Annotated in this window: 49 protein-coding genes and 3 pseudogenes (1 of these 52 running past the window's edge); 42 read left to right on the top strand and 10 right to left on the bottom strand. The window is 30.6% G+C overall.

Features of this window, described 5'->3' with window-relative positions; genetic code table 11:
* A protein-coding gene (locus T473_RS16670) for a metallophosphoesterase (protein ID WP_024621919.1) crosses the window boundary here: on the top strand, positions 1–296 show its final stretch. Its footprint begins 1,147 nt before the window's first position; 296 of the gene's 1,443 nt are visible here — the last part of the coding sequence; its start codon lies off the left edge, out of view; it ends in the stop codon at positions 294–296.
* A 159-nt stretch (positions 297–455) separates the two neighbouring features.
* Here T473_RS16670 and T473_RS19190 read toward each other — a convergent pair.
* Both T473_RS19190 and T473_RS0110790 read right to left on the bottom strand, forming a co-directional pair.
* Positions 456–583: pseudogene (locus T473_RS19190) on the bottom strand (helix-turn-helix transcriptional regulator); the annotation flags it as partial.
* 128 nt (positions 584–711) lie between these two features.
* A complete protein-coding gene (locus T473_RS0110790; RefSeq protein ID WP_024621918.1) occupies positions 712–1,560 on the bottom strand; it encodes a flagellin N-terminal helical domain-containing protein in 849 nt (282 codons plus the stop codon).
* A gap of 913 nt (positions 1,561–2,473) precedes the next feature.
* Between T473_RS0110790 and T473_RS18870 the strand changes: the two genes are divergently transcribed.
* Entirely contained in the window at positions 2,474–4,249 is a 1,776-nt protein-coding gene (locus T473_RS18870; RefSeq protein ID WP_024621917.1) for a CDP-glycerol glycerophosphotransferase family protein, read from the top strand.
* 67 nt (positions 4,250–4,316) lie between these two features.
* Positions 4,317–4,706, top strand: coding sequence for a glycerol-3-phosphate cytidylyltransferase (gene tagD / locus T473_RS0110775; RefSeq protein WP_024621916.1), 390 nt, complete (start codon positions 4,317–4,319; stop codon positions 4,704–4,706).
* Positions 4,707–5,057: 351 nt separating this feature from the next.
* On the opposite strand, the gene T473_RS0110770 is transcribed toward tagD, so the two are convergent.
* Together T473_RS0110770 and T473_RS18505 are read right to left on the bottom strand one after the other, a co-directional pair.
* Complete coding sequence (locus T473_RS0110770; RefSeq protein ID WP_024621915.1) at positions 5,058–5,342, bottom strand: putative quinol monooxygenase; 285 nt, start codon at positions 5,340–5,342, stop codon at positions 5,058–5,060.
* 65 nt (positions 5,343–5,407) lie between these two features.
* Positions 5,408–5,554 (bottom strand): hypothetical protein, encoded by a 147-nt coding sequence (locus T473_RS18505; RefSeq protein ID WP_161627552.1) that lies wholly within the window; start codon positions 5,552–5,554, stop codon positions 5,408–5,410.
* Positions 5,555–6,329: 775 nt separating this feature from the next.
* On the opposite strand from T473_RS18505, the gene T473_RS0110765 reads away from it, so the two are divergent.
* The 5 genes from T473_RS0110765 (at position 6,330) to T473_RS18090 (ending at position 10,406) form a co-directional block, all read left to right on the top strand.
* Complete coding sequence (locus T473_RS0110765; protein WP_024621914.1) at positions 6,330–7,667, top strand: MATE family efflux transporter; 1,338 nt, start codon at positions 6,330–6,332, stop codon at positions 7,665–7,667.
* Between the two features lie 912 nt (positions 7,668–8,579).
* A complete protein-coding gene (locus T473_RS17285; protein ID WP_024621913.1) occupies positions 8,580–9,254 on the top strand; it encodes a hypothetical protein in 675 nt (224 codons plus the stop codon).
* Positions 9,233–9,634 carry a GHKL domain-containing protein gene (locus T473_RS16665; protein ID WP_330369483.1) on the top strand — a complete coding sequence of 134 codons (402 nt, stop codon included), beginning with the start codon at positions 9,233–9,235 and terminating at the stop codon, positions 9,632–9,634. Before T473_RS17285 ends, T473_RS16665 begins: the two co-directional genes overlap by 22 nt.
* Before the next feature lie 35 nt (positions 9,635–9,669).
* The gene (locus T473_RS0110745) at positions 9,670–10,257 is read left to right on the top strand and encodes an accessory gene regulator ArgB-like protein (protein ID WP_024621911.1); all 588 of its coding nucleotides are present in this window, start codon (positions 9,670–9,672) and stop codon (positions 10,255–10,257) included.
* The gene (locus T473_RS18090; protein WP_161627551.1) at positions 10,254–10,406 is read left to right on the top strand and encodes a cyclic lactone autoinducer peptide; all 153 of its coding nucleotides are present in this window, start codon (positions 10,254–10,256) and stop codon (positions 10,404–10,406) included. Before T473_RS0110745 ends, T473_RS18090 begins: the two co-directional genes overlap by 4 nt.
* Before the next feature lie 166 nt (positions 10,407–10,572).
* On the opposite strand, the gene T473_RS0110735 is transcribed toward T473_RS18090, so the two are convergent.
* The gene (locus tag T473_RS0110735) at positions 10,573–11,259 is read right to left on the bottom strand and encodes a Crp/Fnr family transcriptional regulator (RefSeq protein ID WP_024621910.1); all 687 of its coding nucleotides are present in this window, start codon (positions 11,257–11,259) and stop codon (positions 10,573–10,575) included.
* A 102-nt stretch (positions 11,260–11,361) separates the two neighbouring features.
* Between T473_RS0110735 and T473_RS19185 the strand changes: the two genes are divergently transcribed.
* The 10 genes from T473_RS19185 (at position 11,362) to pepI (ending at position 20,250) form a co-directional block, all read left to right on the top strand.
* On the top strand, positions 11,362–11,979 hold the full coding sequence (locus tag T473_RS19185; protein WP_242825917.1) for a BadF/BadG/BcrA/BcrD ATPase family protein: 618 nt from the start codon (positions 11,362–11,364) through the stop codon (positions 11,977–11,979).
* Positions 11,980–12,026: 47 nt separating this feature from the next.
* Positions 12,027–15,281, top strand: a complete 3,255-nt coding sequence (locus T473_RS16660) for an acyl-CoA dehydratase activase-related protein (protein WP_242825916.1) — start codon at positions 12,027–12,029, stop codon at positions 15,279–15,281.
* 117 nt (positions 15,282–15,398) lie between these two features.
* Positions 15,399–16,118 (top strand): ABC transporter substrate-binding protein, encoded by a 720-nt coding sequence (locus T473_RS16655; RefSeq protein WP_051365907.1) that lies wholly within the window; start codon positions 15,399–15,401, stop codon positions 16,116–16,118.
* Positions 16,061–16,399, top strand: a complete 339-nt coding sequence (locus T473_RS18085) for a substrate-binding domain-containing protein (RefSeq protein WP_152522295.1) — start codon at positions 16,061–16,063, stop codon at positions 16,397–16,399. The genes T473_RS16655 and T473_RS18085 overlap by 58 nt, the downstream gene beginning before the upstream one ends.
* Positions 16,371–17,150: an ABC transporter permease gene (locus T473_RS0110720; RefSeq protein ID WP_024621909.1), complete on the top strand. Its 780-nt coding sequence runs from the start codon at positions 16,371–16,373 to the stop codon at positions 17,148–17,150. Before T473_RS18085 ends, T473_RS0110720 begins: the two co-directional genes overlap by 29 nt.
* The gene (locus T473_RS0110715) at positions 17,122–17,814 is read left to right on the top strand and encodes an ABC transporter ATP-binding protein (RefSeq protein WP_024621908.1); all 693 of its coding nucleotides are present in this window, start codon (positions 17,122–17,124) and stop codon (positions 17,812–17,814) included. The genes T473_RS0110720 and T473_RS0110715 overlap by 29 nt, the downstream gene beginning before the upstream one ends.
* Before the next feature lie 93 nt (positions 17,815–17,907).
* The gene (locus T473_RS0110710) at positions 17,908–18,246 is read left to right on the top strand and encodes a cupin domain-containing protein (protein ID WP_024621907.1); all 339 of its coding nucleotides are present in this window, start codon (positions 17,908–17,910) and stop codon (positions 18,244–18,246) included.
* A gap of 3 nt (positions 18,247–18,249) precedes the next feature.
* Positions 18,250–18,585 carry a cupin domain-containing protein gene (locus T473_RS0110705; protein ID WP_024621906.1) on the top strand — a complete coding sequence of 112 codons (336 nt, stop codon included), beginning with the start codon at positions 18,250–18,252 and terminating at the stop codon, positions 18,583–18,585.
* 274 nt (positions 18,586–18,859) lie between these two features.
* On the top strand, positions 18,860–19,039 hold the full coding sequence (locus tag T473_RS18315; protein WP_152522293.1) for a hypothetical protein: 180 nt from the start codon (positions 18,860–18,862) through the stop codon (positions 19,037–19,039).
* Between the two features lie 329 nt (positions 19,040–19,368).
* Positions 19,369–20,250 carry a proline iminopeptidase gene (gene pepI / locus T473_RS0110695; protein WP_024621905.1) on the top strand — a complete coding sequence of 294 codons (882 nt, stop codon included), beginning with the start codon at positions 19,369–19,371 and terminating at the stop codon, positions 20,248–20,250.
* 230 nt (positions 20,251–20,480) lie between these two features.
* Here the strand turns inward: pepI and T473_RS0110690 are convergent, their stop codons facing one another.
* Positions 20,481–20,660 carry a hypothetical protein gene (locus tag T473_RS0110690; RefSeq protein WP_024621904.1) on the bottom strand — a complete coding sequence of 60 codons (180 nt, stop codon included), beginning with the start codon at positions 20,658–20,660 and terminating at the stop codon, positions 20,481–20,483.
* Positions 20,661–21,108: 448 nt separating this feature from the next.
* Between T473_RS0110690 and T473_RS0110685 the strand changes: the two genes are divergently transcribed.
* Positions 21,109–21,366: a CD3324 family protein gene (locus tag T473_RS0110685; RefSeq protein WP_024621903.1), complete on the top strand. Its 258-nt coding sequence runs from the start codon at positions 21,109–21,111 to the stop codon at positions 21,364–21,366.
* 167 nt (positions 21,367–21,533) lie between these two features.
* Positions 21,534–22,372: pseudogene (locus T473_RS16650) on the top strand (sialate O-acetylesterase).
* 111 nt (positions 22,373–22,483) lie between these two features.
* Here T473_RS16650 and T473_RS0110675 read toward each other — a convergent pair.
* Positions 22,484–22,972 (bottom strand): DUF2975 domain-containing protein, encoded by a 489-nt coding sequence (locus T473_RS0110675; protein ID WP_024621902.1) that lies wholly within the window; start codon positions 22,970–22,972, stop codon positions 22,484–22,486.
* A gap of 711 nt (positions 22,973–23,683) precedes the next feature.
* On the opposite strand from T473_RS0110675, the gene T473_RS0110670 reads away from it, so the two are divergent.
* From T473_RS0110670 to ade, 18 genes and pseudogenes are all read left to right on the top strand, one after another.
* Positions 23,684–25,087 (top strand): alanine/glycine:cation symporter family protein, encoded by a 1,404-nt coding sequence (locus T473_RS0110670; protein WP_024621901.1) that lies wholly within the window; start codon positions 23,684–23,686, stop codon positions 25,085–25,087.
* Between the two features lie 202 nt (positions 25,088–25,289).
* Positions 25,290–26,864, top strand: coding sequence for a sigma 54-interacting transcriptional regulator (locus T473_RS0110665; RefSeq protein ID WP_029791701.1), 1,575 nt, complete (start codon positions 25,290–25,292; stop codon positions 26,862–26,864).
* Positions 26,865–27,164: 300 nt separating this feature from the next.
* Positions 27,165–28,358, top strand: a complete 1,194-nt coding sequence (gene megL, locus T473_RS0110660) for a methionine gamma-lyase (protein ID WP_024621899.1) — start codon at positions 27,165–27,167, stop codon at positions 28,356–28,358.
* A 112-nt stretch (positions 28,359–28,470) separates the two neighbouring features.
* The gene (locus T473_RS0110655; RefSeq protein ID WP_024621898.1) at positions 28,471–29,829 is read left to right on the top strand and encodes a Na+/H+ antiporter NhaC family protein; all 1,359 of its coding nucleotides are present in this window, start codon (positions 28,471–28,473) and stop codon (positions 29,827–29,829) included.
* 301 nt (positions 29,830–30,130) lie between these two features.
* Entirely contained in the window at positions 30,131–30,934 is an 804-nt protein-coding gene (locus T473_RS0110650) for a hypothetical protein (protein ID WP_024621897.1), read from the top strand.
* A 148-nt stretch (positions 30,935–31,082) separates the two neighbouring features.
* Positions 31,083–32,213, top strand: a complete 1,131-nt coding sequence (locus T473_RS0110645) for an ATP-binding protein (protein ID WP_024621896.1) — start codon at positions 31,083–31,085, stop codon at positions 32,211–32,213.
* A 3-nt stretch (positions 32,214–32,216) separates the two neighbouring features.
* The gene (locus T473_RS0110640; protein ID WP_024621895.1) at positions 32,217–33,701 is read left to right on the top strand and encodes a vWA domain-containing protein; all 1,485 of its coding nucleotides are present in this window, start codon (positions 32,217–32,219) and stop codon (positions 33,699–33,701) included.
* Between the two features lie 263 nt (positions 33,702–33,964).
* On the top strand, positions 33,965–34,465 hold the full coding sequence (locus T473_RS0110635; protein ID WP_024621894.1) for a CarD family transcriptional regulator: 501 nt from the start codon (positions 33,965–33,967) through the stop codon (positions 34,463–34,465).
* Positions 34,466–35,341: 876 nt separating this feature from the next.
* Positions 35,342–36,709, top strand: coding sequence for a Trk system potassium transporter TrkA (trkA, locus tag T473_RS0110625; RefSeq protein WP_024621893.1), 1,368 nt, complete (start codon positions 35,342–35,344; stop codon positions 36,707–36,709).
* An 8-nt stretch (positions 36,710–36,717) separates the two neighbouring features.
* Entirely contained in the window at positions 36,718–38,163 is a 1,446-nt protein-coding gene (locus T473_RS0110620; RefSeq protein ID WP_024621892.1) for a TrkH family potassium uptake protein, read from the top strand.
* A gap of 312 nt (positions 38,164–38,475) precedes the next feature.
* Complete coding sequence (locus T473_RS0110615) at positions 38,476–39,921, top strand: TrkH family potassium uptake protein (protein WP_024621891.1); 1,446 nt, start codon at positions 38,476–38,478, stop codon at positions 39,919–39,921.
* 69 nt (positions 39,922–39,990) lie between these two features.
* Positions 39,991–40,742: pseudogene (locus T473_RS19825) on the top strand (phosphoenolpyruvate hydrolase family protein); the annotation flags it as partial.
* Positions 40,725–41,177 carry a helix-turn-helix domain-containing protein gene (locus T473_RS19820; RefSeq protein WP_416387001.1) on the top strand — a complete coding sequence of 151 codons (453 nt, stop codon included), beginning with the start codon at positions 40,725–40,727 and terminating at the stop codon, positions 41,175–41,177. The pseudogene T473_RS19825 and the gene T473_RS19820, both read left to right, overlap by 18 nt.
* A gap of 143 nt (positions 41,178–41,320) precedes the next feature.
* The gene (locus T473_RS0110605; protein WP_024621890.1) at positions 41,321–42,541 is read left to right on the top strand and encodes a Tm-1-like ATP-binding domain-containing protein; all 1,221 of its coding nucleotides are present in this window, start codon (positions 41,321–41,323) and stop codon (positions 42,539–42,541) included.
* Between the two features lie 108 nt (positions 42,542–42,649).
* The gene (locus T473_RS0110600) at positions 42,650–43,474 is read left to right on the top strand and encodes a phosphoenolpyruvate hydrolase family protein (protein WP_029791699.1); all 825 of its coding nucleotides are present in this window, start codon (positions 42,650–42,652) and stop codon (positions 43,472–43,474) included.
* Between the two features lie 683 nt (positions 43,475–44,157).
* Positions 44,158–45,444: an NCS2 family permease gene (locus tag T473_RS0110595; protein WP_024621888.1), complete on the top strand. Its 1,287-nt coding sequence runs from the start codon at positions 44,158–44,160 to the stop codon at positions 45,442–45,444.
* A gap of 65 nt (positions 45,445–45,509) precedes the next feature.
* Positions 45,510–45,668, top strand: a complete 159-nt coding sequence (locus tag T473_RS19180; protein WP_242825915.1) for a hypothetical protein — start codon at positions 45,510–45,512, stop codon at positions 45,666–45,668.
* A complete protein-coding gene (gene ade / locus T473_RS16640; protein ID WP_330369482.1) occupies positions 45,623–47,272 on the top strand; it encodes an adenine deaminase in 1,650 nt (549 codons plus the stop codon). Before T473_RS19180 ends, ade begins: the two co-directional genes overlap by 46 nt.
* A 354-nt stretch (positions 47,273–47,626) precedes the next feature.
* Here the strand turns inward: ade and T473_RS0110585 are convergent, their stop codons facing one another.
* The 3 genes from T473_RS0110585 to T473_RS0110575 all read right to left on the bottom strand — a co-directional run bounded on the left by T473_RS0110585 (position 47,627) and on the right by T473_RS0110575 (position 51,007).
* Positions 47,627–49,060, bottom strand: coding sequence for a DHA2 family efflux MFS transporter permease subunit (locus tag T473_RS0110585; RefSeq protein WP_029791698.1), 1,434 nt, complete (start codon positions 49,058–49,060; stop codon positions 47,627–47,629).
* Positions 49,061–49,357: 297 nt separating this feature from the next.
* Positions 49,358–49,828 carry a cupin domain-containing protein gene (locus tag T473_RS0110580; protein ID WP_024621886.1) on the bottom strand — a complete coding sequence of 157 codons (471 nt, stop codon included), beginning with the start codon at positions 49,826–49,828 and terminating at the stop codon, positions 49,358–49,360.
* Between the two features lie 255 nt (positions 49,829–50,083).
* The gene (locus tag T473_RS0110575; RefSeq protein WP_024621885.1) at positions 50,084–51,007 is read right to left on the bottom strand and encodes a DUF5692 family protein; all 924 of its coding nucleotides are present in this window, start codon (positions 51,005–51,007) and stop codon (positions 50,084–50,086) included.
* Positions 51,008–51,241: 234 nt separating this feature from the next.
* Here T473_RS0110575 and hypB point away from each other — a divergent pair, with 234 nt between their 5' ends.
* From hypB to T473_RS0110555, 4 genes are all read left to right on the top strand, one after another.
* Entirely contained in the window at positions 51,242–51,916 is a 675-nt protein-coding gene (gene hypB / locus T473_RS0110570; protein ID WP_024621884.1) for a hydrogenase nickel incorporation protein HypB, read from the top strand.
* Positions 51,917–51,944: 28 nt separating this feature from the next.
* Positions 51,945–54,632, top strand: coding sequence for an FAD-dependent oxidoreductase (locus T473_RS0110565; protein WP_024621883.1), 2,688 nt, complete (start codon positions 51,945–51,947; stop codon positions 54,630–54,632).
* Between the two features lie 113 nt (positions 54,633–54,745).
* The gene (locus T473_RS0110560; protein ID WP_024621882.1) at positions 54,746–55,087 is read left to right on the top strand and encodes a hydrogenase maturation nickel metallochaperone HypA/HybF; all 342 of its coding nucleotides are present in this window, start codon (positions 54,746–54,748) and stop codon (positions 55,085–55,087) included.
* Between the two features lie 1,108 nt (positions 55,088–56,195).
* Positions 56,196–57,554: a peptide MFS transporter gene (locus T473_RS0110555; protein WP_024621881.1), complete on the top strand. Its 1,359-nt coding sequence runs from the start codon at positions 56,196–56,198 to the stop codon at positions 57,552–57,554.
* Positions 57,555–57,671 lie beyond the last annotated feature (117 nt).

Genomic DNA, 57,671 nt, shown 5'->3' with positions numbered 1-57,671 from the left:
TCATATATAAAGAAGTTGGTTACAAGTGGAGAAGTATAACTGAAACCGAAGGTACAGATATGACACAAATGTTATTTATGAAAGATAATAAGCCAGTATGTTATTTATATGGTAAGATGGATGAAATTGGGCTAGGTGTATATTTTGATAAAACAAAATATAAAGATAATAAAGTTAAAATTGTTCCAAATGAAAATGATAAATTTAGCGTTAAAAAGGAAAAATTTATTGAGCATATTGATTTTGGAGATTATAATGTCGAACTTAATATTACACATTTAGAACATATAAAGTAATTGTCGAATTATATAAGTAAGTGCACTTTAATTGCCTGTTTCACAATAAAACCCTTTAGTTATATAGTAGTACAAAAGACGTAGATTTATATTTATTTATAGGTCTTTCTTATTTTAAAAAATTGAGTTATGAGGTGGATATTTAGTACTATAAATTTGCTATTCTTCAAAGAATAATTCTTCGAAATTTTTATCAAAGGCAATACACAAAATAAGTGCCAACTTTGGTGTTGAATTGAATTTCTTGTATCTATTGAACTAATAGTATTTCTTGACACCCCAACGACAATCTCAGCTTAATACTCCTAAATATACCAAATAGATAGGGAGCCTTAAAGATTTTAATTATAATCATAAAGAATGAAGTTTTAAAAAATAAAGAGTAGAGATTAATCCCTACTCCTTACATACTAAATTATTGTAATAATTGTAATATACTTTGTGGCTGTTGATTGGCCTGTGCTAACATAGATTGAGATGCTTGAGCTAATATGTTTAATTTAGATAATTGAACCATTTCACTAGCTACATCTGTATCTCTTATTCTTGATTCTGCAGCAGTAACGTTCTCTACAGTATTAGATAAGTTTACTTGTGTTGACTCAAGTCTATTTTGTTGTGCACCAATAGTTGATCTAGCAGAGTTCACATCAGCAAGAGCTTTATCAATATTTGACATCATTGTTCTTGCTGCTTTAGTTGCTTCAGTAGTTCCAGCTTTCATAGAAGCTATAGCAGATGAAGTAATTCCTGCTGTATTCATTATTTCTGCTGTATTAACTAAATTAACACTTATTTGATTGTTAGATGATCCACTTGTACCAACCTGTAAGCTTAATTCTGTAGTTGACCCATCTAATAACTGTTTTCCATTAAATTCTGTAGTTTTAGACATTCTAGCTACTTCGTCGCTTAATTGAACCAACTCATTAGCTATTTTTTCTCTTTCTGATGCTGTATTAGTCTCATTTGCTGATTGCACAGCTAGTTGAGACATTCTCTTTAGAATATTTCCTGTTTCTTCTAAAGCACCTTCAGCTGTTTGAACTACAGATATACCATCTTGTACATTTAACCCTGCTTGATTTAATCCTTTAATTTGATTTCTCATCTTTTCAGATATTGCTAATCCTGCTGAATCGTCTGCAGCTCTTTTGATTCTTAAACCAGAAGATAATTTCTCCATTGATCTACTTTGTAAAGCAGTATTCTTATTCATTTGATTATTTGCTATTAAAGCATTTACGTTGTTATTGATTCTCATATTAACTCTCCTTAGTTTCTCTTCGGCATCCATGCCATAAATTTTTTTTAATCCATATTAAAATATTGAAAGTATTTATTTGTTCATTATTATATTCGTCCTAATTTTAAAAAACTTTATACTTTTTCATTAATAAATATAAAAAATATCAGAAAGTAGATCAATTAACAAATGTTTTTGGTTTGGGTTATGTTGGATTCGTCAGTGAGAAATTTACATCTTTATTACTTAAACATATATTATTTATAAAATATGGTAATATATACATATTAAAAAAATAATGGGGGGGGTAGGTAATGAAAATTTTATTTTATAAAATAGCAAGTTTGAAATATTATAGATGTGCGAGCTAAAAAAGGATGCAACGGTATATGGAAAATATCTAGTATAAAAAAGAATGAACCCATTTGAACAGATGGAACATGTAGATTTTGTCAATCTAATTAGAAAAGGTAAATATTATTTTTATTAAGTAGACATAGTATAAGTTGAAGCAATAAAGGAGAGAGAATATGACAAATAAACTTTATGAAGAAATTGAAATATTAATTGAAAAAAATGAGTTAGAAGAAGCAAAAAAATAATATTTAAAAATGAAAAATTTATTAAATATGAAGAATTAAAGAGGTATAAAGCGTTAATATCATTTTTTGAAGGGAAATATCAAGAAGCTTTAAAGGAGGCAAATGAAGGTATTGAAAATTCACATGAAAACTTACAATTAATAAATATTAAGGCAATAATTCTTGAAGCTTTAGGCAAAAATAAAGCAGCTGAATTTTACTACCAAAAGTCGAAGGTATTAAAAAGTGAAGAAAGTAAAAAAGTATTAATTGCAAGTCCTGTAAGGCAAGACTACAAAATATTAAAAGAATTTTTAAAATCTTTAAAAGAATTAAATTATAATAATATTGTGGAAGAATATATATTTATAGACGACAATGTTGATGAACAATCAAGCTACATATTAGACTCATTTATTCCACAAAAAACAAAAGTAATTAAAGTGCAAAGTAATAATACTTATGTTAAAGATGAGAATACTCATTATTGGAATGCAGATTTAATGGATAAAGTTGCGGAATTTAAGAATAGATTGATAACTTATGCTATAGACAGAGAATTTGATTATATATTTTTTATAGATTCTGATTTGATTCTGCATAAAGAGACACTGCAAGAGTTAATTAACAGTAATGTTGATATAGTGTCAAATATATTTTGGACAAAATGGAATTTGAATACAAGGTTAGAACCACAAGTTTGGCTTGAAGATAATTATTCGTTTATAAAAAAAGATAATTGTAGTAATAACTTAGTAGTATCAGCTAAAATGGAGCTGGACTATATAAACCAAATGAAGAGGAAAGGTTTGTATAAAGTTGGGGGATTAGGTGCTTGTACTCTTATATCTCAAAATGCATTATTAAAGGGAGTAAATTTTACAAAGATAGACAATATATCGTTAGTAGGAGAAGACAGACATTTTTGTGTAAGGGCAAATTCTTTAGGTTTAGATTTATATGTAAATACTACATATCCGGCACTGCATTTGTTTAGATTAGGAGAATTAGCAGAAATAGAAAAATTTAACGAAAATGATAAAGTATATAATTTTAAAAAAGTGATATTACTGATTCACAAAGATTACTCAGGGTCTAATACTTATGCTTTATATAAAAAAATTCCTCAACATATAAAAGAAAAATTTGATGTTAAAATAATAAGGCAAACTATAGATTATAATTATGTGAGAATGGTTATGGAAGCTGATATAATAATAACAACAGAAGCCAATGTCGCTATTCCTAAAGAGGTTTATAATGGAAATCAGATTATTATAGATTTATGGCACGGATTTCCTATCAAGAGTATGGGTTATTTAGATAAAAATGAGAAAGATATTGAAAGTATGGAAAAGAGATTTGCAGATATAAACTATATTACATCTTACTCGGAGAATTTTAATATTAATATGAATAGGTGTATAAATGTAGAAGAGTACAAATACGTAATAACAGGTGCACCTAGAAATGATTTATTAGACAAAAAAAATGGAATAAATAACATAAACAAGATACTGGATATTAATACAAGTAATAAAAAAATAATATTCTATATGCCTACATTTAGGATACGAGAAAAAGACTCTATAAATGATGGTATAAATGTATTTATGAAAGATGAACTTTTCAATAAAGAACACTTAATAGAATTTGAGGAATGGCTATTAAAAAATAATATGGTATTTATATTGAAATTACATCCGCATGAAGAAAAATATATTTCTAGTATGGTAAAAGAAAGTAAAAGTATAAAGTTGATATTAAGTGAAAATTTAGAAAATAACAATATAGATTTATATGAAATTTTAGGGTGTTCAGATTATTTAATTACAGATTACTCATCTGTTTATATTGACTTATTATTATTAAATATTCCTTTAATATTTACTAACAATGATATAGAAGAGTACACGAAGAATAGGGGGTTACTATTTGAATACAATGAAGTTACACCAGGCCCTAAAATTAAGAGTATATATGATTTAAAAAATGAGATCATGAAATTTGAGCAGGATAATCAATACTACTTAGAAGAAAGGATAAGTTTAAAAGATAAATTCCATAAATACGTAGATTTTAATTCTTCTGATAGAACATGGGAATTTATAGAGAATTTATTTTAATAATATAGTTATTAGATAATGATGTATCAATGAAATGCATGGATAATATATGGGAAGGCTGATGTAGATGAAAATAGTTATAACATATGGAACTTTCGATTTACTCCATATAGGACATATAAATTTGTTAAAAAGAGCGAAAAGCTTGGGTGATTACCTGGTTGTAGGTTTATCTAGTGATGAGTTTAATATCATAAAAGGCAAAAAATCAATATATAGTTATCAAGAAAGAAAAATTATATTAGAATCTTTAAAGTATGTTGATGAAGTAATAGAAGAAAAAAGTTGGGGCCAAAAAATATATGATATCTTATATTATAAGGTGGATTTGTTTGTAATGGGAAGCGATTGGCAAGATAAATTTAACCATCTTAATGAATATTGTGAAGTGAAATATTTACCTAGAACAGAAGACATATCAACAAGCTGTATAAAAAAATATATTAAAGACGTATAATTAAAGTTGAATTTTTAAGTTTATGAAGTAGTGGCAAGGCTTTAGCAATAATAATGAAATAGATTTAACAGACTCTACTATAGTAAATGTAGGAAATATAAGTCATACATGCGTGAAAATGCATATAGTATTGGCGGTGGTGCAACTAAGGGGTTAAAGAAGTTTACAGACAATGTGACTAAGTTTAGTTTGTAGGTAATAACTTATGACTTTAAAGGACATGTAGTTTATTGGTAGATCGGTAAAAAAGATTAAATATATGTAGATAGTAAACAAGGGTAGCTTAATTTGCTACCCTATTATTTATTTGGCTACTTTCGTTTAATATTTTAAAACAAAGATACAAGTAAGTTAAAATAGCTTTTTATAGATTAAAACTGGCAACTCCTTTTCATACAATGCAAGTTTTTCTACCAAAGTTATGAAATGTGGTGTTTGCGTATGTCGTTGCAATGCCTCTATATCTTCCCAATCCTCAATGAGGGTAAGGTTATTAGAATTGTCTAGTTCTTGAAATAACTCATAAGAGAGGCATCCCTTTTCTTTTAAAGTTTCCTTCACTAGTAACTGATACAGCATTAGAGCATCAGATAAATGCTTTTCTTTTATGACACTTCGTTGAATTACTTTTATCATTTATATTTCTCCTAACGTTTTTTCGGATAACTCAAAATTTAGTATAAAAGATACCCTTATTTTTATTAATCAAGTGAATATAGTACGCTTGATAAAATCAAACCTCCAGCTAAATAAATCCAATTATGGAATATTGAATATCCTATACAACCAAAACAAATAGCTAGAATTGACCATATTACTTTTGAACTTTTGTTGTCTTTATTTTTCAATTAATTCACGCTCCTTTTATTTTATGAAACTCAAATTAATTTCTAAAAATTTTACATGTGATACAAGTATTATAACATTATTATGTATATTGTTTTGCGAAATGAATGCTTAAAATAAACATCACTTGACCATATTATTTTTAGGAGGTTGATAGCATGGATATATTTAATAAAAAGGTATAAATAGAATGTAATAACTTCGTAGAAGCTTAAACAGAACTTAATTTTATATGGAGTATATAGCAAAAAGTAAATAAGTAATAAAATCCTTAATAAATTCTATTATTTGTAATTAATAACGGTTATTTGTAGATAAATCTAGTAAATTTACAAAATAAGCAGGGATTTTTATATTTAACGAGAATATATAGTTAATGGGGTGAGGGTGGTTCCTAACTCATTATGCAAGTAATGGAAAAGTAGGTTCGGCTCCTACAACTTGCTGGCTGTTTTCCTCCTTTGATTATATATAGTGAAAGAAAGGCTTAGATTTTTTCTAGGTCTTTTCTTTTTATGAATTTATTGGCATTATGATTTAATACATGGTAAAACAGAAAATAGTAGAAGATGATTTTCTAAAAAAATTTATATAATTATAAATGAAAAATCAAATATATTTTGTATATTGAAAAACTAGCAGATAAATGCTATTATTTATATAAGTAAATAAATACTTTGTTTTGCTACCGAGCAAAACAACTCAAAGTGCTCATACACATTCCATTAGGTCTTAGAAGGAATGTTGTCTGGGTATTTTTTTATGGGAGGTTTTAAAATGAATAAATACTACGTACTAAAAAACTTTTTTAAATATGTGAGCCTTAATGTTATGGGAATGATAGGATTGTCATGTTATATCCTTGCAGATACTTTTTTTGTCTCAAAAGCTCTTGGCTCAAATGGACTAGCTGCATTGAACTTTTCCATTCCAATTTATTGTATCATCAATGGTGCAGGCTTGATGATTGGTATTGGTGGTGCAACAAGATATAGTATTTTAAAGTCACAAAATGAAGATGAAAAAGCTAATTCAATTTTTTCTAACACTGTGATTATAGGAATGGTTGTAGGAATTATTATGCTTATTGTAGGATTATTTTTATCAACACCAATAGCAAAGCTACTCGGAGCAGATGGTACTACATTAACGTTGGCGAGTACTTACTTATCAACAATACTTAGCTTTTCACCATTTTTTATCCTAAACAATATAATGATTGCATTTATACGAAATGATGGAAATCCAAGATTGTCTATGGCAGGCATGCTTACAGGAAGTTTTTCAAATATTGTTCTTGACTACATCTTCATTTATCCTCTTTCAATGGGAATGTTTGGGGCGGCTTTTGCTACAGGACTTGCACCAATTATAAGTCTTTGTATCTTATCTTCACATTTTATAAAACAAAAAAATAATTTTAAATTTATAAAATGTAGGGTAAATATAAAAAACATAAAAAATATTTTAGGACTTGGTTTGTCGGCATTTATTACTGAAATTTCATCAGGATTTGTTCTTATTTTATTTAATCTTGTAATATTGGATCTAACAGGAATTATAGGCGTGGCGGCATATGGGATAGTTGCAAATGTAGCACTTGTAGTAATTTCAATATTTACAGGAATTGCACAAGGAATACAGCCACTGCTTAGCGAGGGCTATGGAAAAAATGATGGTATATTGATGAAGCAAGTATTAAAATATGCTATTACTTTATCTTTAGGTTTAGCAACTGTTATATATATATTGACTTTCCTTTTATCGGATAATATCATTGCTGCTTTTAACAGCGAAAACAATGAGGAGCTAATTCATATTGCTACAAATGGATTAAAATTATACTTTACCGGATTTTTCTTTGCTGGATTTAATATTATTATAGCAGCCTTTTTAAGTGCAACTGCAAAAATGAAGAGCGCCTTTGTTGTTTCTATAATGCGTGGGTGCATAGCTATTATACCTATATTATTCATCCTTACAGCCTTCTTGGGAATGAATGGTGTATGGCTATCATTTACATTTGCTGAGATTATAACAACTATAATTGCAATAATGTCTTTATCTAAATTAAAAACAAAAGAACAAAAAAATGTCGAAATAATGAATTATTAAATAGGAAAATAAACTATGACAAGTGGTTAGCATATTATATATCTAAAATACTTAATTGATCAATAGAAGATATATTCCTCTTTGAGGAAAGTGAAAGAAGGGCTTATAGAAGTAAAGGGATAATCTACAAAGAAAGTATTGATAAAAATATCAATACTTTCTTTAGTTGTAAGAAATTTTTTATGAATAAATATTATATTGAAGAAAAAGAACAGTTATATAGGTTAAAAAGGTTAATCATATATTACAGCCAACTCATCACTGCCTTTAAATATCAAGAAAAATACTATTTTTTTAGTTATAAATTTGAAAATAAAACGATAAGGGAGTAGTTAATCCTGATAGATAATCAAAAAGGTACCCAAGTAATTATATACTTATGATGCAGTTATAAGGACTCAGTTCATAGATATATTTAGTAGATAAAAAATAGATAGAATTGTATGATGCTAGCTTAATTGTTAGCATTTTATTATAATTTATTTAATTGTCTAAAATGGCTATTATTTTGTCCTGTTATAAGTCTTAATATATCGAATAATATAAAATTGTATATTATTTTGTAATTAAAAAAGTAATTTAAAATATTATGCACGATATTCACTATCCTTTTATAAAATATTCGAATGAAAAGTCGAAAAAGATCGATTGCCTGCTCTTGAGATAAGTTGTAAATTAATATAACTATATGATAGAATTTAGACAGACGACCTTTTACAAATAATTTTATCTATAACTAGGGGAGGGGGTAACTATGTTAGAATCAAGTACTTATTGGTCTATATTAATGGTTTTAACTACATTCATGGAATGGGCTGTGTTAAATTTTATCTTTAATAATATTAGTACTGTCAGAAGAAGTAAAAAATCGTATATTTATGTTTAATAGCGATTGTTTCAATAATGGTTTTTATGACACTTAATAATTATATGGTGAACTTTAAAATCACTATCTGTATTATTTTATCTTTCTTACTATTTAAATTTAATTATGACACAAGTATATTCCAAGGTATATTAATAAGTACAATGTTTTGGACTATACTGACAGTCAATGATTTAGTTGTTTGCAGTATCTTAGTTATATTGCATTCATTAGATAATATAAATTTGCTATTAGCTAATAATGTATATAGATTGGAATTAGTAATCATAACTAAGTCAATCTTATTATTAGCAATACCTATAATAAAAAGTATAAAATGTACCTTTAAAATCAATAAAAAAGAGTATTTATTATTAGCTATTCCGATTTTAGCCAATGTAATGAGTCTAGTAGCAATGGTATTCTTTATATTTGATAAATCAATAATTGTCACAACTAATATAGGAATGGTGATATTGGTTGTATCTTTGTTTCTGTTATTTTCAAATGTTTCATTTATTTTCATAGTATTAAAGATTGTAAAAGCAAATGAATTAAGATATGAAAATAAATTGATCAAGGATAAAATGTATAATCAATATAAGCACTATCTAAGCTTAGAAAAAGCACAGTTTGGTTTAGAAACATTATTTGAGACACAAAACAATGTTTTAGACCTAATTCTAACGGAAAAAAATCTATTTGCGATGAAAATGATATAGAGTTATGTGTAAATATAGATTTCTCTCAATGCTATTTCCTTGAGGTAATAGACATATGTAATTTATTTTCTAATATGTTAGATCGTGCAATTGATACTGAACAAAAAAGTAAAAAAAATCTAAAAAAAATTACTATATCTGGAAAAATTGTTAATAATTTTTATGTAATAAAATGTACAAATTCAGCAGAATACCTAAAAATAGTTAAAAATATTGTTAAAGATGAACAGGAGACTTTTTCTCATGAGATAGGTGTTAATAGTATAAATAAAACAATAGAAAAATACAATGGTGTTGTTCAAATATCAGATGATAATTTAATATTGACCATTCTAATTCCATTGTCTCAAAAAGTATCACAGCCAAACAAAAGTACATAAATAATTAGAAGTAACGAAAGATCTGGAGGGAGTATATGGTTAAGTCTAGCGCTAATAAAATAACAACATATTTAATAAGTAAAGAAACAATTGACTCTGAGGACTATGAACTTTATCAGTATGCCTTTGAGACAATAGTTGCTTTTATAATTCAGATGTCAGTGATTTTAGCTATAGGATATATGTTCGGTAGATTTATAGAAACAGTAATATTTTTAGCATTTTATTGTCCTATTCGACAATTCTCTGGTGGATTTCATGCTGAAAATTATCGTAGATGTTTATTGGTTTTTATGATACTATATATAACTAATATATATATTGTTGATAAGCTAATATCTTTACATACTAATATTCCTATGATTGTAATAACATTAATAAGCTATATAGGAATAAGCTTCCTAGCTCCACAGGAACATCGACATAATCCATTAAGTGAAAAAGAAAGAAAGAGTTATAAAAGAATAGTTATGTATATATGTAGTTTTCTTTTATTGTTAATAATTTTGGGCATTAATCTTACAATCACATATGAGTATTCAATGTATGCATCATCTGTTATTGTATGTATTTTTATAATGTTAGTATTAGGTATTATAAAGAGAGGAGTGACAAACTTATGAAAAAAAATTTAAGTTCTGTAGTTTTAGAAAAGGTAGGTGCTATAGCGATAAATACGCTGAAATTATCAGCTAATTCAACATCATCAACAATTTCCCACCAACCTAAAATGCCTAAAAACATGAGTCAATTCAAGAAGAAAAGTGAATAGAAAAGAAAGATAAGTAAAAGTTTAAGAGACCCTATATAGTGGACACATAAAAAAGTGTGTCTATCTATGAAAGGGTCTTTTTTGTACCTTATTATTAAGGAATTATTGAAAGATAAATTAAAATATATTTTAAAAACTAAATAAATATACAAACTTAAGCCAAGCACTAATCCATAAGAATCGAATTTAACCTATCGAAATTCAAAATCTTAATCACAGAAGAACCAGAAATATCAATAATCGAATCATCGCATAGCGAATCGAGCTCTCGATACAGCGACGACCTAGACACATTTAAATTGTTCGACCAAACCTTTTTTGAATAAGGCAATTTTATAATATCGTTATCGCTAGATGCATTAAAATCTCGTATAAGAGAATGGGCGATCTTCTGTTTTACAGAAGTAAATGAAAGAGATTCCACCTTCGTGTTTAAGTAATAAGCTTTGTTGGATATCAAGTACAGAAATTTATCCAGAACTTCATTATCCAGAGTCAAAATCTTAAAAAAATCTTCTCTAGAAAATAAGATAACTTCGCATTTGGTTTTTGCGACAACTCTACAAGGATATTCATTTGCATCTGAAAAAACTGCGACCTCTCCAAACATTTCACCACATGATTTATGAAATAAAACTACGAGCTTACCACAAGGCAAAATTTTTTCTACACTTAGTTCGCCATATAAAACAATCCCAATAGAGTTTGTATAAGAGAATACATCAAAAACAGTTTCGTTTTTATTAAGTTTTACTATTTTATAATTTGTTGAATTTACCAGAATTTCCAGTTCATTATTCAATTTATTTCTAAATAATACAGATTTTTTTAAATGATCGATTAAATTTTTCATAAAACCTCCATAGATGTCCTATATGGAACAGACTTAATAAACAGATTATACTATAATAGGTATCAATAGTAAATGATAATTATTATCGAAAAGGTGGGGTCAATGAAAAAATTAGGCATAGATATAGGATATTCTACATTTAAATATGTGTATTTGAATGATTCTGATGAGGTAATTGATAAAGGATACAAATTTCATAAAGGTAAGGTAGAAAATTTTTATAAAGAATTACTAGATAAAATCGGTTTGGATGACGATGACCTTATACTGGGGATTACAGGAAGTCTTGCATCGACAATTGATATAGGTAAAAACTATTATATAAATAACAGCATCGCACTGGTTGAAGGATCTGTTTATAAAAATAAATCGGTTAAATCTATTATAGAGCTAGGTGCACAGGAGACGAAATTTATAACTAATGTCGATAGCAGTAATAATTCTAATATTAAGTTCTTTATGAATAGTAGTTGTGCAGCTGGAACGGGTTCTTTCTTAGAGGAACAAGCATCCAGATTGTTTGTAGATATACAAAATATATCATCATATATAGATAAGGCTACTAAAATACCTAGAATAGCTGGAAGATGCAGTGTATTTTCAAAAACAGATATGATCCATCACCAACAGGACGGAACTAAGATAGAGGATATATTGTTAGGCCTATGTTATGCGCTTGTTAGAAATTATAAAGCAAATGTAGTTCAAAAAATATTATAACTCCTCCAGTAATTTTAACAGGCGGAGTTATAAACAATAGTGGAGTATTGAGAGCTTTAAAAGAAGTATTAAGTCTTAAAGATGAAGATCTAATAATTGATGATTTTGAGTATATATCGTGTTTTGGTGCATGCAAAATAGCCACAAAAAAGAATTTTATTGTTAAGTCAAATGATTTATTAAATGAAAATGAGAAAACGATTATAACTATACCTAAATCTATTTACAATAAATTAAACGAATTTGGATATGGTGATAGTGTAAGTAAGCATGAATGCACATGTGTTAATTCTAAAGAAGGTTATTTGGGAATTGATATAGGATCGACTAGTACTAATCTCGTTGTAGTAAATAATGAGAATAAGGTAATTGACTATATGTACGAAAAAACTATGGGGAAACCTAAAGAAGTAGTAGAAAATTCTATAGAAGTTCTAAAAGAGAGATTGGGAAAAGATTTTAAAATCAAAGGAATAGGTACAACAGGTTCAGCTAGAGTGTATATAGCAAAACTGGTAGACGCCGATGTAGTAGTTAATGAAATTACAGCTCAATCAAAAGGTGCTGTAGTAACAAATGACAAGGTTGATACAATATTTGAGATAGGTGGTCAAGACTCGAAGTATATAAGCATAGATAATGGTGTTGTAAAAGATTTCGAAATGAATAAAATCTGTGCAGCGGGAACAGGAGCTTTTATAGAAGAGCAGATTAAAAAACTTGGAATAGAGTTATCTGATTTTGGAAATATCGCATTAGAGGGAGACAATCCAAGTAATTTAGGCGATAGGTGCACAGTATTTATCGAAGGAAATATCGGCAAGGCAATATCTGAGGGTGAAGGTATTGAAAATATAACAGCAGGACTTGCTTATTCTATCGTAAAGAACTATTTAAATAGAGTTGTTGGAAATAAAAAAATAGGTGAGACAATATTCTTACAGGGCGGAATAGCTTATAATCAAGCTGTTGTAAATGCCTTTAGAAGTATACTCGATAAAGAAATAATCGTACCGGATTTCTTCAGTGTAACGGGTGCTCTGGGAGTAGCAGTTCTAACAAAAGAAGAGAGCAAAAGAAAAAAAGTGGAATCTAAGGACGACGTTGCTAACGATTATTTAGAAAAAGAAGGTAAAAGGCAGTTTTTAAATGGATACAATCAAAGTTTAGATGTCGATAAAAAAACTGTCGGGATACCGAGGGTATTATTTATAAATAAGATGTTCCCATTATTTAATACTATATTTAGCAATCTGGGATACAATGTTATTCTTTCGGATGTAAGCAATGAAGAGATAATAAGATTGAGTCAAGAACATTCATTTGAAGAAACTTGTTTACCTGTAAAGTTAATCAATGGACATATAGCATCGCTATTAGAAAAGAATGTAGACTATATTTTTTTACCTCATTTACATACTATGAAACATGCGGGATCTACTGTTAGAGAGGATTATTCTTGCGTTTATATGCAGACTTCTCCAAAAATAATAGATAATGTATTTAATTTGAAAGAAAGAAATGTGGAACTTATATGTCCTACAATATCTTTTAACTTCGGTAAAGAGTACATGATAAAGACGCTGTTATCAATAGGTGAACAATTAGGTAAAAATAAATTTGAAACTACAAAAGCTGTAATGCTCGGCATGAAGAAGTTTATAGATTATGAAAAACACCTAGAAAACTTAGGAGCGAAAGTATTGACAGATATTGATGAAGATGAAAAGGTATTTGTAATTTTAAGTAGAGTGTACAACATAGTTGATCCGGTTTTAAATATGGGGATTGAGGACAAATTAAAAGAGCTTGGATACAAAGTACTTTATTTATCTCACCTTGAAGCTGGGGAAGTTCGTATGAAAGAAGAATACGAAAATATGTACTGGCCTTTTGGGCAACATACTTTGACGGGTGTTGAAATAGTAAAAGCCCATAAAAATTTGTATCCTATATACATTACTAATCACGGATGTGGGCCAGATACTGTTCTTAGTCACTACTTCAAGAAGGAGATAGGAGATAAGCCGTATCTTCATATAGAGGTTGATGAACATTCATCTAAGGTTGGTGTTATAACTAGGGTAGAGGCTTTTATTCATTCTTTAGACAATCATGTATATAAAAATAAAGATAGTGTAAAGATGGCTCCCGAGAATAAGAATTTTAAGAAAGAGAATAACGGAAACAACAAGATTAATGAGAACAAGATTAACAAAAATAAAGCTAACGAAGATAAGGTAGACAATGAGGTATTGATACCGGAGATGTATCCGTATAGCAATATATTTAAAGCTTTCCTAGAAAGACAGGGAAAAAGCGTAACAATATTAGATGAAGTCGACGATAAATCGATTGAATACGGTAAAAAGTTTTCAATGAGTAAAGAGTATTTTTCTCTGATTGCTTTAATAGCAGAAGTTATTAATAAAGTTAAAGACAGCGATAAAGAATACACGCTGTATTTACCAACAAATGAAGGCAGTGAAACATTTGGCCAATATGGAAAACTTATAAGTGATAAAGCTATGGAGCTAGACAAAAAACTCGACTTAGAAGCACCTTTTATAGAGGACTTGTTAGGAGATAAAAGATTTGGTCTAGAGTTCTTTAAAGCAATAATTATTGGAGATTTACTGACTCTATGCGATGACAATGAAAGTCGTTTGTATTTGCAGAAATTAATAGTTTGTATAAAAAATAGAGATCTAACTAATTTAAACTTTGAAAATATAGCAAAGCAAATTAAGGAAGATATTAACGTAGATAATAATAAGAAAAAGCTGTTAATTATAGGTGAACCATTAGTTGTCTATAAAGACTATTTAACAAATAATAAGATAAAAGAGCTAAAGAAATCTAATACAGTATTAAGACAACCATTGTCAGAGGTTTTATATGGATTATGGAAAGACTTTAGCACAAAGAGAAATAAAAAGAATAAGGAATATATAAGCCTTTTAGAAGACGGTAAAGTATTGATTGATAGCGTCAATTTGATACTGGGCAATGAGTCTCCATTTAATGAAGATGTAGATTCAATATCGAATGTTTTAAAGGACAAGTTACCTATATATCAGGGTGGCGCTGGTAGATATAGATTAGGAAAGCTGCTTACAACAAATGGAGTCGATGGAATAATTCTAGTCAGCTCTATGTATGAAAATACAGCCACAATCTTAAAGATAATCAGAGATAAATATAAAAAAGATATAAAAGTACCTATATTAGATTTGTATTTCGATAGCAATATGAATAAAAATAATGACGAATTAATAGAAACTTTTATAACTTATTTATAAAAATAAAGATTGTAAATATAATCATTATAAATTAGTTGATAAAAATCTTAAATCATTAATTATGAAAAATAAATTTTAAATCATAAATAAATTCAATTAAATCCAGGAGGTTGAAAAATGAAAAGAAAATTATTGGGGATGTGCTTAGGTTTAGTTTGCTTGTTTGCGGTAGGTTGTAGCAGTAATCCAAAAGAAGCGGAAGATGCAAAAGCAGAGAATACTACAGCTGAAAAAGTAACTATAAATTTGGGAGTACCAAAGGCAGCACCGACAATGCCTGTATTACAAATGATAGAGACTAATGCTATGGGAGACAATGTAGAATTAAATATAGATTACTGGGATTCTCCAGAGCAACTAATTGCAATGACTCAAGACAAAAAACACGATATTTTTGCATTACCTCTTACAGTAGGGGCTAAACTTAACAACAAAGGTGTAGATATAAAGCTTACAAATGTAAATACTTGGGGAGTGACTTATTTTATAACTACAGATGAAAGCATTAAAGAATGGTCGGATTTAAAAGGTGAAACAATATATGTACCTCAAAAATCATCTCCAGCGGATATACTGACTCAGTATTTCTTAGAGTCAAATGGTATGAAGATAGGTGAAGATGTTGAATTAAAATACAGTACTCCAAGTGAGATAACACAGCTTATAAAAGTTGGCAAAGTCGAGCATGCAGTAAGTTTAGAGCCACAAGTAACTAACGCATTATCTGGAAATGATAACTTGAAATTGCATTTAGCTACGATGCAGAGTGGAAGAAACTTATGGGAGAAAAGAAAAGTGTACCTAATGCTGGAATGGGAGCTACAACTACATTTATAGAGGAAAATAAGGATGTAATGAAGAAGTTTGAAGTAGAATATGAAAAAGCATTAAACTATATAGTTGAAAATCCAGAAGTTGCTGGAGAATTAGGTGAAAAACATTTTGGTCTAAAGAAAGATATAGTTATAAAATCTATGCCAAGATTAGGCCTTAAGTATAAAGATGGACAGGCTTCAATGGGCGACTTAAAAGAATTTTATAAATTATTGCTAGACTTTGATCCAACGACAATTGGAGGTAGTATACCAGGTGAAGACTTCTATTATGGGGCAAAATAAGTATAGATTATTATCAATAATAATTATTTTAGCAGTATGGCAAGGCATGTCTGTTATATATTCGCCGATTATTGTACCTAGTATAAATGAAGTGCTAAAGGCGTTGATAGATATACTTACAACAAAAGATCTTTTAGTAAATATTTTCATAACAACTAAGAGACTGATTATAGCCTTAACTATATCGGTTTCTCTTGGAAGTATTTTAGGGATAATTATAGGATACAGTAAGAAGATTGAGCTACTAATAAATCCTGTTATAAGTTTTATGCAATCAGTACCACCGATTTCATGGCTAGTTTTAGCGATTATCTGGTTTGGATTAGACGGCAAGGCCAGTATATTTATAGCGGTAATATCTACATTGCCATTAGTAGTAATAAATTTAGTAGAAAGTATAAAAAATATAGATCATCAGTTAGTAGAGATGGGGGAAATATACTGTTTCTCGAAAAGTAAAATGTTGAGAAAAATAATAATTCCTTCGATAATTCCCTATTTCCAAGGAGCTTTGCAGGTAGTAATAGGACTTGGATGGAAGATAATAGTTATGGGTGAAGTGCTAAGTTCTAACAATGGGATAGGTGGGGAACTAACAATCTCAAGAATAAATATAGAAACAGGATATGTATTTGCTTGGACAATAATAATAGTAGTGTTATTTTATACAACTAATAAAGTAGTTTCTTACTTGTTTAATACGAAGGTAAAAGGTGAAAGATATGCTTTTAAAGATAGAAAATTTAACTAAGAGTTTTGAAAATCTAAAAGTTATAGAAGACTTAAACTTAGAGGTCGATAAAAATGAAATAGTGGCTATTATAGGTCCATCGGGATGTGGAAAATCGACGATTTTGAATATCATCTCTGGAATAATAAATAAATATGAAGGCGAAATACATTCTTCAAAGCCGACTATAGGATATGTGTTTCAAGAGGACAGATTACTACCTTGGATGAATGTGCTTGAAAATGTAGAAGTAGTCAATGACAATTCCAAGCGTAAACGAGCTCTAAAGATAATAGAGGAGGTAGGGTTAAAGAACTTTGAGAAATCATATCCGGATACATTGAGTGGCGGAATGAAGCAAAGATGTGCAATAGCTAGGGGATTTAACTATGACTGCGATTTGCTTCTGATGGATGAGCCTTTTAAATCTTTAGATTATAACTTAAGAATAGAAATGCTAAAGGTCTTAATTAACTTGTGGAATAAAAGCGATAAATCGATTTTGTTTATAACGCATGAAATTGATGAAGCATTAACTGTAGCTAATCGAATCCTAGTACTAGGCAAAAGGCCGACAAAAGTTATAAAAGAAGTAATACTCGATAAAGAAAGCATTGGCAGTAGAGATATAAACTCCGATGAATTTATAGGACATAGAAAGGAAATAATAAACTTATTGGGCTAATTAGATTTATTAGTAAAATAAACCTATTGGATTAAGTAAAATTATTGGTTAATAATATAATTATAAATAAGATTTAGATAAGGAGAAAATAAAATGGAAGAATTAATAAGAAACGTAGAAAAAGCAAAAGCAATTGATTTCGATAGTTTAGTAAGTTGTAAAGAAGGGCAAATAGAAACAGTAACTATGGCTCAGAAGAAAGGTGTAGGAGTAACTGCATTAGCATTTGGAAAAGGCGAAGGTGTTGGTCCTCACGCTGCAAAGGGAGACGCTTTGATTTACATCCACCAAGGTGTTGCGACTGTAAAAATAGGAGAAGAAACAATGGAAGCAACAAAAGGTCAATTAGTAGTAATGCCAGCTAACATACAACATCAAGTAACTGCAAAAGAAGATATGAAAATGCTTTTAGTAGTAGTAAAAGAGGATTAAGTTATGAGATATTTAAGAAATATTAAACCATTTGAGGCTATTGCTATGACTGACATGATAAGTCATACTGGAAATACTATAGCGAGTAAGGCATTAATAGATAATGATAATACAGAGATAAGATTCTTTTCATATGCTTGTGGAGAAAGTATAGATAAAGAGTATTATGAAATGGAAACATTATTTGTAATGATAGAAGGCAGTGCTAAAATTTTGTATAATGAAAGCGATGAAGTTGTAATAAATAAAGGTGATGTTGTTGCGATGGAAGCTGATATAAATTATGGTGTAGAGGCATTAACTAATGTAAAATTATTTAATATCTTGGTAAAGCCATAAAATTAATAATAGAATAATTTGATATATTTCAAAGGCGATAACCGATTAAGGTTAGCGCCTTTTATGTGATTATAGAGGCTTTGTCTCATTGGCCATATAGAATTTGCATATATAAAGATCATATTGTGTAAATAAATTTTTCTAATGCTAGGTTTGTATTACTTTTTTTAATCTAATTATTATAGGTTTTATATGTATCGGTTTAGCCTATGGTGGAATAACACCGATAAATTCAGCTTTTGTTAATGATTTTCATGGAAGTGAAAATTATGCTGTGAATTTGTCATTAGTTAATATGAATTTATTTATCGCATCTTTTGGAAGTACCATAGCAGGATCACTTTATGATTCTACTGGTTCTTATTTTTCTACATTAATTGCTATGATTATAGCAGTAATATGTAGTTTTGTTTTTACATTTATGATAAAAAAGTTTAATTTAGTAGAATTCTAGTGGTAGCTGATACTAGTTCAAAATTGTAGCATATTAAAAAGTCTATGCAATCTAATTTTATAGAGCGCATGGACTTAGTTTGATTATATAGCTAATAAATTATTTGATGATAAAGATATTTTAAAATAATTAAATTTTCATATGTATAAAACTATATAGGGAATAGAATTTGACGCCTGTTTTGATGTATTATTCTTTTATTTTTATGTTATAATATTTATGAAAGCAAATACAAAGAATAAAATACATATTGAATATGGACTAGAAGTTTTAAATGATCTTATTATGGATCAAATCATTGTTCCTAATGACAAATTGGAGGGTTAAATATGAAAATCACTGAAGGATATATGCCTTTTAAAGGTTTCAAAACTTATTACCGTGTAGTAGGTGAAGCAACTGAAGGGAAGAAACCATTAGTACTACTTCACGGAGGACCAGGTTCTACACATAACTATTTTGAGGTATTAGACAAGATAGCTGAAAGTGGTAGACAAGTAATAATGTACGACCAAATTGGCTGTGGTAATTCATTTGTGGAAGGTCATCCTGAGTTATTTAATGCTGAAACTTGGATAGAAGAGCTTATAGAACTAAGAAAACATCTTGGACTTGAAGAAATTCACCTTTTAGGTCAATCTTGGGGAGGAATGCAAGCTATTTGGTACGCTATTGAGCATAAACCAAAGGGAATTAAGTCTTATATTCTTTCATCTACTCTTTCTTCTGCAAAACTTTGGGAAAAAGAGCAAAAGAGAAGAATATCATATATGGATGAAGTTTATAGAAAACCTTTGCTTGAGGCAGAGAAAACAGGAGATTATTCTAGTAAAGAATATGCTGAAGCATTAGACAAGTTTATGCTAATGTACTGTGCAGGCGAGGTAACTGAAGACTCTCCAGAGTGCTTAAGAAGACCTAAAAAAGCAGGTTCTGAAGCTTATGTTGTAGGATGGGGACAAAATGAATTTTCTCCAACAGGTACTCTTGCTGGATATGAGTTTACAGACAGATTACATGAAATAAAGGAACCTTGTTTGATAACTAGTGGAGCTATAGATTTAAGCTCACCATATATTGCAAAAACTATGTATGACAGAATTCCTAACAGTAAATGGGAGTTATTTGAGTACTCAAGACATATGCCGTTTGTTGAAGAATTTGATAAGTATGTAGAAGTTCTAAATAAATGGTTAGAGGAAAATGATTAATAGTATATAATGATTAAATTTAAATAAATTTAGATAAAGAGATAGAGATTAAGCGATATATGCTTAATCTCTTTTTTATTACAATTTTAATATTGATTTTATATAAAATACAGGGTTGTAGCATTTGTCAATTACTATTCTTTTAGTGAATTATATTCCTAGTATAATCATTCTGCTTTATTTTAAATTAAAATAGCATTGTGGCAAAAAGACAATAGTGTTTACTCAGACTAATTATTTCCGTCCTTATTTGAGTTAAAATTGTCATACCATTTTTTAACCATTTCTTCAGTTATATATAGACTATTTAAATCAAATGCAGAAAAACCATTGCTATCCTTTAAAGCTTGCTTAAATAATCTCTTGGCTTCCTCGTTTTCAAAGATCTTGTGTATTTTTGCTTTACTCATCTGCACGTCTCCATAAAAAATGTATTTAAATTAATTATAACAGAGAAATCATTTGTTTTCCAGATTACAACTATACCTCAATTATAAACTAATATTAGCTTATAGCTTATTTTATATACATAAATCTCTAATATTTGCTAAAGCTGTAAATCGTTTGAGTTTAAATAAATTTCAAGTTAAATTATTAATTTAAAACTATATAAATTTTAAGGTGTATCGGAGTAAATACTAAAATATTGACATATCTATCTCATATGTTATACTCTGTATAATTGTAAGGAATCGAGGTGATAGATATGTTTAAAAAGATTAAAAATCAAAATAACTTAAAAAGTGTAAATTCCCATGCAGAATAGTAGAGGTGCAACAATCTGTGTGGGTTTATAAGTTGCATCATCTGCTGATTCTGCACTTTATTTAACTATTTATTAAGTAAAGGGGTAGAGTTATGAAATATATTAACGCGGCAGACGTGCTTCCAGAAGAACTATTAAACGAGATTCTGAAATATGTAAATGGTGAGCTACTGTATATTCCCATAGCTGGTGTAAAGCAGAAATGGGGAGAAAATAGCGGTTCAAGAGATTATTATAACAAACGAAATAGTGAGATAATCTATCAATACGAAAGTGGCATTTCGATAACGGAAATTGCCAAAAAGTATTGTTTATCATATGATTCAGTAAGAAAAATAGTAAAAAGATGAGAGAGGTACTTTACCATTTTGGTAGAGTATTTTTTTATAGGAAAAAACAATTATAACTATTTTCAGGGCTATCGCAAAAGTATTTTGAAGAGTATATTAGGTTATGATATAAACATCAAAACATAGTTTATGATCGTACTTGACATATATAAGGAGGTTAAAAAATTATGATACATTCTTTCTTACTGGTTGGTCAATCAAATATGGCCGGCCGTGGATTTTTAAAAGATGTTCCGCTAATTTGCAACGAACGTATAAAAGTGATACGCAATGGGAGATGGCAAATCATGTCGGAGCCAATAAACTACGATCGTCCATATGCGGGCATCGGACCTTCTGCTTCTTTTGCAGCAGCGTGGTGTAGAAAAAATGAAAATGAAGATATTGGGTTAATACCTTGTGCTGAAGGTGCTTCAAGCTAGATGACTGGGCAGTGGATGGACCGATATTTGAACATGCTATATTTCAAGCAAAACTAGCTCAAAAAAGCAGTAAATTGGAAGCAATTCTCTGGCATCAGGGTGAAAATGAATGTTCTTCAGGAAATTATAAACTTTATCATGAAAAGTTTGTAAAAATTGTCGAGGCATTTCGCCGCGAACTTAATGGATCAGATATACCAATTATTATAGGTGGAATTGGAGATTATTTAAGAAATGGTTGGCTAGGTGAGTATTTCACTGAACACATCGAAGTCGATCAGGAACTTAAGAAATTTGCTAACACTCAGGAGAATTGTTATTTTGTAACAGCATCTGGTTTAACACCTAATCCAGATGGCATACATTTAAATGCAGTTTCACAAAGAATATTTGGCGTTCGATATTTTGATTCCTATGATAAACTTCATCATGTCTTAGAACCTTTGGAAGGTGAAGAAGATGCAATTAATATCGAGAGTGAAAGGACTTTAACAAAAACTGAAAAGAGCACGTTACTAGAAAATAAATTTGTTAGAGGGGATATGTCACTAGAAGATTATAAATTGCAAATGAATATTAAGTAATGATTAATGAATATTAAATGATGATTCAAGAAGGCATTAAAATTCACGCTCTGAATTATTCCAATTAAAAAGCCAATTTCTATAAATAATGTAGAAATTGGCTTTTACCTATTATATAGTATGATCATTTTCTTCTTTTATCTCTATTGCTGTTTCGTAGAATTTAGCTAAAACAAAACATAAAAATCCTATTGCTAAAGAAACAAATGAAACTACAATCGATGACATAACAGTTAGCCCATATAAGTATATATCAAAAATGAAATATAATGATATTTGAATAATATTAAATATTAAAATTTCACTAAAGGACCAAAATGATATTTGTTTTAAATATCTAGGTATTTCTCTTGAAAATATTTGCTCCGATGATATTATCTTGCATAAACGCTTTAAATTAAATAATGCTATAAGATAGGGAGCAGCACAAATATATATTCCTATTGATATATTCATTGGCATATTACTTCCAACTATTCCCAATCCAGATTTAAAGTAAGCAGTTAGTATTAACGGTGTCGCTACAAGCAATAATATAGTTAAAATAATTCCTACCAAAACAATTTTATCTAATATTTTTAAACCTAAGTCTTTTTTCATAATGTTACCTCAACTTTCCCTGTAGAATATTTTATTCTTTGCTTAACATTTATTTGTTTAATACTTCTATTTTTAATATTGTAACCTCCATTTTGTTTACTAAACATATATTAACATGTTATTTGACAAAAAACAATAAAAAAATATCGAAAATCAATAAAAAAATATTAATTATCAATACTGTTAAGAGTCGATATATTTGTAGATATATATTTTATATATTATATAAAGCAAAATAACGCACATATACGATGTGTAACAAATACCAAATACTAGTTGGCGTATAGCAGGCATATTAGAAGAACTAAAAACGCTATAAAAGGAGTACCTATATATTTTAGCAAAATATAAAGTTGGATACCATAAAAAACCTTATGGAATATTTTCCGAATATTTTAAATATAGGTATTATCTATATTTGTATTGAATATATAGATAAAAGTGTATACAATGTTAATAACATGTAAATTATTTAACAATTTTTAATAATATCATTTCTAAAAATAATCACAAAGTCACATCTTAGAGTAACTTAGGCTTAGCTTCATAAGGAAACTCATCAAAGTAGTCCATTAAGTTATAGAATATTAGTTTTTATTTATCGCAGAGTTTTCTATATAAGTTGAAAATTCTTTGATATAAATTTAAGTCATGCTGGGTACTTAAACAAAACTCAGAGGAACTAAATTCAATAACAAGGAGGCGTTTGTAATGGAAGTACTAACGAAAATTGTAAATGCAGTAAATGGTATCTTATGGGATAAAAATATCCTACTATTTTTACTTGTTGGAACGGGTGTCTGGTATACATTTCAATTAAAATTTATTCAAATTAGAGGTTTTGGAGAAGGATTTAGAAGAACTTTTGGAGGTTTGTTCAAAAAGAGTGAAAAAGCTGGCGCAGAGGGAATGACACAATTTCAATCATTAGCTACTGCAGTGGCAGCTCAAGTAGGTACTGGGAACTTGGCGGGTGCAGCTACAGCAATTGCAGTCGGAGGACCTGGAGCTATATTTTGGATGTGGATCAGTGCATTTTTCGGTATGGCGACAATTTATGCAGAAGCTACAATGGCACAAAAGTATAAGCAAATCGGTGAAGATAACACAGTAACAGGTGGCCCTGTTTATTACATACAGGGAGCATTTAAAGGGAAATTTGGTAAAATTTTAGCAGGTTTTTTTGCAGTATTTATTATACTTGCCTTAGGATTTATGGGGAATGCAGTACAATCAAATTCAATTGCGGCTGCGTTTGATATTGCTTTTGGTTTAAATCCACTTTTAGTTGGTGTTGTATTAGCAGTCTTAGCATATATAGTATTTTCTGGTGGAATTGCAAGAATAGCTAAAGTTACAGAAACAATCGTACCTATTATGGCATTATTTTATATTATAGGAGCTTTAATTGTTATTTTTGCAAACTACAAAAACATACCTTTGGCATTCCAAGAAATATTTGTAGGAGCATTTGCACCTCAGTCAATTGCAGGTGGGGTTGTTGGAGCTACTATTCAAAAGGCTATGAGTAAAGGTGTAGCTCGTGGATTATTCTCAAATGAAGCTGGTATGGGTTCTACACCTCATGCACATGCAGTGGCGAAGGTTGATTATCCATCAGAACAAGGATTTGTTGCAATGATGGGGGTATTTATTGATACTTTTGTTATATTAAATTTAACAGCTTTAGTTATTATTACGACTCGTTCTGTGACTCCAGATGCTTCTCTTATAGGTACTGCACTTACTCAAGCGGGATTCTCGTCAGTGTTTGGTAAGTTTGGGGATATTTTTATAGCTATTTGTATGTTCTTCTTTGCTTTTTCTACTATAATTGGGTGGTATTTCTTTGGAGAGGCAAATATAAAATATTTATTTGGAGCAAAGTCTGTTAAGGTATATGCAGTATTAGTGTGTGTTTGTGTATTACTTGGAACACTGGGAGAAGTCTCTATTGTATGGACAATGTCAGATATGTTCAATGGACTTATGGTAATTCCCAATTTAATTGCATTGCTTGCTCTTACTGGAACTGTTAAGGCTGTACATAATGATTATATTAAGGTAAATGGTGGAATAAGTTCTAAAGGTAAAAAGAAAAGACCTACAGCTTAATAATATATAATAATAATATGAATATAGAGTACTCCTGTCTAGAATAGAAAAGGAGTACTTTTTTGTATAGGTAATTCCCTTAAATTAATTATGTATTATAGGAATTTAAAATATGAAGGTCATAAACTAGATTTAATAATTTTAATACAATATAATGATACTGTAAAGGGCAACGACTTTTAATAATAGAGGAGAAGATTGTATGATTAGACTCGAAATAAATACTGAAAATCGATTTGGTATCACTACTGAAATATTGTACAAGCTTTATAACAAGAAAATAGACTTAATATCTATGGAAGTTTTTCCGAAAAAGGTTTGTGTAAAAATAGATGAGATTGATACCAAAACTAAAGAAATATTAAAAGAAGCTATTTGCAATATAGATGATGTAATATCGGTAAATGAAGTACAGTTGTTATCGTATGAAAAAAATGAACAACAACTTCTTGCTGTTATTAACTCTGTGGATGAAGGAATTATATCAATAGATAAAGATTTTAAAATAAATATATTTAATAATTACTGCCAAGAACTATTCAACTATAAGAAAGAAGATGTAATCGGAGTAGATATTAGAGATATTTTAGGTAAAGACGATGCGATTATAAATCTAGTAAACAAAGGTATAGAATACGATAATATTAAGGCTAGTTTACTACATAATAATACTGCAAGTAATTATATAACTACAGGTAGAAGAATAACTAACGATTATAATGAGTCAGTAGGCGCAGTCGTTTCTATAAAAGACGTTAATAAAGCTAGACAGCTTGTGAAAATAATAAATACAAATAATGATGGACCTTTTAAAGATATTATAGGAAATAGTAAAAGTATAGAAAATGTAAAAAAAGTAACAGCTGCAATAGCTAATAGCGACTCAACTGTCTTATTGAGAGGAGATAGCGGTACTGGCAAAGAGCTATTTGCAAATGCAATACACAATTTAAGCGATAGAAAAGATAAAAGATTTGTAGCCATTAACTGTGCGGCTCTACCCGAAAATCTGTTAGAAAGTGAGTTATTCGGTTATGAAAAAGGAAGTTTTACAGGAGCAATTCAAAATGGTAAAGAAGGACTATTTAAAGAAGCTAATTGTGGAACTATATTTTTAGATGAAATTGGAGAGTTATCAATGTTTATTCAAGCAAAACTACTCAGAGTTCTCCAAGAAGGTAAGATAAGAAAAATCGGAAGTAGCAAGGAAGAAAAAATAGATGTTAGAGTAATTGCGGCTACTCATAAAAATCTTGAGCAGATGATAAAAGATGGAGAGTTTAGAGAGGATTTATATTATAGATTAAATGTAATCCCAATAAAGATACCTAGTTTAAAAGAGAGATTAGAAGATATACCTATATTAGTTCAATTCTTTATAAATAAACTTAATAAGAAATTAAAAAAAGATATAAAAGGATTTAAAAAAGAATTTATAGATGAGCTAATGTGTTATGAGTGGCCAGGCAATGTAAGGGAACTTCAAAACTTAGTTGAGAGGTCTATGAATTTATGTAATGGTGATATTTTAACGTCTCAGGATATTGTTATCGATTCGATTTGCAAAAATGAGGATATTGTAAACAATTTTGTTGAAAAAGAGAAGATAGAGCCGAAATCATTAAAAGAAGAAATGGAGAATTATGAAAAAGAAATAATTAATAAGGTATATAATACCGAAAAAAGTTATAGAGAAAGTGCCAAAATACTCGGTATATCACATACTGCTGTAATGAATAAGGTTAAAAAGTACAATATTAAGGAAATAAATGCATAGTGTCTAAATAGGTAAATATATGAATAAAAAAGTAGATAGATAGTATTAATTGTAAAAAATGCGTAAATAAACATTTACTACTGTAAAGTAAAGTTTACGATAAAAATAGAAAATGTAAACATTAATTTACAGTGTGAATTTAATTAAAAATAAAGTTCTATTATAATTGAGAAAACGTTTCGGTAAGTGGAGCTTTATCAATGTATTCGTTAAAAAATATTTTTCTGTGTAAAAATCTAAAGTTGGTATGAGAATTGCTCTTATATAATAGCGTAAATAAAATATTAGGAGGAATTAAAAATGGAAAACTTAAAAAACGCTAAATTTGGAACAAAAACTGTACACGGTGGATATGAAAGAGATACAAGAACAGGAGCTTTAACTACTCCTATTTTCCAAACTTCTACATTCGTGTTTGATAGTGCTGAACAAGGAGGAAGAAGATTTGCTCTTGAAGAAGGCGGATATATATATTCAAGATTAGGTAACCCAACTAATACTCAACTTGAAGACAAAGTTGCGTTACTTGAAGGTGCGGAAGCTTGTGTTTCAACAGCTTCTGGAATGGGTGCTATAACTTCTGCATTATGGTCTGCGCTTAAAGCTGGGGATCATGTTGTAGCAAGTAAAACTTTATACGGTTGTACATATGCTATGTTTAATCACGGAATCAGCAGATATGGAATAGAGGTATCATTTGTAGATGCTTCGAATTTAGAGGAAGTTAAAGCTGCAATGAAATCAAATACAAAAGTTGTTTATTTAGAAACACCTGCAAACCCTGATTTAAAATTAATAGATATCGAAGCTGTATCTGAAGTTGCTCACAGTGTAGAAGGTTGTATGGTATTTGTTGATAATACATTCTGCACTCCTTACCTACAAAGACCATTAGAATTAGGTGCTGATGTTGTTGTTCACTCTGCTACTAAATATTTAAATGGACACGGTGATGTTGTAGCTGGGTTCGTTGCTGGTAAATTAGATTTTATAACTCAAGTAAGATTATTCGGAATCAAAGATATGACAGGTTCTGTATTAAGCCCATTTGATGCATACTTAATAATTAGAGGTATGAAAACGCTTCAAGTAAGAATGGACAGACATTGCGCAAGTGCAATGGTAGTTGCCGAATTCTTAGAAAGCAATGAAAATGTAACTCAAGTCAATTATCCAGGTTTAAAAAGCTTTCCTCAATATGAATTAGCTCAAAAACAAATGGATAAACCAGGTGGAATGATAGCATTCGAAGTTAAGGGCGGATTAGAAGCTGGTAAAAAACTATTAAATTCTTTAGAATTATGTACATTAGCCGTTAGTTTAGGTGATTGTGAAACATTAATTCAACATCCTGCTTCAATGACTCACTCTCCTTACACTCCAGAAGAAAGAGCTGAAGCTGGTATATCAGAAGGTTTAATAAGAATATCTGTTGGTCTTGAAGATCCAGAAGATATAATAGCAGACTTAAAACAAGGTCTTGATAGATTATAGAAATTAGAAACACCCATACAAACTACCTTTAAAAAATAATAAGGGGAGAAGATGTTTTTGAATCAATATCTTCTCCTTTACTGTACATAAAATTTAAAAGGAGACCAAAATTATGCAAGAATCGAATAAAGAAGCAGGTAACGAAATAAGTAAAGGCAATGCAATTGCACTTGCTCCGATTGCTGTCTTTTTATTACTATTTATGGGTTGCGGTATAGCAACTGGTGATTTTTATAAAATGCCAGCTTTAATAGCCTTTATAGTGGCTGCAGCAGTTGCTTTTATGATAAATCCCAAAGGAAAAAAAGACTCTTTCGATACTAAAATGGATGTTTTTTGTAAAGGCGCTGGAGATAGCAATATAGTTATTATGTTGGTCATATTTTTATTAGCAGGCGCTTTTGGAAGTGTTGCAGCATCAATGGGAGCTGTAGACTCAACAGTAAACATGAGTTTATCTGTCCTTCCGCCAAATTTATTAGTAGCTGGACTTTTTCTAGTTGTATGTTTTATATCCATATCTATGGGAACATCGGTTGGTACTGTTTCTGCATTGACGCCAATAGGTATAGGAATAGCTCAAAAGACGGGAATACCATTGGAGTTCTTAGTAGCAATCATAGTTGGTGGAGCAATGGTAGGTGATAATTTATCTATGATTTCAGACACTACTATTGCGGCTGCAAGTACTCAAGGTTGTCAAATGAAGGACAAGGTTATAAAAAACTTCTTTGTCGTACTACCTGCTGCACTTTTAAGTCTTATAATAATTCTAGTGATGACTTCAGGTGTTCAAACCGTTCCAGGTGAAAGTCATCCTTTCCAAGTAGTTAAAGTTTTACCATATCTAGGTGTATTAGTTGGAGCATTGGCAGGACTTAACGTTTTCATGTTACTAGGTGTAGGAATAGTATTCGCTGGTGTTATAGGATTCTTTACAAATTCTCTAAGCATGTGGGGATTTATTGAATCTATATCTAAAGGGATGGCAGGAATGCAAGAGCTATGTCTACTAGTTTTAGTAGTAGGGGGAGTTATTGGATTAATTAAACACAACGGCGGTATGGACTTTATTCTTAATTACGTAACTAGCAAAATCAAAAGTAAGAGAGGCGCAAAATTTGGTATAGCTATTTTATCAAGTATTATCGATCTTTGTACCGCAAATAACACTATTACAATCATCACAGCAGGGCCTTTAGCTAAAGATATAGGTGAAGAATACGATCTAGATCCAAGAAAAATAGCCAGTATTTTAGATATATTCGCTTCTTGTTGGCAATGTATGATACCATATGGTGCTCAAATACTTACAGCAGTAGGGATAGCAGGCGTTTCATCAGTTTCCATAATCAAATATCTACACTATCCATTATTCCTACTTATTTTCGGTATTATTTCTATTACTATTGATTTCCCTGAGTTAATTGCGAAGAGAAAAGTCGATAAACGAGAAAAGACTATAAGTTAATATAGAGTAAGTTTATATTTTTTTATATAGGAAAACTTTTTTGGTAATTTAATATCTTTAGTTTTAAATGTTATATATGAATATACATAGAAAAGATGTACATCTAGAGATTTTGCTCTAGGTGTACATCTTTTTTTATTTTTTAACACTAATTTAATCAACTATATAAATTGAATTCATATAATTGTCAAAATCTAAAAGCTATTATAGCTATGGGGATTTTGTTATAATTATGTTTAAATCCATATAAAAAGTATATTTATATAATAAGTAATAAAAATAATAGATACGGAGGGGAACAATGGAAGAATCAATACTTATCGAAAATATAAAAATAAATCCTTCAACTATAAAAACCATATACAATCCAACAGATGAGATGAAGATAGCGGCCATTAAAAAAGATGGAACTGCATTAAAATATATAGAAAATCCAACTATGGAGATGCAAGAATTAGCTATAGATAATAATGTTAGAGCTATTGAATATATAGATAGCCCCACAGAAGATATGATGATAAAAGTTGTAAACGATGGGTGGAGTAGCTTAGAATATATTAAAAACCCAACTGATAAGGTCGTCAAATTAGCGATAAATCAAGCTGGGTGGGCTATCCAATATATTGAAAATCCTAGTGAGGAGTTGCAATTGTTAGCTGTAAGAAAAAATTACGATTCAATAAAGTATATAAGAGATCCTTATGAAAGCGTGGAAGAAGAGGCTGTAAAAATAAATTCTGTAGCATTAAGATATATTGATACACCTACACATAATGTAGAGGTTATTGCAATAAAGGAAGATGAGTCAGCTATCGGCCTAATTAAAAATTTGGATAAGAAAAAAATGCTGGAATTTTTGAAAGCGAATATTTTAGTGATTAAATATATTGCAAAAAATGTAACTAAAGAGGAATTAGAAGAAGTATTGAAACAAGTATTATCAAAGGAAGATGTTGACGAAAAATATATTAGAGATTTTTTAAATTGTAAAACTATAGATAGGGATAGCGATACTATGCCAATTGATAAAATAATATTTATTTCTAAATTTGGAAGCAAAAAGGCAAAGAAAATAGCTGTAGATGAAAAGTTAAAATTTATATAGATGAACAATTAAGAGTTATAATAGATAAAAAGTTAAAAACTAAACAGGTAAACGTTAAGACTTACAATAGATGAAAAGTTAAAAACTTATATAGGCGAAAAGTTAAGACTTATAATAGATGATAAAGATGAAATAGGAGAGAGGCAAAATGAATTTTATAGATACATTACAAAGCGTTGACTTAGTGCTATCTACTAGAGAAGTACCTTTAGTAGTTGGTGAAAGTGGAATAGGAAAAACAGCTTTAGCGAAGAAGCTTGCCAAGCAGAATAATTGGAGTTTAATAGTTATTGATGGAAACCTACTTAAAGAAGGTGAAATAGGCGGTCTTCCAACTGTGGAATCATATATAGATATTAATTCCGGTGGGGATAAGAAAGAAAAAAAGATGACAGTATATGCTGTTCATAACAAGTTAAGGGATATCGATGAAGAAATATCTAAAGGTAAGACAGTTCTTTTATTTATTGATGAGATAAATCGTTGCGAGCATACAGTACAGCAAGAGCTTATGAATTTAATATTAAATAGAGAAATCAATGGGTACAACTTGCATGATGATGTAAAAATTTTAGCAGCTATGAATCCTTCAAGTAAATATGGTTCGGATTTTGATTATCAAGTTGTGGACATGGATGCAGCTCAAGAAAATAGGTTTGTATGGCTTAATATGGAAAGTGATTATGTACAGTGGTTAAAATGGGCGATAGATGTAGGGATTGAACAAAAGGTTGTTGAGTTTATTTCAACCTTCCCAGAATATTTAAATAAAGAAAATGAAGATGATGTAAGGGCAACTCCAAGAAGCTATGAAAGAATTTCAAAAAGTTACAAAATCTATAAAGAGAAAAAAGATTTAGTACCGAGAGCTATATTTGTAAATGTTTTAAAAGGTAATGTAGGGACGGTTATTGCAGAAGAGTTTATAAGTTTTATTGAAGCAGATAACAGCTTATTGATATCCTATGAAGATGTGTTTTTAGGAGAAACTCTTAGTAAATCTGTTGTAGAAAGAGCGATAAATGAAAGTCATACAAGACTGTATCTATCGGCAATGAATATTTTGAAAATCTTAGATTCGAATATAAAAAATGGTAAATATAAATCAAACGATTATATAGATAGATTTATTGAGTTTTTAAAAATATATCCGGTGGATCTGATGGTAGGGATTATGAAGGATATGAAATATAGTTATACTGAAGTGTATAAAAAAGCTATAGAGAATGAAGAGTTTGTGGAGGCGTATTTTGAATCTTATAACTTAATAAGGGGATAATGTATGGAAAATTATTTTGATAAACAAGTAAAGTGGCTTTACGATAGAACAATAGAACTCATCGATAATGTAGCTATTTTAAAAGCAAACCGAGCTAATGAAAGATTTGAGATAGATATACCGCAAGATTTTGAGAATGAGTTCTTTAGTATTGTAGATAAAGTTAATTTGAGTCTTATGGAAGATAAAGATAATTTTTATGGGTATTTTCTATTTCAAATGTCAAGGGAGATAAGGTTTGATATAAGTAGCTCAACAGCTGTCAATTTTAAAGGCGCTAAATATGTAATATATTTTAATCCAATGATTTTTCTAAACCTCAATATAAAACAAATGGAGAGTTCTATTAAGCACGAAATTCTTCATGTAGTATCAATGCACTTAGTGAGAGCAAAAGGTTTAAAAGGTAGATATAGTACATTAGCTATTAATATGGCAATGGATATAGTAGTAAATAAATATTTAGATTATCTGACGCCATATGCTATTACCTTAGATTGGGTAAATGTAAATTATTCTTTAAAACTTGAGCCATATGAAACTTTTGAATACTACGTTGAAAAGATTCAAACTGAGCTGGATTTACTCGATAAGATGGATGAGGATAGAGAAGATGATTACAAAGAAGGCGATAATAAAGATGTCGATAATAAAGACGAAAATAACAAAGACAAAAATAATAAAGGCGAAAACAGTGATGAATCAGACAATATAGAAACAGAATTTAGTTTAGAAAAAACTCATGAAATTTGGGATGATTCGGATGATGTAGACGGAAAAACTCTTAGAGAATTTACAGAAAAATTTATAGATAATTCTCAAAAAGGTGAAAACCCGGCTTATTTAAAAGATATGATATCAGCTTTCAAAAATAGCAAAGGCGAATTGCCTTGGAATTTATATTTAAATAGATTGATAGGAACTATTGAAAGCAATAAAAAGAAGACTATAACGAGAAGAAATAGAAGACAACCAGATAGATTAGACTTGAGAGGCGAATTGAGATCTCATAAAGCAGAAATAGCTGTTGCTATTGATATAAGTGGAAGTATTAGCGATGAAGAGTTTAAACAAGCAGTTAAAGAGGTTCTAAATATTGTTAAAAATTACAACCATGAAATTACAATTATAGAATGCGATAGTGAAATTAGACGTGCATACAAAGTTAAATCTGTAAAAGATGTAAAAGATAGAGTTAAAAAAGGTGGAAGTACTAATTTCACTCCAGTTTTTGAATACGCTAACAATAAAAAGATAAATTTAATAGTGTATTTTACTGATGGCAAGGGCGAAAAGAGGTTACAAACGATACCTAGAGGGTATAAAGTTCTGTGGATTATTACTGGAAATGGAGATAAACTTTCATTGAAGGAGCCTTATGGAGCAGTTAAAAAACTAAGCAAGGTTAAAACAAAAGCTGATAAATTAGATATAAGAGATATTAGAAGCGATGGTTATTCTATGAATAATCAACAGCCAATGTTATAAATACTACAAGTTTATATTGATTAATAAAAAGATTTAAGATTAATATCGATTAGGATTAAGATGGATCTGATTTGGCGTATTAGTCTTTACTTTACAAAAAGGAAGACGATTATTTGAATAATAAAATTTTAAAAAGCATTAAAATAATCTTTTCATTATCTTAAAGTTGCTAAATGTGATAAAATGTATATATACGAGTAGTTTTGGTTAACTCCAGTTGGCAAAAGCTACTCGTTTATTATTTTAAGGATGGTGAGCTCTTAATGTTTAAGATTGATGACTATATAGTGTACGGAATGACAGGTGTATGTAAAGTAGTAGATATAGCAAATGAGAGTTTTATAGGTAATGAAAAAAGAAAATACTACATTTTAAGCCCAGTATACAACGATACCACGGTAATAAAAACGCCTGTAGAGAACAATAAAATTACAATTAGAAAAATAATATCAGAAGAAGAGGTAAAATCATTAATTAATGATAGCCCCAATTTAAATAGCTTATGGATAGACGATGAGAAAGCAAGGAATAATCAATTTAAAGCAATACTAAAAAGGGGTAAATGTGATGAATTAATTACATTAATAAGATGTATATATTCAAATAAAGGATACACAGAATCTATTGGAAAAAAAGTGCATAAAGTAGACAGTGATATCATGAAAGAAGCGGAAAGATTGATAAATGAAGAATTTGCGGTTGTTTTAAATATCTCTCCTGATGAAGTAAGATCGTATATAGAAAGAGCAGTAGATAAACAATAGAAATAGGAATTACTTAGATATAATATTTAAGTAGTTCCTTTTTTGATTTTATTAGGAAAAGTCAAAAGTCTAAATTTGGGTAGATGCAGATGTAACATTAGATTGTGAAGATAAGCAATTGCCTGAGCATAGAAATGTTAGATTATTTAGACTTAAAAGTGGTATAAGGTATATTAGAGTAGTTTATATGAACTATGATTAATGATGAAAACTAGGCTTTTCTATTAAGGAGGGTTATAAATGAATAATAACGACACTTCAAGTTGCAGAGTGTTTCGGAACTTTAGAGACGCTGTATCCAAATAGAGTAGATTTGGGACTAGATGGGAGTTCCTACATCTGCGTATATTGCAGCATCACTAGGGTTGCCATATGCTTTTGCAGGTTATATAAATGCCGATGGCGTTCAACAAGACTTCGGGAGAAGTACCAAAGCCTGTTAAATAATTTTGATGAACAATTGTCATCAGCTGAAAATATTTTACTACAAGTATTGACAGGAGAAAAACTTGGTAGATTTGAATGATATTAAGGAGCAATGGCTAAGTTTTCAGGGTAAGTATAATGTGGATAAGTTGATGACTGTTAGTTATATTAATGATTTACCGGCATTGGTTGATTCGTATAGGTTGTGAAAGAGGTAGTTAATGGGATTTAGTTAGTGTAAGATTTTTAATTTTATTGATGATTGGGTTAAAATAAAAGGAGTTATCTTAAAGATTTTATAGATAGCTTCTTTTTTTAATGAATTTGTTTTATATAATAGTAAAATTAATTAAAAAATAGATTATTAATTACAACAAACAATTGTCTCAAACCCTTATATATGCTATCATGGAGATTATTATAACAATGAGAGGAAATAGGAAAATATAGATGAAAATAGTGATTATTGGAGACGGAAAAGTTGGGCATAAATTAGCAAAACAGCTATCAGAAGAAGACCATGATATTGTTTTAATAGACTATAAATCTGCAAAATTAAAGAACTCTATTAATGAGCTAGATGTTATTGGTATTGAAGGAGATGGAGCGAGCCATGAAGTTTTAATTGAGGCGGGAATTGATACCGCTAATCTGGCAATTGCCTGTACTTCATCGGATTCTATGAATATGATGTGCTGCCTGCTTGCGAAGAAATTAGGGGCTGAAAAAACTATAGCCAGAGTAAGAAACCCGGTTTATTATAAGCAAATGTATTTGATTAAGGACGACCTAAGGTTATCTATGGCTGTTAATCCGGAGCTTGAAGTGGCTGAGGAAATATCAAGGGTGTTGATTTTCCCTTCTGCTAGTAAAATAGAGACGTTTGCAAAAGGTAAAGTGGAGTTGGTCGAGTTTAAGGTAGAGCAGGGAAGTCCAATAGATGGATTGAGCCTTGAAGAACTGTCAAAAAAATATTCGCATTCTGTTCTAATTTGTGCAGTAAAGAGAAATCAAAAAGTTCTTATTCCTAGTGGAGAATTTGTTTTAGAATCTGGAGATAAAATTTATATAGCTTCTTCTCATAGGGGTATAGAAAAGTTTTTCAAAGTTACTGGTAAATTTAAGAATAAAGTTTCTACAGTTATGATCTGTGGGGGTAGTAGGGTATCCTATTATCTGGCTAGGAAATTATGCAGCTTGGGTGTACAGGTCAAGATTCTTGAACGCGATTACGATAGATGTATGGAACTATGTGAATTGCTTCCAGATGTAACAATTATCCACGGTGATGCAACCAATCATGAACTATTAGAAGAAGAGGGCATCGATAGAGTAGGTGCATTTGTTGCTTTAACTGGAATTGATGAAGAGAATATAATTATGTCGATATACGCTAAAACTAGAAAGGCATCTAAGATAGTTACTAAAGTTAATAGTGAACCATTGACTAGTATAGTGGATGATATCGGAATTGAAACAGTTGTATCTCCAAAGACTGTTACTGCGGATACAATTTTAGGTTATGTAAGGGCTATGCAGAATTCATTGGCTAGTGCGAATATAGAAACAGTATACCGTTTGGTCAATAATCAGATAGAAGCTATTGAGTTTATCATTAGAGAAAATACATCTTATCTAGGTATCCCAATTAAAGAATTGAAATTAAAGGATAATTTGTTGATAGCTTGTATTGTTAGAAAACGAAAGATTATTATTCCTGATGGGAATGAACTGCTAAAGATTGGCGATAGTGTTATCGTCGTTACAACTTGTCACCGTTTTAATGATTTAAATGATATATTTAAGGTAGAGGGATAGGATAAATTATGAATAAAAAAATGATAGTATATATATTGGGTAAAATGCTGGGAATTGAAGGATTGTTATTGCTAATACCTGGAATTGTAGCTATTTTATATCGTGAAGAAAATGCAACTGCCTTTTTTATAACATCGATAATATTATTTGTATTTTATTTATTATTTGGTAGAAAAAAGCCAGATGATACTGGAATTTATGCTAAAGAAGGCTTTATAATTGTGGCTTTTGCATGGGTACTTTGGTCTGTATTTGGATCACTACCTTTTGTTATTAGCGGAAGTATTCCTAGTTATATAGATGCATTTTTTGAAACGGTTTCTGGATTTACAACAACAGGCTCTACAGTTTTAAATGATATAGAATCTTTATCTCAAGGTATGTTGTTTTGGAGAAGTTTCACACACTGGATAGGCGGAATGGGAGTTTTGGTATTTGTTTTAGCCTTTATTCCGTTGACCGATAAACGTTCGATACACTTGATGCGTGCGGAAGTTCCAGGTCCTGCTGTAGATAAACTTGTACCGAAAGTAAGATCGACAGCAAAGATATTATATGGAATTTATATAATTTTATCTTTGATTTTGACAATACTGTTGATGTGTGGAGGTATGTCGTTTTTCGATAGTTTGATTCACATGTTTGGTACAGCTGGCACGGGCGGTTTCTCTAATAAAAGCGCTAGTATAGGATATTATAATAGCGTGTATATAGAGTCTGTTATCACGATTTTTATGATATTATTTGGTATTAACTTCAATATGTTTTATTTTTTACTGATTAAGAAGTTTACCCCGATATTTAAGAGTGAGGAAGTAAGGGCTTATTTAGGAATTATTGTACTTGCGACAGTTATTATAGCATTTAATATATTAAGTATTTACGGAGCACATTTAGAAGCTTTCAGATACGCAGTATTTCAAGTAGCTTCGATTATTACTACAACGGGTTATGCAACAGCTGATTTTGATTTGTGGCCACAGCTTTCGAAGTCTGTAATACTTGTAATAATGATAATCGGTGCATGTGCTGGGTCTACTGGAGGTGGTATTAAAGTATCTAGATTAATTATACTATTTAAAACGGTTAGACAAGAAATTAAACACATTCTTCACCCAAAATCCGTGAGCATTGTTACTATCGATAAAAAAAGAGTGGATGTCGACACTATTCACGGTGTTTATACCTATTTTATAGCCTATGTTTTAATTTTTGTTTTGTCGGTGATTTTGATATCTATACAAAATATTGACTTCCCTACTACATTTAGCGCCGTACTTACCTGCATAAACAATGTTGGACCGGGAATTGCAGGTGCTGGGCCTACTCAGAGTTTTCATGATTTTTCGATATTTTCAAAGGTAGTATTCTGTTTTGATATGTTGGCAGGTCGTTTAGAACTATTTCCATTTTTGATAATATTTTCGCCTTCATTGTGGAGAAGCAAATTTTAAGGTTTTGTCAGAGTTTTATATTGATAAATACTGTTAATAATTAAATATTTTAGTTATATTATAAAGTCTATAAGAGTTTTAATATTATAGGCTTATTTTATTGTTGATACCTTTGTTATTACTTGTTACAGTATAATATATGGAATGATGATAATATTGTATATAAAATTATAGATATCGTAGTAATAGATAAGTGATTTTAAAGAAAGTAATCTAACTAAGTAATTTTAAATAAAAGAGATATAAGAGTAATTATAAAAAAATAAGTTATAGGGAAATAATTATAAACAAAAGAGGGATAGGAAAGAAACTATGAATAAAAGAATGGTAGTATATATATTGGGAAAGCTAATGGGTATTGAGGGCTTGTTATTGCTAATCCCGGGGATAGTGTCAATTTTAAATGGAGAAAAAGAAGCAGTTGATTTTTTCATGACTTCAACTTTATTATTTGTACTATTTTTAATTTTTGGTAGAAAAAAACCGGATAACTCAGGGATTTACGCAAAAGAAGGTTTCGTAATTGTGGCTTTTACTTGGGTACTTTGGTCTTTATTCGGATGTATTCCCTACTTGATAAGCGGGAGTATTCCAACTTTTATCGATGCTTTTTTTGAGACCGTATCTGGGTTTAGTACAACAGGGTCTACTATATTAAGCGATCTGGAAAATTTACCTCAGGGAATGTTGTTTTGGAGGAGTTTTACTCACTGGATAGGTGGTATGGGAGTTTTGGTATTCGTATTGGCATTCATTCCATTGACTGAAAAAAGATCAGTGCACTTGTTGCGTGCAGAAGTGCCTGGACCTACAATGAAAAAAATCGTGCCTAAGGTTAGATCTACGGCTAAAATATTATATGGAATTTATATTCTTTTATCTATAATTTTAACTATAATGTTGATGTGTGGAGGGATGTCTTTATTTGATAGTCTAATTCACATGTTTAGTACTGCTGGTACAGGTGGATTTTCAAATAGGATCGATAGTATAGCGCACTATGACAGTGCTTATATTGAGGGTGTTCTTGTTCTTTTTATGGTACTATTTGGGATAAATTTCAATATATTGTATTTATTTATAATCAAGAAATTTTCTATAGCGTTTAAGAGCGAGGAAGTAAGAGTTTATCTAGGAATTATTCTATTCGCAACAATTGCTATAGCTATAAATATCTTAGGCATATACGAAACTCCTATAAAAGCATTTAGATATGCAGTTTTCCAGGTGGTCTCAATTATTACATCTACTGGTTATGCTACCGCGGATTACGATTTGTGGCCGATGTTTTCGAAGTCTATACTACTTGGAATAATGATAATTGGGGCATGTGCAGGATCTACTGGAGGTGGAATTAAAACATCCAGGTTGATTATCCTTGTGAAGACTGTAAGGCAAGAGATCAAACATATTCTTCATCCTCAATCTGTTAGTATTGTTACAATAGATAAAAAAAGAGTTAGCGGTGAGGTTATTCACGGTGTATACATATATTTTATTGTCTATGTAATTATGTTGATTTTATCGGTATTGTTAGTATCAATTCAAAATTTGGATTTTGCGACTACTTTTAGTGCGGTATTAAGTTGTTTAAATAATGTTGGGCCGGGATTGGCAGGAGTAGGGCCTACTCAGAGTTATTTCGATTTTTCGGTATTCTCAAAACTAGTGCTGTGCTTTGATATGTTGGCAGGTCGTTTGGAATTATTTCCGTTTTTAATTGTATTTTCACCTTCTTTGTGGAGAAACAAGTTTTAAATTAAAAGTATCAGTATGTTAATTAAAAATAAAATATCGGTATAAAGAAGAATCTTAGGGAGTCGAAATATGTTTTTCACCAGAGAAAAAATAATAAGCGATTTAAAGTCGCAATTTAAAATAAATGGTAATATAATAGGCGTATCGCTAGGAGCGGGAATAATAGCTAAATACGCAGCTAAGGGCGGTGCAGATTTATTATTAGCACTAAACTCAGGAAAATTTAGACAGATGGGGGTTAGCTCATTAGGGGGCATGATGCCGTATTTTAACGCAAATGAATTAGTTATGGATTTTGCGTCGAGGGAAATATTACCTACAATAAGAGATATCCCCATCATATTTGGTTTGTGCGCTACGGACCCTACTATAAATCTTGACCTCTACATTGATAATATCCGTAATATAGGTTTTTCGGGAATCGTTAACTATCCATCTATAGGTATGATAGATGGTTTATTTCGTGAGGCGTTGGAAAAAGACGGATTTTCTTATGATGAAGAGGTAGAAGCAATAAAAATAGCGAGCGGTAAAAATATTTTCACAATAGCATTTGTATTTAATAAAGAAGAAGCTGAGAAAATGATTGATGCTGGGGCAGATGTTATCTGCGCTCATCTAGGTGTTACTAAAGGAGGGGTATTAGGAGCGAAAAAATGCTATCCCTTGAGTCCGCTGTTGAATTAGCTAATGAAGTTTTCGATGTATGCAATAATTCAGATAGGGATATCATAAAAGTTATATACGGTGGACCTGTTAGTTCATCTAGAGACTTAAAATATATGTACGATAATACTGATACAATGGGTTACTTTGGAGGTTCTGCTTTTGAAAGAATACCGTCTGAAGAATTTATAACTAAAAAAACTAAAGAATTTAAAGTTACATCCAGATTTGAGGATGATCAGTTATTAAATAAAATGCTAGAGGGAGTAAGTAAGCATTACGATTATGTGGAATTCGTAAAAGAGTATGTATCCGTTCATTATATGGAAGACATAAGTTTTACTGAATTGGCAAAAGTAGTGCATATTTCTAGAACTCATTTAAGCCGTTTATTTAATGCTGAGGTTGGATGCAGTTTTTTGGAATATTTATCGAGGTACAGAATCAATAAAGCTATAGAAATACTAAAAAAAGAGAAGATACAGTTAAAAAAAGTTGCTGATTTAGTGGGGTATAAAGATTATGCACACTTTAGCAAAGTTTTTAAGAAACAAATTGGTATGTCGCCTAAAGAATATATAAATATATAGTCTAAAGAATATATAAAATAGTACAAATATAAAAGTAAATGATACATATATACATATACTTTAAAACCCGATATATAGTAATATTAAGTTAACATCGGCGGAAATAAACTAAACTAAATTGTATTATTAAAGGAGGAGCGACAGTGAAAACAATAGCTATAGCAGGGACTTTTGATTCAAAAGGAAAAGAGTATTTATTTATTAAAGAGACGATAGAGAGTTTAGGCTTAAAAACACTTACAGTAAATTGCGGTGTATTTGAGACAGAGTTTAAACCAGATATATCAAATGAAGAAGTGGCTAAAGAAGTAGGACATGATATTAAAGAGATTGCAGCCAAAAAAGATAGGGGACTAGCCACAGAAGTTTTATGTAAAGGTATGAAAAAAATTATAACAAAACTTTATGCCCAAGGAAAATTTGATGGAATAATCTCTTTAGGAGGTAGTGGAGGAACATCTCTAATAGCTCCAGCGATGAGAGCATTGCCAATAGGTGTACCTAAAATTATAGTTTCAACAGTTGCATCGGGAGATGTTTCTGAATATGTTGGAACTAGCGACATAATAATGTACCCATCAATTGTTGACGTGGCAGGGCTGAATTCAATATCTACAAAGATATTTACAAATGCGGCATCTGCTATTTGTGGTATGGTTAAATTTGAAGTTGAACAAGAAAAAATAGAAAAGCCTTTAATTGCAGCGACTATGTTTGGTGTTACAACTCCTTGTGTTGATATTGCAAGAGAGTATTTAGAAAAGCATGGATATGAGGTTTTAGTATTCCACGCAACAGGTACTGGTGGAAAAACTATGGAAAGTCTTATAGGATCAGGATTTTTTGAGGGTGTATTAGACCTTACAACGACAGAATGGTGTGACGAATTAGTAGGTGGAATTTTAAACGCAGGTCCAAATAGACTAGAAGCTGCAGCAAAATACAACGTACCTCAAGTTGTTTCAGTAGGTGCTATGGACATGGTCAACTTTGGAGCAATAGACACTATACCAGTAAAATTCAAGGAAAGAAATTTATATAAACACAACCCAAGCACAACTTTAATGAGAACAACAATTGAAGAAAACAAACAGCTAGGAGAAATTATAGCTGATAAATTAAATATGTCAAAGTCTTTAACTACTTTGATGCTACCATTAAAGGGAGTGTCAATGATAGATCAAGAGGGTCAAGCTTTTTATGGTAAAGAAGAAGATGAGATGTTATTTAATACATTAAAATCTAATATCGATTCAGATAAAGTAGATATAATAGAAATGAATAACAATATTAACGATGAAGAGTTTGCATTGTCAGCGGCTAAAAAATTGATAGAATTAATTAATGAATCAAAGACAAAATAAGTTAAGGTAGACTAAGATAAGATAGATCGAGTTAAGAAATATCGAGCTAAGATAAATTAATTTAGGATAAATCAAATTAAGATAGATTAAGTTATGGAGGGAAACATTATGTTAACAAGAGAAGAAGTTTTAAATACTCTAAGAGAAGAAGTAGCAAAGGGAAATTTATTGCTTGGAGCAGGAGCAGGAACTGGAATATCTGCTAAAAGTGCAGAAGCTGGTGGAGTAGATCTAATAATTATATACAATTCAGGTAGATACAGAATGGCCGGTAGAGGTTCACTAGCAGGTCTTTTACCATACGGAGATGCTAATCAAATAGTTGTGGATATGGGGAGAGAAGTTTTACCAGTTGTAAAGAATACTCCTGTACTTGCAGGTGTATGTGGAACAGATCCATTTAGAGTAATGGAAGTTTACTTAAAGCAACTTAAAGAACAAGGTTTTACAGGAGTTCAAAACTTCCCAACAGTTGGATTGATAGATGGTGTGTTTAGAGCTAATCTAGAAGAAACAGGAATGGGTTATGATTTAGAGGTAGAAATGATAAGACTAGCTCATGAGCTTGATATGTTAACTACACCGTATGTATTTGACGAAGAACAAGCGATAAAAATGGCAAAGGCAGGAGCAGATGTTTTAGTTGCACATATGGGCTTAACGACTAAAGGGACTATAGGTGCTAAAACAGCTCTTACATTAGATGAAAGTGTAGCTAAGGTTCAAGCAATAGCAGATGCAGGAAAATCAGTAAATCCAGATATTATGGTAATTTGTCACGGTGGACCGATAGCTGATCCAAGTGATGTGGAGTACGTAATGGCTAGAACTACTGGTGTAGATGGTTTCTTTGGTGCATCTAGTATAGAGAGATTTGCTACTGAAGTTGGTATAAAGAATCAGGCAGAAGCATTTAAGAATGTTAGAAAATAAGAAGATTAAATTGTGTGATAATTTTTGTGAGTTGTACCCAATGATTTAATAAAAGTATAGAAAATAATGATTAAACGGCTTCCTATGGAAAATAATAATTAACTATAGGAGGTCGTTTTTATGTACATACATATATATGATTTTTTAAATAGTATATCAAAAATATATTCTGTACTGTTGAAGGAGTAATAATAGAAAAAAATGTGGAGCTGGTTTAATTCAATCACTTCTTTAATCAAATGCAATTGATGAATATAATATTTCTGTTATTCCGACTATTTTAGGAGATAGAATTAAATTGTTTCAAGATACATTTCAACTTGAGTTTATATCACAAGATGAAGTCGAGGTATCGTTGCACTGTGGTTCAGATGACACCGATTTGTAGCTTTGCCTAAGGTATATTGAACTTGACATAAGATATTTTTGTGGGGAAAATTAAAATAAAATTTTTTTATCTTAATATATAATCATAATTTGATTACACTATATAGCATAAATATAACTTTATACTGACATTTTGTTACAAGATGCTTTACAACCGTATTTAACATTAAATTAACAAAAATGTCGTAAAAATGTTGACTAAAACGAATTATAATATTAATATATTAAATATAGTTCGTAATTATATGGAATAAAAAGTCGATAAACAATATAATGTTTGAGAAAAGGAGTATTTAATGCTAGAAAACTTATTTAAACTTAAAGAACATAACACCAATGTTAAGACAGAAATAACAGCAGGATTGACTACATTTATGACGATGGCGTATATTTTAGTCGTACAACCTATGTTTATGGGTGCAGCAGGAATGGATGTAGGAGCGGTAACAGTAGTAACAGCAATTTTATCAGCAGTGTTTAGTATATTGATGGGATTGTATACAAATTTACCTTTTGCCTTAGCACCAGCTATGGGGAGCAATGCCTTTTTCGCATATACATTAGTTGCAGGAGGAATAGTTAATTGGGAAACTGGACTTGGTATGGTATTTATATCAGGGGTTGCTTTTGTTTTATTAACGATATTTGGACTAAGGGAAGTAATAGTAAATCTTATACCGAAAAATATTAAACTTGCAATTGGGGTTGCGGTAGGTTTTTATATAGTATTACTTGGATTTAAAAATGGCGGTTTAATGAGCATAACAGAAGGAAATATTGCATTAGGAGATGTGAAATCAGCAGGAGTAATTCTTACAATAATAGGGTTATTAGTTATTGTCGGATTATCAGCTAGAAATATCAAAGGTGGAATACTTATTGCTATAATTATAACTACATTAATTGGAATTCCTATGGGAATTACTCAAGTACCGGATAGTTTAATAACATTACCACCATCAATCGCTCCAATAGCCTTTAAACTGGATATAATCGGTGCGTTGAAATGGAGTTTCTTCCCGTTGATGTTTACATTCTTTGTAGGTGATTTTTTCTCCACTTTAGGAACATTACTAGGCGTATCTGCAAAAGCTAATTTATTAGATGAAGATGGAAACTTACCTAATATAAATAAACCATTTTTAGTAGATGCGATTGCAACAGTGGTTGGAGCAATATTTGGATCGACAGTTGTAACTACGTATATTGAGTCGGCGGCAGGAGTTGAAGAAGGTGGTAGAACTGGACTTACTGCAGTAGCAGCAGGAATTTGTTTTGCATTAACTATTTTCATTACACCAATTGCAGGAATGATTCCTAATCAGGCAACAGCACCTGCATTAATTATTATTGGGTTATTGATGATATCAGGGATGAAAGAAATAGATTTTAATGATTTTACAGAAGCCTTTCCAGCTTTTGCTACAATAGTATTTACAGCTTTTACTTTTAGTATATCTAATGGTATAAGTATCGGAATTTTATCATATGTAGTTACTAAATTATTAGGCGGTAAATACAAAGAATTAAATTGGGGGATATATATATTATCCGTTCCATTAGTAATGTACTTTATTTTATAATAAATCTTTAGCTCTTACCAATGATGTATCGGTAGGAGCTAATTTTGTAAGCTAAGGAGGAATTTATGAAGATAATACCTAAGGACAAAATAGGTTTGATTGAAGCGGCTATAGGAAAACGAAAATGTGATTTAGTAATTGAAAATTGTAAAATAGTTAACGTCTTTTCAGGTGAAATATACAATGGAGACATAGGAATTTTCGGTGGGTTTATAGCCATATAAGATGCAATCCAGACGAATTAGAAATTAGTGAGCCTAGAATTGTAGGGAAAAGTTACTATGATGCTAGGGAAAAATATATTATACCAGGATTGATAGATGCGCATATACACATAGAGAGTACGTTAATGACTCCAAGAAATTTTGCAAAGGCAGTAATACCTCATGGAACAACTACAGTAGTAACTGATCCTCATGAAATTGCAAATGTTTATGGAATAAAGGGCGTAGAGTATATGCACAATTCCAGTGAAGGATTGCCAATGAAACAGTATATTCTAGCCCCTTCATGTGTTCCAGCTGTATTAGGATTAGAAAACTCGGGAGCTAATTTTGATTATACTGATATAGAAAGATTATTTAAGTTAGACAGAGTAATTGGACTTGGTGAAGTAATGGATTATATTGGTGTCCTAAATAATGACACTAGGATGGTAGAAATATTAGAGGCAGCAGAAAAAAGGGGATTATTCGTACAAGGACATGCGCCATTTTTAAGTGGTAGAGATTTATCAGCATATCTTTGTGGTGGAGCAATTTCAGATCATGAAAGTAGAACTGGAAAAGAAGCAAGAGATAAGATTAGGAATGGGATGTATGTTGATGCAAGAGAAAGTTCAATATCAAGAAATGTTACTGAGGTAGTAAAGGGAGTAAAAGATTTTAGATATATATCTAATTTAACTCTTTGTACTGATGATAGAGAGGCTGATGAAATTTTAGAGCACGGACATATGAATGCAGTAGTTAGATCAGCTATTGATGCTGGAATGAATCCAATAGATGCAATAAGATCATCAACACTAAATTCCGCTAGAGAACTTGGAATAATAAATTTAGGAGGAATAGCTCCGAACTTTGTTGCTGATTTAGTATTAGTTGACGAGTTAGAAGAAATGAATGTTGAGGCTGTTATATACAATGGAGAATTAGTTGCTGAAGATGGAAAATTATTGGCAGATATAAAAACTGATGAGTTTGATATTGAAAAAAATAATTCCGTACATGTAAATAATTTATCTGTAGACGATTTCAAATTAAAAGTAGATGTAGATAATTGCAAAACTAATAATGGAAAAATTAAAGCAAATGTAATAAAGTATTTATCACAACATACTTCATCAACAGAAATAATTGAAGAAGAGTTTGATGTAAAAGATGGATTAGTAAAACTTGCAGAGGATAGCGATATAAAATTTGTAGCAGTTTTAAATAGACATAATAAATTAGATACAAAATCAATAGGTTTAGTGAAGGGGTTTGGAATAAATAAAGGTGCTGTTGGAAGTACGATTTCTCATGATAGCCACAATTTAACTATTGTTTACGACAATCCCGATGAGGCAGTACTAGTCGCTGAGGATTTAATCAAACTTGGCGGTGGATTGAGTTGTGCTTTGGATAATAAGATTAAAAACAATTTGCAACTATCTGTAGCAGGTTTAGTATCGACAAAAGAAGCGAATGAGATATCGATACAGGCAAATGAGATGAAAAATTCATTAAGAGAAATGGGAATTACGGAAATGAAAAACCCGCTTTTAAGAATAGTAACTTTAGCTCTGCCAGTTATACCTAAAGGCAAAATGTCTGATTTGGGATTGTAGATGTTTCAAATAAGAAAATTATAGGTGTAGTAAAAGAGTAATATACTAATATATTAAATATAGTTCCCAAATCAATAATAGGTAATTTTGTTTTGATAATCGACTAATTCTCTTTTTAATTAAAATATAAGAACTATAGGAGTACTTCAGAATAATGTTTGAGTTGTCTTTTTATAAGAGAAAACAACTCAAAGTATATTTACAGGAATTATCGGGTACCTAATTTCAGGTATTTTCAATGATAGTGTATTAATTATTGCACCAATATTTATATCTGGCTTGGAATGGGAATAAGCTTTAATAAAAGACACTAGGGATATCACCTAGTGTCTTTTATATTAAAATGAAATCGTACTATTTACACTCAGCAAGCTTAGTTTTAAGACTGCGTTGTTTTGTAAAAAATCTTATTGTACTAAACAAACCAATAGCTATCAATATAAGTAAAAATATAAGTCCAGCTTGAACCCCAATCTGAGTACCTAGAATATAATCTCCAGACGCACTATTTTTCTGGAATGAAGCGATAATAGCTGCGACAATTGAAGTGGCAACGGCACCAGAAAATTGCTGAAGAGTATTAAATATAGCATTACCATCAGATTCCAATGAAGTAGGTAATTGATTTAAAGCAGTAGTCATTAAGTTGCTATAAGCGATTCCCTCTCCTATCATAAATAGAGAATGGAAAATAATAATAAATACTAGTATATTTGAGCGAATCAATAATGCCATTAGAGCTAAAGCGATCAATGAAAGAATAAGTCCAATAAGAATTGGTTTCTTTGGGCCTAGTTTATCAAGGATTCTTCCCGAGATAGGTGCAAGTATAGCTCCTATCAATGCACCAGGTAGCATAAACATACCAGAGATTGAAGCAGATTTTAACTGCACAATTTGAAGGTAGTTTGGAATAATAAATGATAAACCTAGTAAAAGGAATTGATAAACTAAAAAACTAACTAGCAATAAATCAAAATCTTTATGTTTAAAGACCTCTAAGTTAATTAACGGTGTTTCAGATATTTTCATACGACTTATAAATAATAATAAACCTAGAATTCCTACAATAAAATATGTCCAAGGTACCCATGAAAAGATTCCTTTTTCTCCTACTACTGTGAAAAAGAATAGCAATCCTCCGAAAATTAAAGTAATATAAAATACCGCTAAAAAATCAAATTTAATATCTGATGTATTCTTTTCTTTTTTAGATGATATCGAATAAATTCCTAAAACCAGTGATAAAACCAGTATCGGTATAAGTGAAATAAAAATGTAACGCCATGATAATTCAGTAGTTAACCATCCTCCAAAAGTCGGACCTATGGCTGGTGCTATGGCAGTAGTCAATACACCAAATCCCATCATAGTCCCCCTTTTTTCTTGTGGAGCTTCTTCTAAAATAATATTGAACATAAGCGGAAGGGCAATACCTGTAGCTAACCCTTGTAACAATCTACCTATTAGAAGAATAAAAAAAGTTGGAGATACGCAATCGATAATTACTCCAGCTATGAAAATAAGATTTGAAGTAATAAACAATTTTTTCTTATCAAACTTCTGATTAAAGAAAGAAGAAATAGGTACGATAATCGAAATAATAAGTAAATAAATTGTTGTAACCCACTGTACCATCGATAGAGATATATTAAATTCCTTCATCAAGGACGGAAAGGTAACATTCATAGCTGTTTCAATTAACACACCACAAAAAGTCATAATTCCTGTCGCAAAAATTGCAATTAATAGTTTACTTTTATTTTTTTCTTTAAAATTTTGTTTCAAAAAATCACTCCCTTTTAGATTATTTTTATAAGTAAAACAACACAAAAAAGAGACCACCTCTACATAAGTAGAAATCGCCTCTCTTATCAGTAAAAAAAATTACTATCTGTACGAATTGTATATCAATTATAATACAACAAATCTTTTTTCTAATCAAGTTTTTCTATTATACCTTAGATTTATTGTATCTAATTTATAGTGTTGTATCATATCGTAATAGTATGTTTGAGTCAATATAAAATTTTGTTGATAAATATATTGAAAAAACATTTCATCTAAAATATATAGTAATATGTCTTATCTAGTTAATTTCTTTATTATTTCTTCATGATTCGGATACAAATTCAATAGTTCTTTTCTATTAAACAGCTCAAATTCATCAAAAGTAAATTGAGGGGCGACCATACATCCAACCAGAGCAAATCCATCATTGTTCATAGATGATCCAAATATGTAACCCTTAGGAACTAAAACCTGAGGAACTTCTCCTTTTTCAATATCTATCCCTAATTGTTTGGTTATAAGTTCACCATCTGGCGTAATCATATATATAGTAAGAGCCTGTCCATCATGGTAGTACCACATTTCATCAGAAGTTAACCTATGAAAATTTGAAACTTCTCCTGTTTCGAGTAAGAAATATATGCTGCTAAATAACCTTTTTTCTTCTCTAAATAAATCATCTGATACTACCGATTCTTTGAAATATCCACCTTCGACATGTGGTGTCATGTTTAATTTATCTATATAATACTGTGCTGATTTCATACTGTACCTCCAAAATATAATAAATATATTATATCAAAAATTTGATGATTTGTTAGTAATAGTAGAGATTAAAGATTTAATCGGTTAATGCAATGAATATTGTATTTAAAATAGCCTTCCTTCCAAATATATTATTGAAAAATAGGTTGATTTAATGTCCAATTATTAATATATGATTCGACAAAATAATTAAAGAAAAATCTATATAACATAAGTAAAAGCAAGCCTTGCAATATTTGCAAAGCTTGCTTTATATTATTTAGCCAATTCTTTTACTTCATCATAACATTTTAAATCAGTATAAAGCTCAGATTTATAAGGATTGCGTTTTGTTTTTCTAACCTTGTAGATCATATAAACAAATACTGCGATATTAGCAAGTAATGCAATTAAACTTACTATAAATAATGCAGTTGGATTTTGTGTTGATTTAACAGCAAATTGAGACCCGTCGATAAATGAAGGCAGTGTCATTGCGAACATGCACCACAGAGCGAGTGTTTGTGCGCGATGTTGTAACCAGGCACCTTTTTTAAGTACAAAGGCAGATACGGTAGGTGCAATGAGTAGTGCCAAACCACAGTACCAAGCATGGTCACCTAAGCAGTTATAAGTATATGCAAAATTCCAAAGGTCGTAAGCGATAATCCAGAACCAGCACATATCTGGCCATAACATATCCTTACTCTTATCCTTGCTAATGCAGATACCAATCCAACCTGTAATTGTAATGATATTTAGGATTCCAGCAATACCGTTTAAGTAGTTCCAAGAACCACTGTACACCATCATACCTTCAAATACTTCTTGTGTAAGCCCTAGTGAACCAATTTGGAAATCACGAGCAACAGCTTCAAGAATATTAATTGCAAGGATTAATGGTGGAAAAAATAAAACCCATTTGTGATCAGTAGCACCTTTTATGTGACGTATTAGCCAAAAACCTATACAACCTGCTAAAGCAGAATATACTTTTGCGTAGTGAAACCAGTCATCTACACTAGTACCAGCAGTGGTTTTGGGCCATACAAAAAATGTAAGTACAATTGGTATGATTATGAATAGTGTTACACCGCCCCATTTATAACGGCGGCCAATTTCGTTCAATATAATTAATATAAAGAACACAAATAGTAACATAAGCCAATTGGATATTGGCTGTGCTTCAAATAAAAACATAGTGTTACCTCCAATTAAATTTAAAGTCTGAATCACGAATATTGTTACATCATACATCGTAAGATTCAGTGAGAGATGTTTAAACAAAAAGAGGATTTTGAGTAGTCTTAATTTAATATATTAATAGAGGCCTAGTGTTAGAACATCAACAATCTAAGTGCTTTTCATTCAATATGAAATGAAATTAAGACAAACCAAAAGAAAATCAGAACTTAAAAATGGAGGAATAATTATATGGAGAAATACAAAGTACTTGAGATTAAACAAAGTGTTTTTGAAGATAACGATAGACAAGCAGATTCGCTTAGGGAAGAATTAAAAAAAGAGAAGACCTTTTTATTAAATTTAATGTCATCGCCAGGCTCGGGTAAAACAACAACAGTTGTAAGGACAATTGAGGCTTTAAAAGATGAAATGCGAATAGGAATTTTAGAGGCGGATATTGATTCAGATGTAGATGCAAATACCGTTTCTAAAACTGGTACAAAAGTAATACAATTGCATACTGGTGGCATGTGTCATCTTGATGCAGATATGACTAAACAAGGTCTATTAGGATTAGGGACAGAAGATGTTGATTTTGCAATCTTAGAAAATGTGGGAAATCTAGTATGTCCGGCAGAGTTTGATACTGGATCATCAAAAAATGCAATGATTTTAAGCATACCAGAAGGAGATGATAAATCTCTAAAATATCCATTAATGTTTTCTATAGTTGATGTCTTATTAATCAACAAGATGGATGTAATAGATCACTTTGAATTCGATTTAGAAGCAGTAAAAGAGCATGTAAAGAAATTAAATCCTGATATTAAAATTATTCCAATCTCAGCTAGAACAGGTGAAGGAATTGATGAGTGGGCGGATTGGATACGTACAGAAGTGAAAAACTGGAACGTAAATTCATAAAAATATAATTGATTAGGGGAGTAAATCTATGGCTAGGAAGGAAAAGGTATTAGAATTTGCTAATAAGGTCAGTAAAAAAAAGATGGGGTCAAAATCTGGAATCAAGACGACAGATCCAGAGTATATGGTTTTGGAGCCTGTTGTTACAGATGAAATGGCAGAGGTCGCACTATGTCTACAGATACGCAAACCTATGAGTGTAGATGAAGTAGCACCTCTATGTGGTAAATCTATAAAGGAAACGACAGAACTTTTATGGGAATTAGCAGTTGCAGGCGTTTGTTTTGTAAATGAAATAGATGGTGTTGATAAGTACTGGTATGAGACTTGGGTTCCAGGAATTATGGAAATGATGGTTAATAACAAGGAAAATGTTAAGAAGTATCCTCAAATTGCCGAGGCATTTGAAGCTTATGGTAGAGTAAGGGGGCCAAATACTGCGGGTAATTTCCCTGTAGGCATTGGTTTGATGCGCGTTATACCTATAGAGCAAGCAATTGAAGGGGAAACTAGAAGGGCATCTTATGAGGAAGTTTCCAAATATCTAAATGATAATGATATCTTTACAGTTTCTGATTGCTCTTGTCGTACTGCAAGAGAAGTTATGGGTGAGGGCTGTGGTCATTTAAAAGAAGATATGTGTATACAGATGGGGCATGCGGCCGAATACTATATACGCACAGGAAGAGGTCGACAAATTACACGTGAAGAGGCTTTTGAGATCATTAAAAGAGCAGAAGAGAACGGATTGGTTCATCAAATACCGAATCTAGATGGTTCAGGAAAGACTCATGCGATTTGTAACTGTTGTGGGTGCTCTTGTTTATCTTTAAGAAGTGCTGAGATGTTTTTAAATCCCGATATGGTACGATCAAATTATGTTTCACAAGTAGATAAAGACAAATGCGTTGGGTGCGGTGAATGCGTAGAAAACTGTCAAGTCAATGCTTTAAGATTAGGACAGAAATTATGTGGTAAAACGCATGTACCTGAAAAGAAAAGAGATCTTCCACATAATACAGAGTGGGGTCCAGATAAATGGAATCCTGAGTATCGCTACAACAGACGAGATGTTGTTGACAGCGGCACAAGTCCATGTAAAACAGAATGTCCTGCTCACATAGGTATTCAGGGGTATATAAAGTTGGCATCTCAAGGTAGGTATAAAGAGGCGCTTCAACTTATTAAATATGAAAATCCATTTCCCGCAGTATGTGGACGTATTTGCCCTAGAAAATGTGAATCTGAATGTACTAGAGGCGATATTGATGATCCGATCGCTATTGATGAAATTAAGAAATTTATCGCAGATCAGGATTTAAACATTAAACAACGATATGTACCTGAAATAAAAAATGATTATGAAAATAAAATTGCAGTTATAGGAGCTGGACCTGCAGGCCTTTCATGTGCTTTTTACTTAGCTATTGACGGTTATAAAGTAACAGTGTTTGAAAAGCAAAAATCACTTGGTGGAATGTTGACACTGGGGATTCCGTCTTTCAGACTAGAAAAAGATGTAGTAAATGCAGAAATAGATATATTAAGAGAATTGGGCGTTGAGTTCAAGACAGGTGTTGAAGTTGGAAAAGATTTAGGCATAGAAGAACTGAGGAAACAAGGTTTTGATGCATTCTATATTGCAATCGGTGCTCAGGCAGGTAGAAAATTAGGTATTGAAGGTGAAGATGCAAAAGGGGTTATACCAGGGGTTGATTTTGTACGCGATATAAATCTGGGAGAAGGCATAAAGCTTGAAGGAAATGTAGTAGTAATTGGCGGTGGTAATGTTGCAATTGATGTTGCAAGAAATGCTACAAGAGTAGGAGCTTCAAAGGTTGATATGTTCTGTCTTGAAAAACGTGAACAGATGCCTGCCCTTGACGAAGAAATTGAAGAAACGCTCTCAGAAGACGTTGTAATTAATAATTCTTGGGGTCCGAAAAGAATTATTACTAAAAACGATCAGGTTGTTGGTGTGGAATTTAAGAAATGTATTTCAGTACTAGATGAAAACAATAGATTTAATCCAACCTATGATGAAAATGATGTAAAGATTGTCGATGCAGACAATGTATTGGTTTCAGTGGGCCAGATAATTGATTGGGGAGATTTGGTTGAAGGTAGCAAAATTGAATTAAATCCTAACAAAACCATAAAAGCTGATTTACTTACTTATCAAACTAGTGAGCCAGATATATTTACAGGTGGAGACGCATTAACAGGTCCAAAGTTTGCTATCGATGCTATTGCTGCAGGTAAGCAGGGAGCGATTTCAATTCATCGTTACGTTCAACCTGGGCAAAGTTTAACTATCGGTCGTAGCAAGAGGGAATATCATGCCCTTGATAAAACAGATTTAGATCTAGATGGATACGATCGTCTTCCAAGACAAGAAGCGCCCCATGTAGATTCAGATAAATCAAAAGAAACTTTTAAAGATCTTCGAAAAACATTTACAGAAGAGCAAATGAAGAAGGAAACAGAGCGCTGCCTTAGTTGTGGAGCTACAGTTGTAGATGAATTTATGTGCGTAGGGTGCGGGGTATGTGCTACAAAATGTAAGTTTGATGCGATTTCACTTGTTAGAAAATATGATGGTGAAGGTGCGGCTTATGAAGATTTAAAGCCGATAGTAGTAAAACATATGGTTAAACGTAAAGGAAAAATTGCAGTTAAGAAAGTTAAAAATTTATTTATGGATAAAGGTCAATAGAGATCAATAATTAAAGAAGTGAATAATTAACTAGGTACTAAGTAATTAAGTGACTGAGTAAATGAGTAACTGATTAACTAAGTAAATATGAAAAATCTAAGTAGGTGATTAATTTGCATGAACTGGGCGTTGTAATCGAGGTTGTAAAAACTGTAGAAAAAATTGTTGTAGAGGAACAATTGAATAAAATTGATACATTAGTTTTACAAATTGGGGAGTTATCATCAATGATCCCTAGATATATCGAACTCTGTTATCCGGCAGCAGTTGATGGTACAATACTTCAGGATACAAAATTAGAAATTGAGGTATTACCAGGTAATGGTATATGCAAAAATTGCAGTAAAGTTTTTAACCTCCTTAAAAACAATCGGATATGCCCAAACTGTGAAAGTATGGAATGGGAGTTATTATGCGGTAGAGAGTTTATGATTAAGGAAATTATTGCTTGTTAAAATAAAAAAATAGTGTTGTCTTTAAATATAATAATATGGGTGCCAAGTTAAACTTGGTGCCTTTTTTATTTATTATTTACATTATAATAAAAATATTTTGATTAATAGCGTATATTCGATACGAAAACAGTAAACATAAACATGAAGCAATATAAAATATATTGCTTTAATTCTACAAAATATATTAGATTTCTTAATGAATAATAGTAAAAAAATGAATAGAAAGGTAAGATTAAAAAGCAAAATAGAACACTGAATAATTTATTGTCGAAAAATCATTACATTTTATATATTTATATTGTATAAAAATTTGCAATGTGGTATCATTTACAATGTTAGAATAAATATTTTGGTGATTAAGATAAATATTTACTACATAAAAATTAATTTAAAAAAGCCGATAGATCTAGTAATGACAATGACTAGATCATTTGTTAAATTGATAAAAATAAAGTAAATATTTAAAAAAATCACTAAAAAGCGAAAGCTTTTAAATCAAGATTTACAGAATTAACAGTTTTAGTCTAACTAAAATAGTTCAAGCTGTCTGTAATCTGATGAAATTATTATTCTACGCTGAAACTCAGTTTTAAAAAATCAAAGGAAGGTTGAAGTTAAGGTAATGATAACGTTTTAAAAATGTAAAATGACCTATATCTTAAACTTTCTGAAAAATGGGAAACTTGCATGTAACTAGCAAGTAAAACCATTGAAATTAAAACTTCGTTTTAAAAGTATTAAAAAAAAATATAAAAATAAATAGGAAAACGTTGCTAAGTAGCGACATAACAATTTGAAATTTTCAGATTAATTATGATTAATGTATGTGACGTTAAATATTATTTTAATGACGAAGTTTATGTTGATTGAAAAGTCAGCAAAAATTTATAGCAAATCAATTTGTATAATCTATAAATAAAACTTAAAATTAATTTATTTATATTGGATAAATTAACTATAAGTTTAAGTTCGAAGAAGAATTATGCAATTATTTCAATGATCATCTCGGATTGATTTGCAAATTGGCTAAACTTTTCTTTATATTAAAGAAGTAATAGCTAAATGTTCAAACAATATAAAAAAATTTATTTAAGAAAGGATTTTACTTATGAGCACACAAACAGTAAAGAAAAGGTTCCCAATAGGATTTTATTTCTGCGCAACAACATTTTCATTTGAAAGAGCAGCATACTATTCTGCAAAATTCTTAATCTATATCTTCTTAACTACTGCAATAGTTAACGGTGGTCTTGGAATAGATAAAGGACAAGCGGCGATAATGCAAGGAAATCTTGTTGCATTTACTTACCTTGCACCAATATTTGGAGGATATATATCAGATAGATGGATAGGTGCTAGATACACCGTACCTGTAGGTATGTTTATCATGGGAGCTGGATATTATGTAGGTTCGATCGCTAGTTCAGTTTCAATGGTTAATATAATGATAATTCTTGTTTCAATTGGTACTGCATTCTTTAAAGGGAATGTATCAGCAGTAAATGGTCAACTTTTCGATGATCAAGATCAGCTAGATGCAGCATTCTCTATACAGTATTCTTTTGTTAATATAGGATCTTTCATCGGAACTACAGCAGTTGGTATATTATACCTTAAGACATTTGCTAAAGCTGGAGTACTTGGATTTTCACAATGTTTCTTTATAGCAGCGATTCTATGCGTTATAGGTGGTTTATGGTTCATGCTTGGATGGAGATTCCTTGGAGATGCTGGTAAGAGACCATTTAAAGAGGGAATAGTTGCTGAAAAGGTTGAAGATTCTTCTACTAATGCACCTCTTACAGGCATGGAGAAAAAAAGAATATGGGCAATTATACTTGTATCTATTTTCTCAGTAATATTCTGGTTATTCTGGTATTTAACTTACCTTGCAGTTTATGATTATGGAGCTGAGTTTGTAAACATGTTTGTTGGAGGATTTGAAGTACCTCTTGCATGGTTTGACTCACTAAACGCGCTAGTTTGTATAGTTTTAGGTCCAGTTCTTGCTGGATTATGGATAAAGCTTTCTAAAAGACCTAAAGGCGATATGAGTTTATTTAAGAAAACTGGTCTTGGATTAATATTCCTAGGACTTGCATTCCTAATGCTTGTTGGAGCTGAGATGACTAGGGGAATTGGCGCAGCATCGACAGCTAAAGCTAGTATAGTTTGGATAATATTCTTCGGTATATTACTAAGTTGTGGAGAAATGCTATTCTCACCACTTGGAAACTCATTTGTAAGTAAGTTCGCTCCTAAGAAATACTTAGGTGTACTTATGGGAGTTTGGACATGCGCTACATTCTTAGCTGGAATAAGTTACGGATATGTATATAAATTTACTTTAAACTTCGATATGATTAAAGTATACACTATTATACCTATAATACTATTTATAGCAGCTGCACTTTTATTCGTATTCGACAAGACGTTAAGTAAACTTGTTGTGGATGACGAAAACTAGATATATTAAATAAATTACAAAATAGGTCTTAATTTTTTAAGACCTATTTTTTAGTTATAAATCTAAAAAAAAGTTAGATATTTGCTTATTTATAACTTTTGTTATTTATATTATTAA

Source organism: Clostridioides mangenotii TR (assembly GCF_000498755.1).
Lineage (GTDB): Bacteria > Bacillota > Clostridia > Peptostreptococcales > Peptostreptococcaceae > Metaclostridioides > Metaclostridioides mangenotii_A.
Note: the sequence above shows the minus strand (reverse complement) of the source record. Positions and strands in the feature narration are given on the sequence as shown.

Bases quoted from the DNA above. Each gene is read 5' to 3' on its own strand.
- tagD (WP_024621916.1), top strand. From the start codon at position 4,317: ATGAAAATAGTTATAACATATGGAACTTTCGATTTACTCCATATAGGA.
- T473_RS0110575 (WP_024621885.1), bottom strand. From the start codon at position 51,007: ATGTTTTTATTTGAAGCACAGCCAATATCCAATTGGCTTATGTTACTA.
- T473_RS0110790 (WP_024621918.1), bottom strand. From the start codon at position 1,560: ATGAGAATCAATAACAACGTAAATGCTTTAATAGCAAATAATCAAATG.
- T473_RS0110620 (WP_024621892.1), top strand. From the start codon at position 36,718: ATGAATAAAAAAATGATAGTATATATATTGGGTAAAATGCTGGGAATT.
- T473_RS19180 (WP_242825915.1), top strand. From the start codon at position 45,510: ATGAAGATAATACCTAAGGACAAAATAGGTTTGATTGAAGCGGCTATA.
- T473_RS18090 (WP_161627551.1), top strand. From the start codon at position 10,254: ATGAAAAAAAATTTAAGTTCTGTAGTTTTAGAAAAGGTAGGTGCTATA.
- T473_RS0110745 (WP_024621911.1), top strand. From the start codon at position 9,670: ATGGTTAAGTCTAGCGCTAATAAAATAACAACATATTTAATAAGTAAA.
- T473_RS0110685 (WP_024621903.1), top strand. From the start codon at position 21,109: ATGAAATATATTAACGCGGCAGACGTGCTTCCAGAAGAACTATTAAAC.
- T473_RS0110715 (WP_024621908.1), top strand. From the start codon at position 17,122: ATGCTTTTAAAGATAGAAAATTTAACTAAGAGTTTTGAAAATCTAAAA.
- T473_RS0110650 (WP_024621897.1), top strand. From the start codon at position 30,131: ATGGAAGAATCAATACTTATCGAAAATATAAAAATAAATCCTTCAACT.
- T473_RS0110690 (WP_024621904.1), bottom strand. From the start codon at position 20,660: ATGAGTAAAGCAAAAATACACAAGATCTTTGAAAACGAGGAAGCCAAG.
- trkA (WP_024621893.1), top strand. From the start codon at position 35,342: ATGAAAATAGTGATTATTGGAGACGGAAAAGTTGGGCATAAATTAGCA.
- pepI (WP_024621905.1), top strand. From the start codon at position 19,369: ATGAAAATCACTGAAGGATATATGCCTTTTAAAGGTTTCAAAACTTAT.
- T473_RS17285 (WP_024621913.1), top strand. From the start codon at position 8,580: ATGACACTTAATAATTATATGGTGAACTTTAAAATCACTATCTGTATT.
- T473_RS0110595 (WP_024621888.1), top strand. From the start codon at position 44,158: ATGCTAGAAAACTTATTTAAACTTAAAGAACATAACACCAATGTTAAG.
- T473_RS0110640 (WP_024621895.1), top strand. From the start codon at position 32,217: ATGGAAAATTATTTTGATAAACAAGTAAAGTGGCTTTACGATAGAACA.
- T473_RS0110710 (WP_024621907.1), top strand. From the start codon at position 17,908: ATGGAAGAATTAATAAGAAACGTAGAAAAAGCAAAAGCAATTGATTTC.
- T473_RS0110565 (WP_024621883.1), top strand. From the start codon at position 51,945: ATGGCTAGGAAGGAAAAGGTATTAGAATTTGCTAATAAGGTCAGTAAA.
- T473_RS18085 (WP_152522295.1), top strand. From the start codon at position 16,061: ATGGGAGAAAAGAAAAGTGTACCTAATGCTGGAATGGGAGCTACAACT.
- T473_RS0110615 (WP_024621891.1), top strand. From the start codon at position 38,476: ATGAATAAAAGAATGGTAGTATATATATTGGGAAAGCTAATGGGTATT.
- T473_RS0110765 (WP_024621914.1), top strand. From the start codon at position 6,330: ATGAATAAATACTACGTACTAAAAAACTTTTTTAAATATGTGAGCCTT.
- T473_RS19185 (WP_242825917.1), top strand. From the start codon at position 11,362: ATGAAAAAATTAGGCATAGATATAGGATATTCTACATTTAAATATGTG.
- T473_RS0110770 (WP_024621915.1), bottom strand. From the start codon at position 5,342: ATGATAAAAGTAATTCAACGAAGTGTCATAAAAGAAAAGCATTTATCT.
- T473_RS16655 (WP_051365907.1), top strand. From the start codon at position 15,399: ATGAAAAGAAAATTATTGGGGATGTGCTTAGGTTTAGTTTGCTTGTTT.
- T473_RS0110555 (WP_024621881.1), top strand. From the start codon at position 56,196: ATGAGCACACAAACAGTAAAGAAAAGGTTCCCAATAGGATTTTATTTC.
- hypB (WP_024621884.1), top strand. From the start codon at position 51,242: ATGGAGAAATACAAAGTACTTGAGATTAAACAAAGTGTTTTTGAAGAT.
- T473_RS0110735 (WP_024621910.1), bottom strand. From the start codon at position 11,259: ATGAAAAATTTAATCGATCATTTAAAAAAATCTGTATTATTTAGAAAT.
- T473_RS0110670 (WP_024621901.1), top strand. From the start codon at position 23,684: ATGGAAGTACTAACGAAAATTGTAAATGCAGTAAATGGTATCTTATGG.
- T473_RS19820 (WP_416387001.1), top strand. From the start codon at position 40,725: ATGGGTTACTTTGGAGGTTCTGCTTTTGAAAGAATACCGTCTGAAGAA.
- T473_RS0110665 (WP_029791701.1), top strand. From the start codon at position 25,290: ATGATTAGACTCGAAATAAATACTGAAAATCGATTTGGTATCACTACT.
- megL (WP_024621899.1), top strand. From the start codon at position 27,165: ATGGAAAACTTAAAAAACGCTAAATTTGGAACAAAAACTGTACACGGT.
- T473_RS0110655 (WP_024621898.1), top strand. From the start codon at position 28,471: ATGCAAGAATCGAATAAAGAAGCAGGTAACGAAATAAGTAAAGGCAAT.
- T473_RS0110675 (WP_024621902.1), bottom strand. From the start codon at position 22,972: ATGAAAAAAGACTTAGGTTTAAAAATATTAGATAAAATTGTTTTGGTA.
- T473_RS0110645 (WP_024621896.1), top strand. From the start codon at position 31,083: ATGAATTTTATAGATACATTACAAAGCGTTGACTTAGTGCTATCTACT.
- T473_RS0110580 (WP_024621886.1), bottom strand. From the start codon at position 49,828: ATGAAATCAGCACAGTATTATATAGATAAATTAAACATGACACCACAT.
- T473_RS0110705 (WP_024621906.1), top strand. From the start codon at position 18,250: ATGAGATATTTAAGAAATATTAAACCATTTGAGGCTATTGCTATGACT.
- T473_RS0110600 (WP_029791699.1), top strand. From the start codon at position 42,650: ATGTTAACAAGAGAAGAAGTTTTAAATACTCTAAGAGAAGAAGTAGCA.
- T473_RS0110635 (WP_024621894.1), top strand. From the start codon at position 33,965: ATGTTTAAGATTGATGACTATATAGTGTACGGAATGACAGGTGTATGT.